The organism is Acinetobacter sp. CFCC 11171, assembly GCF_003268405.1.
Lineage (GTDB): Bacteria > Pseudomonadota > Gammaproteobacteria > Pseudomonadales > Moraxellaceae > Acinetobacter > Acinetobacter amyesii.
This window is the reverse complement of record NZ_LQXP01000015.1, coordinates 1-57,078: the sequence shown is the minus strand read 5'-3', so window position 1 is coordinate 57,078 and position 57,078 is coordinate 1. Positions and strand designations below refer to the sequence as shown.

Genomic DNA, 57,078 nt, shown 5'->3' with positions numbered 1-57,078 from the left:
GTCAATTGATGGAAGAAGGTTTCTATAACATCTATGGTAAAGCTGGCGCTCGTACAGAAATGCCAGGTTGTTCATTATGTATGGGTAACCAAGCACGTGTAGCTCCGAACACTACTTGTGTATCGACTTCTACTCGTAACTTCCCGAACCGTTTAGGTCAAGGCGCAAACGTTTACTTAGCTTCTGCTGAGCTTGCTTCTGTTGCTGCTGTACTTGGTAAATTACCAACTCCAGCTGAGTACCAAGAATACGCAGCTCAAATTGATAGCATGTCTGCCGACATCTACCAATACTTAAGCTTCGACAAAATGGGCGACTATACTGACGCTGCTAAAGACGTCGATACTAAGAAAATTGCTGCTGCTCAATTAAGCTAATTTATTGAAAAATAAATTAAATTGAGTTAAAAATGAGGGCTGAGTAATCAGCCCTTATTTTATTATTAAAAGTATATTCCGAACTTTATACGTGTTTAAATTTAGTTAATTAGAATATTGTAAGTTGACTTCTGTCACTAGGTTTAAATTACTTTTAGAAAATATTAAGAAATAAATGATATTAAATTTACGGATTAGTTATGAACTTTAGAATGTATTTTTTACCTTTAGTTATTATAATTTTTTTAAACTCTTGTACCTCAAGCTCATCTGAACCATTAATTTTATCCGAACAGCAAGAGAAAAATACTTTGAATGAATATAAAGATATGCTGGAAAAGAAAAAGTATGAAGAAGCATATAAAAAATTATTAATTTTAGAAAATGTAAATAATATCAGTAGCTATGCTAAAAATGAGATTGGCAATTTTTATGAGAATGGAATTTATGTCGATAAAAATTTAGAATTAGCATTAAAATATTACGTTGAAGCTGGTAATAAAAATTATATTCCAGCTATTTATAATGTAGGAAGAGTTCGATTAGAACAAGGACATTATGCAGAAGCAGCATCAATTTTTAAGACGATTGAAAATGATAATTTCGCACCAGCTCTTAATTTAATAGGTGTGATGTATAATTATGGCTATAATTATGATGTAGATTTGGAAAATGCGCTGAAATATTATAAGAAGGCTGCTTTGCTAGGTAATCCAGATGCGCAGTTTAATATTGGCCAAATGTATTTTAAAGGAAATGGCGGTAATGAGGATTTTAAGGAGGCTTTCAAATGGTATACTTTGTCAGCAAATCAAAATTATTATCTAGCGAAAATTCAATTAGCAACATTATATTTTAAAGGATATGGTGTGGAAGCTAATATTAATACTGCTATTAATATAATAAAGCCATTAGCAATAGATGGCCATCCAGATGCTATTTATAACTTAAGACTTTATTATAAAATACTAAATAATTCAAAAGATTATGAATACTGGGATAAAGTTTGTAAAAAAACCCATGATTGTGATATTTGACTTTAAATTTTTTTAGAATCGATAGGGTGAAAATTTATTTAGAAATCTAGATGATTTAGCTCATACTAGTTTCAATCAAGAATTTACTACTGGGTGTAGATTTCGGTAAAATATTAGTGATTTAAGTGATGATGTGAAAATGCCCAAACAATCCCGCTTCCTCTGTATTGGTGGCTTCCTCAATGGAACACAAGTCAAAGACCAAGGTGACAGCTTTGTCTGTGTCGAAAATGGTAAACAGGTGACTTACCACAAAAAAGAAATCTTTAACCAAGATGCTTGGGATCAAGATTACTATGTCTGTGAAACCACCAGTGATAAAGAGGCGCATAACTGGGTATTCGATATCAAATAATGTCTCAAAATTCCTGTTTTTCAGTCATAAACGACCAATGCTTAGCACATCACATACGCTGAGCATTTTTATTTATTTCACTTATTAGACTTCAAAAATGTGTAGTAGAAGAAGGGGGGTAAATAGCTTATTTACATTTTTCTAGCTGAAAAAACTCCAATGATTATGTAAAAAGGTAAATAAAATTGAGCACTTAAGATTAAATTATGAATTATGAGCTAGATGCTTTTTTGACAATTGTCGTGGCGGTTTTGGTTTTATTTATCGGTTATTTCTTCGTACACAAAATTTCAATCCTGAAAAAATACAACATTCCTGAACCTGTAGCAGGCGGTTTGGTCGCTGCGATTATCACATTTATATTATTTAAAAACTTTAATATCACCGTAAATTTTGATGCCAAAATTCAGCAAATATTCATGCTGATGTTCTTTACATCGGTAGGCTTGAGCGCAAGTCTTGGAAAACTCAAAGAAGGCGGAAAAGCACTGGTACTGTTTTTAGGCTGTGTGATTGTATTTGTCATGCTGCAAAATATCGTTGGCATCAGTTTGGCCAAAGTTTTGGGATTAAATCCACTCATCGGCTTAATTACAGGTTCCGTAACACTTACAGGTGGTCACGGTACAGCAGGCGCATGGGGTACAGTCTTTGAACAAGATCATGGTATACAAGGTGCAGTCGTACTCGGTATGGCAAGTGCAACCTTCGGCTTGGTGATTGGCGGCATGATGGGCGGGCCAGTGGCGAAATTCCTCATCCGCCGTTTTCAGTTGGCAGAAGAACTTGTACCGACAACAGGCCGTAATGAAGCACCGCCTGCATCTGAAACGGCACCTTTCGAATATCCTGAAAAAACTCGTTTAATTACCGCAGATGATGCCGTCAAAACGATGGGGATGTTTGCCATCTGTATCAGCTTTGCTTATTTCATGACAGAGTTTGCTCGTGGACAGTGGTTTGAATTACCTACCTTCGTTTGGGCTTTAGCGTGTGGTGTATTTTTAAGAAATACCCTTGAGCTTGGCTTTAAAATAGAAATGTTTGATCGCTGTATCGATGTCTTTGGTAATGCATCATTGGCGCTGTTTTTATCGATGGCGCTGATGTCATTGCAGCTCTGGTTATTGGCAGATCTTGCAGGCCCACTGGTGATTATTTTACTGGTACAAACCCTCGTTTTAGCACTGTATCTGTACTTTGTAACTTTTAGAATCATGGGAAAAAGCTACGATGCAGCGGTACTTTGTGCAGGGCAGTGCGGCGTAAACCTCGGTGCGACGCCTACAGCGATTGCCAATATTCAGGCAGTGACCAATACCTATGGACCTTCACATAAAGCCTTTTTGATCATACCTTTGACAGGGGCGTTTTTTGTAGACATTGTCAATGCTGTGGTCATTCAGGCAACGATAGGCTTCTTTGGTTAATACTATATATACAGCTTTAAAAAATGCTAAAGCATCTAGATAGAGTGCTTTAGCATTTCATTTTTCACCATCTTATTGATCAAGAATAATAAACAATGAAAGTTTTAAAATATCAGTTGCCTTACATCAAATTGTGCATGCTATTTGTATTAACAGTACTTCCATTTTCCATAACCTATTCAGCTGAAATTGATGTCCAAAAGACCATAGTTCAAGCGCAAAATAACGAAAAGCAGGCGCTGTATGATTTGGCTGTACTGAAACATATGGGGCTAGAAGGTGTGGAGATTAATCTGCCCGAAGCCATAGCGTTGTATAAACGTGCTTCTGCCTTAGGGCACCGCTCTGCAAATCAAAATTTGGGATTGATATATTACAAAGGTGTCGGTGTAAAAGTAGATTATGTGGAAGCTGCAAAATGGTTTGAGATTGGTGCTGAAAGAAATTTAGAAGATTCAAAGCGTATGCTTTTGATCATGAATAAATATGAACTCATTCCAAGGAATGAGAAAAAATTGGAAAGTCTTTTAATTGAATTTGCTCATAAAGGCAAGCAAGAAGATATCGAACAATTGGCCGACTATTATTACTATACAAAGAATGATCTACTGCTTGCAGAAAAGCCTACAGTACTTTTAGCAGAAAAAGGATTGGCAAAATATCAGCACCGGTTAGGCATGATTTATTATAGAGGTACAGATGGAAAGCCAAACTATAAAAAAGCTTAACCATGGATTTTAAAGGCTGCGGAAGCAAATGATTTGAACGGAAAAATTAGCGTAGCAAGTTTTTATTTAGGTGGGCTAGGCGTACAGCAAGATTTTGAAAAAGCTGCTGCATGGTTTAATTCGGCTTATGAGCAGGACCCTGTGAAAACATGTGAAATTCACAGTCTCGTTTTGTCAGAATTGAACAATGAAACACAACAATGTGAGCTGAGTAGAAAACAATAAAAAGCCCCGTGGTTAGGGGCTAGTCGTATCACTCGCGTGATACTCATATAAGGCTCATCTCATACTGCGTGTATTAAAGCATAAAATTGAAAAAAATGCTGAGCAAATTGACAGTTAAAACTTGGTTGTTTTAGGGAAAACCGATCGTTATACTTTGCTCTGAACATTTGTTCATTTCACTATAACCATAAAGAACTATATTGATGAAAGAATATAAAGTTGTTATCTATCAAGAAGGTATGCTGGGATCTTTGCTGCTTGGCTCTTCAAAAGTTGATCCTGTTAAATTCACCAATTTTTTAAATCAAAATGCACAGCAAGGCTGGGCTGTGATTACAATGGAAAAGGATATCCGTCGTATGCTGCTTTTTTGGAAGCGCGAAGCTTATGTAGTTGTTTTGGAGAGAGAAAAATGAAATACGGTGTCTTCAGTGCACTTATTATTTCAGTTTTATGGGGTTTATTAGCCATCTCTCAATTATGGTTTGTGTTGCTCAGTGTCGAAGTATTTACCAAAATAACCATCACAGTAGCGATCTTAGAAGCCATCATTATTATTGCAACATTGGTCATACGTGAGTATTTGACAGATAAAAAATTGAAAAAAGATGGCTATATAGATTAGAACACATAAATAGGGTAATTGAGTGCTGAACTCAATTGCCTTTAAATTTTAAAGTCATCTTATAGATTAGATCTATATTGGCTCATTACTCAATCATCATAAGGTCAGCACTGCTGGCAGATTTTAATTGTCGTAGCGCAAAAATAGAGCGGGTATGGCGTATACCTTTCATAGAATATAAATTTTTACGTAAAAAACGCTCATAGTGTTCAGCATTTTTAACTGCAACTTTCACCAAATAATCATAATCGCCAGTGACTAAATGTGCTTCTACCACTTCTGGCATATTGGCTAAAGTTTCACTAAATTGATCTAAAATTTCATCATCGTGACGTTCTAATGTGATTTCAATAAAGAATAATTCATTGATCCCAATCGATTTTGGGTTGATGTTGGCTGTATAGCCGTCGATAATTTTTAAATTTTCTAGACGCTTTAAGCGTGTCCAACACGGCGAAGAGGAGAGACCAACACGTTCAGAAAGCTGGGCTATGGTGAGTCGTCCATCTTCTCTTAATGCGGATAATATTAAACGATCAATTCTGTCGAGGTTGTGTCGTGCTTCACTCATGCCAAAATAGAATATAATTGAGAAAAAATAGTTATATCATTTTTTGCAATGGTCGGCTGATGAAAATAAGTACACTTAAACGTTCAGTGCAGATTTTAAAGATAGAAAATAGAATATGTAAGCTGTCAGGCAGTTTGAATGAATCTAAAAGTAGAAATTATTGTGCAGTCCATAAAAAGACCACTCAGCCGGATTACTGACTGAGTGGTAAAAACTTAAGCGTGTAACTGTTGTTCAATGATCGGCCATAGGTTTTGATGTGATGATTTAAACATCAACATATGTCCGATGGCTTTATGACCTGTTTCTTTCGGTTTTAACTCAATCATTTGAGTCGAAGCATTCGGGTATAAGCGCAGCAAGTCTTTGACATTGGCTTCCGTGGCAATTTCGTCATCGGAGCTCCATACGGCGGTGATCGGGCAGCTCACTTTTTGATGAAAATCATGCTGAACAGTTTTGCCTAAGGCATTGATGACATAACCAGGTTTGCTACAAAATTCAGCCCATTCACGAGCTACATCTTTTGGCAAATTTTCCCCCATGCCAATCGCATTGGTCGGCCCATAGCCAATGGTATAGCGTGCAATCGGGAAGATCACATTAAACATCACCGGAGCTAAAAGCTTGGTGCGACCTTTAAGTTCTTTAACATGTCCTGTAGAGCCAGAAACAGCAACCACTTTGGCAACTTTGTCATAATTTGGAACGATACCTAATAATTGTCCGCCTGCGCTATGACCGAGTAATATGACTTTAGGCGCTTGCGTTTTACTGATTAAAGCGTCGATTGCCGCAGGGATATCGAGCTGCCCCCATTGCACAATACTTGCTGTCGATTGTTTTAAAGGGCTATGTAGCGACTCACCAATACCACGAAAATCAAAAACTAAAACGTCATAGCCTTGTTGGCTCAACCATGTTGCATAGCTATTATAAAATTGCTTGGTAATGCCTGTAGCTGGACAAATCAACACAGGTAAAACCTGTTTTAGGTCTGTCTGGTGCGGATAAAAGCGCGCACTCAGCGAATAGCCGTCTTGGCAATGAATCGTGAGTTTTTCAGATGATGACATGATTCAAACTTTATGGATGTATTCCGATGCCTCTAATTTACACAAGTTCCAAAAAGAAACCTGAAAAGAGTATGACTCTAAAGTCATGTCATAACAGGTTTGAAGTAAGTATTATTGGAGAAGAAATACAGATAAAAATAATGTGTGTAATTGAACAATGGATGTAAATTAAAAATGGACATGCTTCAACTTTCGGGTGCAGTAAAAATTGCGATAGTCTTTAGTGGGATTTATTTATGGGTAGGTATGCTCACGGGTGTGTGGAAATATGCACAAATAAGAAAGTCTGAACTGGCACGTGCGCATTATTATGTCGATATAGCACATCGGAGCAGTTTGTTATACGCCCCAGCGACACTCATTTTGGCGGTATTGGCCTATTTTTCAGCACTTCCACATACACTCAATTTACTGTTTGTAATCATCAATCTGTTCTTTTTTAGCTTTTCGATTTTAAGCTATATACTGCATGGCTATTTAGCCGATACCACCAATCAATTTAAAGTCCCGCACGTCTTAGGCAAATGGCATTTACCTAAATGGATGATGAGTATGGCAATGCTTGGATTGGTGATTGGCGAGTTAATTGCAACACTCGGTTTGCTCTTTGGAGTCATTGTTAAATTTTGGTTTTAAACAAAGCAATATCAATTAGAAATGGTTTGCATGAGATTGGAAGCTAATCAGGAGATAAAAGCTTTTAAAGTGCAGACGATGGCTATGTAGAAGAATTTATAAAACAAAATTTGAAGTTCTGCAGAATTGAAAATTTATGAGAAAAGGCTGATGATTTTCTGGTTATTTTAGGGATTATTTGTATTGTTATTTAAAAAGGGTTAAATGATCGAGAAGGTAGGGATTGGCATCTTTTCTTTTTTCAAGATGGATGATGCCTCATCCATCTTCTAACTTAAAATTCTGTTGATTTTTGCTTTCGATATTTGTGGTCAATGACTGCCCATAAATAAAAGGCCACCGAGACAATAAGCGCATAAGCAAAGTATTCAGGTCTTAAATTTCCTTGTATTAAGCCTTGAATAAGTAGTGTCAGCATGAGAGCAATAGTGGTGCTTGTATAGGTCACCATGTTCTTATTTGCCTTCAGAGCGTTAATGAAGAATTGCTTTTTGAAATGTACTGATAACATCTCCACCCCTCCGTGTTGTTGTTTAGCCAAAACCCATGATTTTGGTCAGGTTTGAACTACTGTTGTACTTCGAAACTAGAAGTATTTCAATAGTAAATGTCATTATTTTGTCATAAAACTATGTTAGATCATCATATAAGAATAATCATTTTATTCATATACTAAATATTATGAATCTAAAGGTGTTGACTGGTGAGTAAAATGATCGATGCATAATATCTATGTATGAATAAGCAATATATATACCAACACGGGTATATCGGCTTTATGACACGAAACCGCATAGCTTACAGTCAGAATCGGGCTTAATCATGGAGTTTGTGTACAGTGTATTTTGCAGAAAGTATTTGTATTTTAACTATTATTATATTTTGTAGCCAAATGGTTGGCTTTGTTTCTCATTGTGAAAATAAAACTTAATCTCAAAGTTCAATGACTTAGCAATATTACGCTGTAGTAGGACAAATAAAAGTCAGTTTGGGTAAAACTCGACAATTATTGGTCACAGGTAAAATCGTCATTCGGGTAAAACTCCGATTTTAGACAGGTCAAAAAAGGTTATTTTTTAACTTTATCAATTACAGCAGCAATAATCAGCACAATCACTGATGGCATCAGCCATGCTAAATTTTGTTGAGCAAGTGGTAGATTGGCAATAACGCTTGGAAGTGCATCTTCGAAACCAGCCACTTTTAAACCATCAAAAATACCGAAAATAAACGCACATGCGGTAACAGGCGCAATAACTCTTGATGGTGAAATAAACCATTTAGAGCAGAAGCTAAGTAGGATAACTGCAATCGCAGGTGGATAAATCGCACTTAAAACAGGCACTGAAACAGCAATGAGTTTGGTTAAACCTAAGTTTGAAATAAGCAGTGAGAAGCCAACTAAAATGAATACAAAAACTTTGTATGGAATTTTAGTCAATTCTGAGAAATATTCAGCACATGCGCAGGTTAAGCCTATCGCAGTCACCATACATGCAACAAAAATCATCGCAGATAGGAAATAAGCGCCCATATCACCAAAAGCATGTTGTACATATGCATGCAGGATCACTGCACCATTTGTTGCATTTGGAGCAATATCATGGCTGCCCATACCGAGTTTGAATAAGCTGATATATACCAGTGTAAGTCCAATACCAGAAATAATACTGGCAATGACAGCATATTTGGTGACGAGCTTACTATCCGTTACGCCGCGTGAAGTAATGGCTTTGACGATCACAATACCAAAAACTAAAGCGCCTAATGTATCCATGGTTAAATAACCATTTACTACACCTTCAGAAACTGGTGCAGTTACGTAGTTATCAATTGCAGGTGGAATCACACCGGCAGGGATAAAGAACGCAGAGATACCCAGTATAACGAGGCCTAAAATCTTGAGTGGTGAAAGGAAATAACCTACGGTATCTAAAATTTTATTTGGGTAAAGTGAAACAATCGTCACCAATGCAAAATAAATCACGCTATAAATCAGCAGACTGTTTGCGCTGTTACCAAAATAAGAAGAGAAACCAATTTCATAAGAAACGGTAGCTGTACGAGGTGTTGCAAATAAAGGTCCAACAGCTAAGTAACACGCGACAGTAAGGATAATGCTGGCTGCTTTACCCAGAGGTGAACTTAAAACTTGAATAGAACCTTCTACACGCGACAAAGCAATAATCGTGATGACAGGTAGGCCAACTGCAGTGATCAAGAAACCAAATGCAGCTAACCAAACATGTTCACCCGCTTGCTGTGCGACAATTGGTGGGAAAATAATGTTGCCTGCACCAATAAACAGTGCGAAGGTCATAAAACCTAAGGCAACAATATCCCGTGTACGAAGACTTGTCATAAAGGGGAGATGAACTGTGAAAAAAGGCAATTTTAGTGCAATTAAGCTCGTTTTTGGAGCAAAATTTATAAATCGTATAGATAGTTTTTATAATACGAATTATGAATATATTGACAGATAAAATAATGTTTTATTTATGTTTATGATAAATAAAAGAAATTTATTGTATATAAATTTTTTATAGGAATATGTTTAACTATTAAGATTTATCAGATATAAATCAATTGTTCTAATTTTCAGCACTAAATAGGATGCTATAAGCCGAATAAATGCAGAAATATTGGCTGAATAAAACAAAAAAAATCTAAAAGGTCTATAATTTGGTTTATTCAAATTTGAGGATATTCAGATGAAAGCTTCCAAAATAACGATTAAAACCGAGCAAGATATTGAAAAATTACGCATTTCAGGTCGTTTAGCTGCTCAGGTTTTAGAGATGATCGGGGAGTATGTCAAGCCGGGCGTGACCACTGAATATCTAGACGATATCTGTAATGATTTTATCGTCAACACACTTAAAGTGATTCCTGCCAACGTTGGCTACTATGGCTATACCAAAACCACCTGTATTTCACCGAATGAAGTGGTTTGTCATGGTATTCCTTCGAAAGAAACTGTATTGAAAGATGGTGACATTATCAATATTGATGTTGCCATCATTAAAGATGGATATTTCGGTGATACCAGTCGTATGTACTATGTGGGTGAGGTTTCGCCTGCGGCTAAAAAGTTAGTCGAAACTACTTACGAAGCGATGGTTGCAGGGATTCATGCTGTTAAACCGGGAGCAACATTGGGTGATGTCGGCTATGCCATTCAACAAGTTGCTCATCGTGAAGGCTACAGCATTGTACGTGAATATTGTGGTCACGGGATTGGTAAGGTTTATCATGAGCAACCAAGTGTTTTACACTATGGTCAACCGGGTCAAGGTGTCATTCTGAAAAAAGGCATGGTCTTTACCATTGAACCGATGATTAATAGCGGTAAAGCGCGTACTAAAGAGTTAAAAGACGGCTGGACAGTAATTACTGCAGACCGTTCTTTATCGGCACAGTGGGAACATATGGTTGTTGTAACCGATGCTGGTTTTGAGTTGTTATCTCCATGGCCAGAGGGTACAGGCGAATATCCCGCGATCTAAGCTCTGTAGTGTTGTTAATGCCATATCTGCTGTGTTCAAATGATTGAAGTTAAATAAAATTATACAGTTGTATATTTTTTGACTTTAGTCTAGGAGTTCGTGGTGGTTATGGGTGTTATCGTTTTTAAGACTAACTACATTTCTCTAAGTCTTAATTTGTAAGGCTTTGCCTATAGCTAAAAAAATCAGTTAGAGCTATTAACGATTTAATAAAGATGTATTTTATTTATACAATAGCCCTACAGATTCTGCTGTAGTTTCTGATTTTACTTAGTTTTTAAGTTTTCGCTTACCCATCACATGGGTAAGCTTTTTTTTTTGCTTAAAATTTAGCGTGTTCATGTTGGCTGAGTTTTTCAACTAAATAATCAATGAATACACGTACAGCAGGTAATAAGCCACGACGAGATGGATAAACAGCATGGAAAATACCATGTGCAGCTTTCCATTCAGGTAGTACACGAACCAAAGCACCTGATTTCACGTGATCGGACACAATACTGTCGGGTAATAACACCACGCCACAATCTTGGCAGGCCAGTGCAGCTAACATAGACAGGTCAGAGCCCATCACGGTTGGGTTAACTTTGATTTTTTTCTGATGATGCTGTGCATCGGTCACAATAATATGTTGATCGAGATGCTCATCCGCCATACTTAATATTTGATGCTGAGATAAATCTTCAGGTTGTTTGAGTTCACCAAATTTATTCAGATACGCCTGACTGGCAAATAAGTGCTGCTCAATCGTTTCAAATTTACGAATGACTAAATTGGGGTCGTCGTCTAGATTTGAACGTACACGTAGCGCAAGATCGAAGCCTTCATTAATGATATCTACGCGCCGATTGGTCACCATCATTTGCACTTTAATTTCTGGATATTGCTTTAAAAATTCAGGCAATATTTTGGTCATTTCATTTTGCGCGATGGAAACAGGTAAGCTGACTTTAATTAAGCCGCGCGGCTGCGTACTGAGATGATCAACCAAATCATGTGCGGCTTGAGCGGCATTCATCATAACTTGTGCATGGCGGTAGATATTCATACCAATATCTGTAACAGCAAAATGTCGTGAACTACGTTGAATCAGGCGGACACCTAAACGTTCTTCTAAGTTATAGACCCGACGACTCAGTTTTGATTTTGGAATATCTGTTGCACGTTCGGCTGCACTAAAACCACCATGTTCGACCACTTGGGCAAAACAATAAAAATCATCTAGATCACTCAGCACTGTTCTTATTCCATATTTGCAACGATTTTGCTAATTAACTTGAATTGTTTCATGAAGTCAATCACGTTTTGTAGTTTTTCATGTGAGAAGATTGAGCAAAATTGCCAAGACTAAAGTCGGGTTAACCTTGTAATCGTTTCACATTAGCATGACCAAACAATAAATGTGGTGTATACATCTTTTAAATAACCGAATTTGAAGGATGTGATTTGAGTGTCGTCCTGATATATTCAAATAAAAGACCATTATGAAAGAAATTCGACATTAAAGGACAATGTCATGGAATTAAGACATTTACGTTACTTTGTTGCCGTTGTAGAAGAACAGAGTTTTACGAAGGCTGCTGAAAAGCTATTTATTGCTCAACCTCCTTTAAGTCGTCAAATTCAAAATTTAGAAGAAGAGTTGGGGGCACAGCTTTTTGAGCGTGGCAGCCGTCCTTTAAGAACCACCACCATTGGACGTTTCTTTTATCAGCAAGCTGTGAAATTACTTTCCAATGCAGAAGAAATTAAGCTCATTACGCAGCGGGCCAGTGCTACAGAACGTACCATTAATATTGGGTATGGCGGTTCGTTACTCTGTGGTTTATTACCTCGAATTGTTTATTTGTTCCGTCAGCAATATCCACACTTAAATGTAAATTTAATTGAACTGAGTGCAGTCGATCAGATTCAGGCATTAAAAGAAGGTCGGGTTGATGCATGTTTTAGCCGAGTTCGAGTGTCGGATCAGGCGGTTAAACGTGTGCTATTGCGTGAAGAGCCACTAATTGTTGCGGTGCATTCGAGTCATCCTTTATCTTCACAGCAGCAGATTGCATTAAATAATCTCAAAGATGAGCAGATTTTTATCTATCCAGCAACGGATGGTCAAAGTTATGCAACGCTAATCAAGTCGTTGTTTTTAGAATATGGTATGGAGCCGAAACGCTTTAACACTCAAGCTGATTTGCAGCAATCGCTAGGCATGGTTGCCGCAGGCGAAGGCATTTGTATTGTTCCTGAATCTGTACAAATTATGCAGTTTAGGCATGTGAATTATGTGAAATTATCGGATAGTGCTGCCATTAGCCAAATTTATTTGATTGTGCGGAATGATGATGAAGGGGAATTGGCACGTCCTTTATTTGACTGCGTTTACCAAGTGTATGATTTGGAAGCAATTGAATACGATCGTCGAGTTTTCTAACACTTGTTTTAGCATTAAAAGCAATTTGATTTTGAAATTAATTTTTAAGTTACCTATTAAGTAAAACCATCCTGTATATAAAAAAAGGCTCAATCTTGAAGAGTATTGAGCCTTTTTTTTATTCAGTCTTATTAGATCGCTTGTTTTAAGAACTTGGTGATTTCACGGCTAAATTTGACCGGTTCACTGAGCAATGGCGTGTGCCCCGATTTCTTAAAAATGATTTGCTCTGCATTAGTTAGGCTGTCAGCAATAATTTTTTGACCTTGGGCAGGATAGAGGATCGATTTTGCACCTGTGAAAAAAGTTGTTGGTGCGGTGAGTGCTGCAATGGCTTCACGATAATCTTCAGTATGGTTTAAATAATTTTGAATATACCAATATAAATAGGCCACACTTTGTGATGGTAACATCAGCTTCTGTAAAGTTGGTTGTTGGTATGCAAAACGGAAAGCGGATAATGCATAAGGATTGCTATTTTGTAAGTCTATGAATCTTAACCAAGCATCGACCAGACCTTGACGGTCATGTTTATTCATCTGCTGTGCAAATGGCACGGAGAGGTTAGTTACAAGTACCTTCGAGATGTCTTCTAAAATACTTAAAAACTCAGTGTGGCGTTTACCATATAAACCATATTGCCAATCTTCATCTACTCGAATTTTCGGCGTTTGATCGATGTGCAAATAACGTTTAATTTTTTCAGCAAACTGACCGTATTTTAAACCGTGCATGGTGGTCGTTGCCCCCATGGAGTAAGCAATCACCGTGATTTTATCGTAACCAAGCTGGGAAACTAAGCTGTCAATATCTCGCCAATGACTTGAAATGGTGTCCATATTTGGAATTTGACAATGTTTAGAACCGCCAAATCCACGCCAGTCTGGAATGATAAATTTAAAATGCTTTCGGTGTTGATATAGAAAAGGGTGCCATTGCCAACTTTGCATGCCGAGTCCAGATAAAACCAGGATGGGTTCTCCTTGACCATATTCACGAACATACAGTTGTTGTTGATCTGGCATTGTATAGTGCGGCATGCGGCTTCCTATTTATTTTTTTGTTTTAGCGATTAAATTTATGCAACTGTGGAATGATGGTTTCAAGCCATTTGATCCAACCGATTTCCAAATCAATCCCAAGCTGTAAAATCATTTTATGAATGTACAAAGTACGGTCTTCATCATGCGCATGTGCAAAGTCTTTTGCAAAAATAGAGTGGTACACTTTTAGTTTTTCTTTGTGAATTTCTAGATGACGTTCTAATTCGGGTAATACGCCATTTGTACCCAGCTGAGCTTCTGCACGTAAACGAACCATCAACTCTTCACGTAATTGAGCCGGAGGGCTTTGCTCAACCATCCAATTGGCTAATTCAACACGTCCAAGCTGTTCAACTTGGTAGGTTTTTTTACGGGTTGTACTGTGCTCATCTTCAATGGTGCTGATCCAGCCTTTTTGCTGCATACCACTGAGTTCACGGTAGATTTGCTGATGTGTCGCATTCCAAAAAAAGCCCATAGAGCGGTCAAAACGGCGTGCAAGGTCGATTCCTGTACTCGGTTTTTCAAGTAAGCTCGTGAGTAAAACATGGGCTAAAGACATATATGGCTCAGTCAAAATAGTTTTGTACTTTTTATTATGCAACATGTTGCATAAAAATCAAATCTCGCATATAAATTAGTGCAACAAGTTGCAAAAATCTTGTATGCGTAGATGGAAATAGAAAGCTCGTATACAAGCGAAGATAAAAATAGCCAGCTTTTCAGCACGCTAAGGAGAAAAAATGTCAAATTATCCAAATTTATTGGCACCACTAGATTTAGGTTTTACAACGTTAAAGAACCGTGTATTGATGGGTTCTATGCATATCGGCCTTGAAGAAGCACCGGGTGGCTATGAACGCATGGCTGCTTTTTATGCAGAACGTGCTAAAGGCGGTGTAGGTCTGATTGTAACCGGTGGTATTTCTCCCAATGATGATGGTGTGACATTTGCTGGTGGTTCAAAATTAGACTCTTTAGAAGAAGCAGAAAAACATAAAGTGATTACGCAGGCAGTACATGATGCTGGCGGTAAAATTGCGATGCAGATTTTGCATACAGGTCGTTATTCGTATCAGGCCAATAATGTTGCACCTTCATCAATTCAAGCACCAATTAACCCAGTAAAACCGCAAGCTCTAAGCACAGCAGACGTCGAACGTACGATTAATGACTTTGCTCGATGTGCTCAGTTAGCACAAACAGCGGGTTATGACGGCGTCGAAGTCATGGGGTCGGAAGGTTATTTAATTAATGAGTTTATTGCTGCACGTACCAACCACCGTGATGATGAATGGGGTGGCAGTTATGAAAACCGGATTCGTTTTCCAATTGAGATCGTGCGTCGTACGCGTGAATTAGTCGGTGAAAATTTTATTATTATTTACCGTCTTTCTATGCTGGATCTGGTTGAAGGTGGTTCGACTTTCGAAGAAGTTGTGCAACTTGCAAAAGCCATTGAAAAAGCCGGTGCAACTATTATCAATACCGGTATTGGTTGGCATGAAGCGCGTATTCCGACCATTGCAACCAAAGTGCCACGTGCTGCATTTACATGGGTGACCAAGAAATTAAAAGGTCTTGTGAATGTTCCTTTAATCACCTCAAACCGTATTAACACTCCTGAAATGGCTGAGCACGTACTTGCTTCGGGTGATGCAGATATGGTGTCCATGGCACGTCCAATGCTGGCTGACCCACGTTTTGTAGAAAAAGCAGAACAAGGTCGTAGTGATGAAATTAATACCTGTATTGGTTGTAACCAAGCCTGTCTAGATCATATTTTCTCGATGAAAATTGCAACATGTTTGGTTAACCCTCAAGCTTGCTATGAAACTGAACTGATTTTTAAAGAATCTGCACAGGTGAAAAATATTGCTGTGATTGGTGCGGGACCTGCAGGTTTAAGCTTTGCAACTTATGCTGCAGAGCGTGGTCATAACATAACTATTTTTGAAGCATCGAGCCAAATTGGTGGGCAGTTTAATATTGCGAAAACGATTCCTGGTAAAGAAGAGTTTTATGAAACGCTGCGTTATTTCAAACGTAAAATAGAACTATTGCCTCAGATTAAATTGGTATTGAACCATACAGCAACGTATGAAGAATTAGCTCAGTCTGATTTTGATGACATCGTGGTGGCGACGGGTGTAACACCGCGTCAGTTAGATATAGATGGTATTGATCATCCAAAAGTATTGAGCTATTTACAGGTATTACGTGAACGTCAACCTGTTGGCAAACGTGTAGCAATCATTGGTGCAGGCGGTATTGGTTTCGATACGGCTGAATATTTAACGCATGAAGGTGAAAGCGGTAGCCTCAATCCTGAGAAATTTTATGATGAATGGGGTATTGATACCACTTATGCGCAAGTCGGTGGCTTGAAACATCCAGACGTCGAAGAATCGCCGCGTGAAGTGTATTTATTGCAACGTAAGGCTAAATCGGTTGGTGCTGGCTTAGGTAAAACCACGGGTTGGATTCACCGTACAGGTTTAAAACACCGTGATGTGAAAATGATTGCGGGTGCAAGCTACGACAAAATTGATGATCAAGGTTTGCATATTACCGTTGATGGTCAACCACGTATTTTAGATGTTGATCATGTGGTGATTTGTGCAGGTCAGGAATCCTATACCGCGATGTATGAACAGCTACAAGCAGATGGGAAAAATGTGCATTTGATTGGTGGTGCGAAAGAAGCAGGTGAGTTAGATGCTAAACGTGCCATTCGTCAAGGTGCAGATTTGGCTGCGGTGATTTAATCAGCCTCATACTAAACCACGACAACTTCATTCAATTTAATATGCAGTTGTCGTGCTTCCTCTCCATTTGGGAGAGGAGTTTGAGGAAAGGGAAATGATTCATCAAAAAAAAGGATATAAACATGACTATTGAAACAACAAAAAAATCTGTTGCACGTTGGCACGAAATGCTTAACACACGGGATATGAATATTTTAAATGAACTCTTGGCAGAGGATGTGGTGTTTCGTTCACCTGTCGCGTTTAACCCATATCCAGGTAAGCCTGTAGTAACTTTTATTTTGACCAATGTGATTCAAATTTTTGAAAATTTTACTTATCACCGTGAGTTTTACTCAGAAGATGGTTTAAATGTGGTGCTTGAGTTTTCTGCCAATGTTGGCGAGAAAAAGTTAAAAGGGATCGACATGATTCAGTTTAATGAACAAGGACAGATGATTGATTTTGAAGTCATGCTCCGTCCGAAAAGTGGGTTGGAAGCATTGGCGGCGAAAATGGGTGAGCGCATTATGCAATATCAGCCTTAACTCTGCTGTTTTTAAAATGCTCATCTCAGAATGATAAAAAGCATGATGGATATTGTCATGCTTTTTGCTTTTGAGGCTTAAGCAAACAAATATTGCTAGCGAGATATGGTTTTGTAGATACGTTTTTTTAATGGGCATTGTTAGTCAAAGTGAAAAGATTGGAATAATTTGCTGTGGTGCGAAGCGAGGTGAAGGTAAGGTCAATGAATAATGTGATTCATAAAGGGCGTCAGGCTCTTTTAAATTTTGTAGATCATGCAATTGGTGCGGAATTACCACAGCTTTATTATCATCCTGAAGGGCAAATGAAACATGTGCTGCCGAAGTTAAAGCAACTACATGAAAAATATCGTCCTACGCCTTGGCTGTCGAATACACATGCACATTTACTGTATTTTGATGTCATTAAAAAGCGCCAAGTGAAGCTCAAATATGATGCTATAGAGCAGCTGACCATGGCTGATGGTGGAATCACAGCCATTGCATGGTTGGGTTTGGATTTACCTGCAGCTGTGCCAACTGTGGTGCTCATGCATACGATTACGGGAACGCCTGAAAGTATGCGAGAAGTGGTTCGGGATCTTCATCTATATACAGGTTGGCGCATTGCACTGTGTTTAAGACGTGGTCATGCCAATTTACCTATGCCTGTTGCCAAAATAAACTTATTTGGTTCAACCGATGACTTACGTGAACAGATTGCCTTTATTCAGCAGAAATTTCCCGCATCGAGTTTGTATGGCGTCGGTTCATCTGCAGGAACGGGGCTATTGGTCCGCTATTTAGGCGAACAAGGTGATGAAACACCACTTAAAGCGGCTTTTGCTTTATGTCCGGGCTATGACACTGAGCTTGGCTTTAAAAATGTACATCCTTTTTACAGTAAAATGATGACCAAGAAGCTCTTTCAGAAATTTGTAGAACCCTATTCTGCAACATGGTCAACGACTCCATCTATAATTGAAGTCCTAAAAAGTAAAGATCTGGCGCAGTTTGAACGTACATATTTTCAAATGGCGGGTTTTACTGATTATGAAAGTTATGCCAAATCCACCAACCCAATTTATGTATTTGAAAATCTTAAAATTCCTTTGATGATTTTAAATGCCGAAGACGATCCTATTTGCCACATTCAAAACTTTGAACCCTATAAAGAATTAATCCGTTCTTTGCCGAATGTAGTGGTGGTGACCACTAAAAAGGGCAGTCACTGTGGTTATTATGAAGGTTTAGTCGACACCCATTCATGGGCAACCAAATTAATGGCAGATTTTTTAAAGTTATATGCGAACTAAAAAATAGCCTACTTTGGGTAGGCTATTTTAGTATGTGTTATTCAGCTTGTGCGCAACATGCAGTAATTTGAGGTTTAAGCTTCATCTGTATCAATACTAAAATCAACGCTATAACACTCAAGGTCGCTCCTGTATAAGATACTGCAGCATAGCTTAGGTTGAGATTTAGCACTGCGGCACCTGCAACAGCGCCCAAAGCATTTCCAAGATTAAATGCACCAATATTCACTGAAGAAGCGAGGCCTGGTGCATCGTGAGCGACTGTCATAACACGCATTTGTAAAGGTGGTACAACGGCAAAGGCTGCTGCTCCCCAGATGATTAATGCAATCGCCGCGCCAATGGTGGTTGTTGCTAAAATTGGAAATAACAGCATCATCAGCATGAGTAAGACTAAAAAGCCAATCAAGGTTTTATCTAAAGACTGATCTGCAAACTTACCACCGAAATGGTTACCAATTGAAAATCCGATCCCGATTAGGACCAACATGAAAGTGATAAGTTCAGGGCTTGCATGAGTAAAGACTTTTAAACTTGGTGCGATATAGGTATAGAGCGCGAACATAGCTCCAGCACTCATGACCGTGGTGAGCAGTGCTAAAACAACAGGCATGCGTGTTAATACTTTTAACTCTGCTCGTACATCAGGTTTTTCGGTCTGTTGCTGATGAGGTAGTGCTTTCCATAATGCCAACATGGTGATGATGCCCAGTAAGGTAATAGCGGCAAAAGACATACGCCAACCGATATTTTGTCCTACCCACGTTGCGAGTGGTACACCGCCAATATTGGCGATGGTCAAGCCCATAAACATCATGGCAACAGCACTGGCTTGTTTATCTTTAGGTACGACACTCGCAGCAACGACAGAACCTAAGCCAAAAAATGCACCATGATTTAAGCTAGTCACCAAACGTGCAGCCATTAAACCGAGATAATTGGGTGCAATCGTTGCCAAAATATTACCGATGGTAAAGATTGCCATTAGTAAAATAAGGGCAGTACGTTTAGGAAAACGTGCTAACCATAAGGTCATTAATGGGGCACCAATCATGACGCCAACGGCATAGGCACTAATCAGTAAGCCCGCTTGAGGAATAGATACCGATAAATCTGCTGCGATTTCAGGCAAAAAACCCATCGGTGAAAATTCTGTTGTGCCAATTGCAAAAGCACCTACGGCTAATGCAATTAATGGAAAATTGAATTTCATATTAAATATCCCACACTGGAGCAAGTTCAGGTGGGTTCACTTCACGCGCATTTCTGTCGAGTATGGCAATGGCCTGCATCTGTTCAGGTGTTAAATGAATCTCTTGAGCTTTTAAATTACTGATTAAATGTTCAGGTTTGGTTGAAGATGGAATCACGGCATAACCTTTTTGCAGCGCCCAAGCGAGTGTCACTTGTGCAACTGAAGCTTGGTGTTGTGCTGCAATATCAGAAAGTATTGGGTCATTTAGCACTTTGCCATAAGCCAAGGTCATATAAGAGGTGACATCAATATTTTGCTGTTTTAAGTAAGTCGCAAGTCGTTCATTTTGAAGATAAGGACTCAGTTCAATTTGATTGGTTGCAATATTTTCCAGCCCGATGTGATCAATGGCTTGTTGAGTGAGCTCAATATTAAAATTAGATACACCAATATGCTCAGTCAATCCTTGTTTTTTTGCCTCAAGTAAATGTCCCATTAATTCAGGAATATCGACTCCAAGTGCAGGTGCTGGCCAATGAATAAGTGTGAGATTGACCGCATCAGTCCTCAATTTAATTAAGCTGTCTTTTAGACTGGGTATCAGTTTGTCGACAGTATAATTTTCAGTCCAAATTTTCGTGGTTAAGAAAATATCAGCTCGATTGACCTGACTTTCGTGGATTGCTTGGCCTACTTCTGCCTCATTACCGTAAATTTGTGCGGTGTCTACAGCACGATATCCAACTTCTAAGGCAGTTTTAACAGAATGAATGACAGTGTCACCTGTCAAACGGAAGGTACCGACACCAAATTGGGGAACAATCATCAGGAATTCTCTTTTTTGAATTGATGCTATTGTGCTGCTAATTTTAATGAAGAAAAATGCATGAGTTTGGAATATATTATTGATTAAAAATCACGAATCGAATAAGCAATGAAATCGACCATTGAGGAGCTGCAGGCTTTTACTGTTATTGTAGATAGCGGCTCTATTATCAAAGCAGCAGAAAGACTGGATCAAACAGCATCTGGTGTAAGCCGCGCATTACAGCGTCTGGAATCTAAATTAAATGTAACCCTGTTGGAACGAACAACCCGCAAAATTAAGCTCACGCAAGAGGGGCAATTGTTTTTAGCAAAAACACGGCGGATATTGAATGATTTGAGCGAAGCGGAAGATTCTCTGCTAAAATTAGATGCAGATACTTCGGGGTTAGTGCGAGTCGATTCAGCAATTTCTTTTATTCTGCATATGATCGTTCCCTTGATTCCAGAATTTAATGCACGTTATCCGCATATACAGATTGAATTAGTAAATCATGATCAAGTGATTGACTTATTAGAGCATAAAGCGGATGTTGCAATTCGCTTTGGAAAATTAAACGACTCCAGTTTGCACGCAAAACTTATCTACAAGAGTCGACTGTGTTTGGTGGCGAGTCCTGAATATCTTCAGCAACATGGACGTCCGCAAAATGCTGATGAGCTAACCGCACATGCTTTACTTGGATTTAGTCAAATTACCCATATGAATACTTGGCCGATCCAAGTCGCAGGGAAACATTTGACGATCCGACCAAATATTAAGGCATCAAATGGTGAAACCATTCGTGAGCTTGCGATTCATGGGATGGGCATCGCTTGTCTTTCGATTTTTATGTTAGAAAAAGATATTGCAGAAGGACGATTGGTACAACTTTTAGACCATCAAATTGAGCCACATGAACAGCTTATTCATGCTGTCTATTATCAACAAGAGCATTTACCGAAACGTGTTCGTTTATTTATTGAATATTTAGCTGAAAAATTACAAGAATAGTTGTGAGAAAAAACAGTGCATTGTTGGGTACATATTTTTATTTACATAGAAACAATAAAAAAACCCGACAATTGCCGGGTTTTTTGATCATTGGTTTGATAAAACTTCGATCTTAGTTCTCTAAAGCTGGTGTTGCAGCAGCAATGGCAGCGGCAACGGCGTCATCTTCAGACTGTGCAGAACCAGAGTTTTGTTTAGGTTGAGTAGCTTGCGCAGGTTTTTCTGCTGCTTTAGGTGCTTCTGCTTTTGGAGCAGGAGCTTCTGCAGGAGGAGTAGGTTCACGACGAATTTCAGTTGTTGTATTCGGTGTCTCTTCACGAATCACTTCAACTTGCTGTTGAGTCGTTTCTTCAACAACTGGTTGTTCTTCAACTGGTTCTAATTGTGTAGGTACAGATGCTGTTGGTTCAGATGCTGCAACTTCAACCTGTTCCTGTTCTTCTTCTTTTGGTGCTTCTTTTTTTACACATGCTGTAAGAAGTAGACCTGTTGCGATTGCACCGCAGATTAAAAGTTTCTTATTCATAATTACACAAAACAAAAAAGTGTGGATTGGATAACTGCATTATAACAGCAAATAAGAATATAGAAATGATAAGAACTTACTCTAAATTTTTATGATAATTGCTGTTACAATAGCCAATTGTTAATTGTTCTATGAATTGATGCGGAATGACTTTGCTTTCTTGGTACAGAGTAAAGTAAAATCGCACAACATTGTAGGCCAATTTAGGCTCCATTGTACGAGAAACTTAATGACCCATTTTATTTTCGTTACTGGTGGTGTTGTATCATCACTAGGTAAAGGTATTTCAGCTGCATCAGTGGCTGCGCTTTTAGAAGCCCGTGGTTTAAAAGTAACCATGGTAAAAATGGATCCATACATTAATGTCGATCCAGGGACTATGAGTCCATTCCAACACGGTGAAGTTTTTGTCACAGAGGATGGTGCTGAAACTGACTTAGACTTGGGTTATTACGAACGTTTCTTGCGTCGTGCGAAAATGACCAAACTGAACAACTTTACTTCGGGACGAGTGTACCAAGATGTCTTGAATAAAGAACGTCGTGGTGATTACCTCGGTGGTACAGTTCAAGTTATTCCACATATTACTGACAATATTAAAGAACGTGTTCTTCGCGCAGGTGAAGGCTATGACGTTGCGATCGTTGAGATCGGCGGTACAGTAGGTGACATTGAATCTCTCCCATTCATGGAATCTGTACGTCAACTTATGGTCGAACTAGGTCATAAGCGCACAATGTTAATGCACTTAACTTTACTCCCATATATTAAGTCAGCTGCTGAATTAAAAACTAAACCAACTCAACACTCTGTAAAAGAGCTTTTGTCGATTGGTATTCAACCAGACATTCTGATCTGCCGTACAGAACATGATGTTGATGCTGACACTACACGTAAAATTGCGTTATTTACGAACGTTGAAGCGCGTGCAGTTGTGGTATGTAAAGATGCGCGTTCAATTTACCAAATTCCACGTACTTTCTATGAACAAAACGTTGATGATTTAATCTGTGAACGTTTTGGTTATAACGATCTTCCAGAAGCTGATCTTACAGACTGGGATAACGTTGTAGATGCATTACTGAACCCTGAATACACAGTACGTGTCGCAATGGTTGGTAAATACGTTGAACTTCCAGATGCTTACAAATCTGTAAACGAAGCACTTTTACATGCGGGTATTCAAAACCGTGTCAAAGTTCAAATTGATTACGTAAACGCTGAAGAGTTAGAAAGCCAAGACGTAAACAATGTATTGAAAGATGCTGATGCGATTCTTGTACCAGGTGGTTTCGGTGAACGTGGTACTGAAGGCAAAATGCAAGCGATTAAATACGCACGTGAAAATGGTGTACCGTTCCTCGGCATCTGTTTAGGTATGCAGTTGGCTGTGATCGAATATGCGCGCAACGTTGCGGGTATTAGCGATGCAACTTCTACTGAATTTAACCGTTCTACAAAATCACCATTGATTGGTCTAATCACTGAATGGTTAGATGAGCGCGGCGAAGTCCAACAACGTAATGCAGATTCTGACTTAGGCGGCACAATGCGTCTGGGTGCTCAAAAATCTGAATTGGTTACAGGAACAAAAACTGCACAAGTTTACGGTTCTGAAGAGATCGTTGAACGTCATCGTCACCGTTATGAAATGAACAACCGTTATATCCCAGTGCTTGAAGAAAAAGGCATGAAGATTTCAGGTTATTCTCCAGTACAGCGTCTTGTTGAAACTGTTGAAATTCCTGAACATCCTTGGTTTATTGCTGTACAATTCCATCCGGAATTTACAAGTTCACCACGTGATGGACACCCATTATTCGCAGGCTTTATTGATGCTGCTAAAAAGCAGTACCAAAAAGCGAAATAATGTGTTTTTGACTAAACCAGGAAGAGTTTAAATGTCACAATTAAAACCACAGGAAATTGTACGTTTAGGCGATATACAAATGGCAAATCATTTGCCATTTGTACTATTCGGCGGCATGAACGTACTTGAGTCAAAAGACCTTGCTTTTGAAATTGCTGAAACCTATGTGGATATCTGTAAACGCTTGGATATTCCGTATGTGTTTAAAGCAAGTTTTGATAAAGCCAATCGTTCAAGCTTGAACTCTTTCCGTGGCCCAGGCCTGGAAAAAGGAATCGAGTGGTTAGCTGACATTAAAAAACACTTTAATGTGCCGATTATTACTGATGTACATGAACCATACCAAGCTGCGCCTGTTGCTGAAGTTGCGGATATTATCCAACTTCCTGCATTTTTAAGCCGTCAAACTGACCTTGTTGAAGCGATGGCGAAAACTGATGCCATCATCAACATTAAAAAAGCACAGTTCCTCGCACCACACGAAATGCGTCATATTTTGCATAAGTGTTTGGAAGCAGGAAATGACAAACTAATTCTTTGTGAACGTGGTTCAGCATTTGGTTACAACAATTTAGTTGTAGACATGTTGGGCTTTGACATCATGAAAGAAATGAATGTCCCTGTGTTCTTTGATGTTACACATGCGCTTCAAACGCCGGGTGGTCGTGCGGATTCTGCAGGTGGTCGTCGTGCGCAAATCACGACACTGGCACGTGCAGGTATGGCGACTGGTTTAGCAGGTTTGTTCTTAGAAGCTCATCCAGATCCAGAAAATGCCAAATGTGACGGTCCATGTGCGCTACGCATGTCACAGTTGGAACCTTTCTTGGCACAGTTAAAAGAGCTCGATACCTTAGTTAAAGGTTTCGCAAAGTTAGACACACACTAATTCGATACACATTGATGCGTCACTTTTGACGCATCATTTTTATTAATCAACTGAGGAATTGTTCATGAGCCAAATCGTTGACATTCGTGCACGTGAAATTTTGGACTCTCGTGGTAACCCTACCATCGAAGCAGACGTAATCTTAGCCTCTGGCGTTGTAGGCCGTGCATGTGCACCATCTGGTGCTTCAACTGGTTCTCGTGAAGCTTTAGAACTTCGTGACGGCGACAAAGCTCGTTACTTAGGTAAAGGCGTTAAAACTGCGGTTAACAACGTTAACACAGTAATTCGTGATGCATTGTTGGGTAAATCAGTATTCGAACAAAAAGACATTGATAACACAATGATCGCGCTTGACGGTACTGAAAACAAAGAAAAATTAGGTGCGAACGCAACTTTAGCGGTATCGCTAGCTGCTGCACGCGCTGCTGCTGATGAAAAGAAAATTCCACTTTTCCAATACATCGCAGACCTTCGTAATAACAGCATTTTGACTATGCCTGTTCCAATGATGAACATCCTAAATGGTGGTTCACATGCAGACAACAACGTAGACATTCAAGAATTTATGATTGAGCCAGTTGGCTTCACTTCATTCTCTGAAGCTTTACGCGCTGGTGCTGAAATTTTCCATTCTTTAAAATCAGTTTTAAAGAAACAAGGTCTAAATACTGCAGTTGGTGATGAAGGTGGTTTTGCACCGAACCTTCGTTCTAACGAAGAAGCAATTACAGTAATTCTTGAAGCAATTGAAAAAACTGGCTACAAAGCAGGTTCTGATATTATGCTTGCGCTTGACTGTGCATCTTCAGAATTCTACAAAGATGGTCAATATATCCTTGCAGGTGAAGGCAATAAAGCATTCACAAGCAACCAATTTGCTGACTACCTTGCTGGTTTTGTAAAACAATACCCAATCATCTCAATTGAAGATGGTTTAGACGAGTCTGATTGGGAAGGTTGGTCTTACCTTACTTCAATCCTTGGCGACAAAATCCAATTGGTTGGTGATGACCTATTCGTTACGAATCCTAAGATTCTTCAACGTGGTATCAACGAAAAAGTGGGTAACTCTATTCTGATCAAGTACAACCAAATCGGTACGTTGACTGAAACTCTAGATGCAATCTACCTTGCAAAAGCAAATGGTTACACTACAGTAATTTCACACCGTTCTGGTGAAACTGAAGATTCAACTATTGCAGATCTTGCAGTGGGTACAGCAGCGGGTCAAATCAAAACTGGTTCACTTTGCCGTTCTGACCGTGTAGCGAAATATAACCAATTACTTCGTATTGAAGAATTGACTAATGCTGCATATCGCGGTAAAGCTGAGTTCAAAGGTTTGAACTAAGCAGATCATGCTATCTATGTTAAATGTATTTGACTCCAAAGCGAGTAAAGTATTGTTGGGCCTTGCGATCTTTTTGATCGCAGGGTTTCAATATTTGTACTGGTTCGGTGAAGGTGGTTATCATCAACATCAACAACTGAGTCAGAAAATACAACAACAAGTCGAACTCAATGATGAATTAAAAGAACGAAATCGCGTGCTTGCCGCTGAAGTATACGATTTAAAAAATGGCGTTGAAGCTATTGAAGAGCATGCTCGTCTAGATTTAGGTTTAATTAAACCGCATGAGACTTTCGTACAGATGAGTACGATCAGTACTCAGTACAAACCAATTTATATTGATCCAAATGCAAAAGTAGACCTACGTACCAATGAGTCAGAACCATCCGAACTTCCACCCGAACCTTAAATTGTGGGCTATTATTCCTGCTGCTGGTTCAGGAAGTCGATTTTCTAAAACTGAACTAAAACAATATCAAAACATTGCGGGTCTAACTGTGCTTGAACACACAGTTGCGCGTCTTAACCAATTGCCGTTGACAGGCTATGTGTTGGCAATAGGAGAGCAAGATAATGTTGCTCAGACCTTGGCACTAGCAAATCAAGATAAGGCACATTTTTGTTTAGGCGGAGCAGAGCGTGTGCATTCTGTGCTCAATGCATTGCAATATCTATCTGCGATTGCCAATGATGATGATTGGGTATTTGTTCATGATGCAGCACGACCATGTGTCTCACAATTGAGTTTAGAAGATTTAGTTCAATCGGCAGTCGATTCAGAGCTAAGTGCGATTCTCGCAATTCCCGTACGCGATACTTTAAAGCGAGTTGAAACGGCGCCACTTATATCAACAACGGTAGATCGTTCAACTTTATGGCAAGCGCAGACACCACAAATTGCCAAATTGGGTGTGCTTAAAAATGCCATTGAACAAGCGCTTGCCGCTGGTGCGACCATCACAGATGAGGCTAGTGCTTTAGAATTTATCGGTGAGCAAGTTAATGTCGTGCAAGGTCGTTCGGACAATATTAAAATTACCTATCCGGATGACTTGGAATTGGCACGTTTAATTTTAGCGTCTCAAGTGAATAGATGATTATTTCAAGGAATATTTAAGGGACAGTGATTTTTACTGTCGCTTTAATTTATAATTCCCGCATCCTTTTTAGATCTGTTTCGCAATGATCCCTTCTCAACAGTATCGTTTTTTACGTCAGTCATTACGCGATGGCCGCAGTATAAAACACGATTCTTCTCGATGGGCTAAACTTCATTTAGACCCGTGGTTACTTTGCTTCTTGGTACTCAATGCAATATTGGGGCTGATGGTTGTCTATAGTGCGACCGCGGAAGATTCTGGAATGGTACTACGCCAAGCCACAAGTTTTGGTGTGGGCTTTATTGTGATGTTGATCTGCGCGCAAATTCCACCCAAAGTTTACCAATCTATGAGTCCGTACTTATATGCCATCGGTATATTTTTACTGTTGTTGGTTCTGGTCATTGGTGAAAAAAGGATGGGGGCGAAACGCTGGATTAGCTTGCCAGGTATCGGCAGTATGCAGCCGAGTGAGTTTATGAAATTTGCCATGCCACTCATGATGGCGTGGTATTTTGCGCGAAAACCTTTTCCACCGAAATTTTTACAAATTGTCGGTGCGTTAATTTTATTATTGATTCCATTTGCATTGGTCGCTTTACAGCCCGACTTGAATATAGGTTTGATTATTCCAGGTATTTTTGTTTTATTTTTAAGTGGTATGTCTTGGCGTTTAATTGCAGCTGCTTTAACAGCCTTTGCAATTGCAGCACCTGTACTCTGGATGTTCTTTTTGCAGGAATATCAGAAAAAACGTGTACTGACCTTATTTGACCCTGAGTCTGACGCACTTGGTGCAGGTTGGAATATTATTCAGTCTAAAATTGCCATTGGATCAGGTGGTTTAATGGGTAAGGGGTATACCGAAGGGACGCAGTCGCACTTGGGCTATCTGCCAGAGCATCATACTGACTTTATCATGTCGACCTATGCTGAAGAGTTTGGCTTTATTGGTGTATTTCTTTTATTTAGTTTATTTACAGCAATTATTGTTCGCTGTTTGATTATTGGACTAAATTGCTTCCATAATTTTGGACGACTCTATGCAGGAGCGATAGGATTAACTTTCTTCTTTTTTGTATTTTTAAACTCGGGTATGGTCAGTGGGATTTTACCGGTAACAGGTGACCCTTTACCGCTCATGAGTTATGGTGGTACAGCCGTGATTGCAATGCTCGCAGGGATGGGGATTGTGATGTCTATTCATACGCATCGCTAAGCATTAATGTAAACGGAATAATCAAGCCGGACCAATGTCCGGCTTTTTTTATGCGCTGGACATACGGGAAAATGCTGTAGCAGAATGTATTGAGCAGTCCGTCAGGCCGTAAATCAATGTTTCTGTGCAGATGATTGGCAGGTCGAATGCCTTGGTTGTAGTTGTTTAAGCTATGGCGGACTGGCCGGCCAGCGCTCATAAGCGCCCGCAAGCATAATCTGTCAGTATCTGGGCTGGCGCCGGCTAAGCGGATAAAAACAGCCGGCTTCATGCCGGCTTTGGGTTTAGTTGAATAGCTGATTGATTTTTCTGGCTATTTCTTTGTTGTAAATTCGATAGTCGCTGATGGCATAGGGGCTGAACAGGGCATATTTGCAGCTGGTGCTGGAACCGTTTTTGGCGGCAGCGGTGCGACAGTTCAAGATGGAAAAGACCTTCGCGTCAGCCGATTTAAGCTCAAATGAGCTTAAGTAAATTTTTTCATTGGCAATATCCTGAGTAGTAACGGTATAGCCATTTTTTACTAGCACATTGCTGAGGCTGGAAATCGTGCGTTTGCTGCTGACTGTCAGCGCATCTTCATAGCCGAAGGTTTTAATCAGGGTTGCAGTGTTCAGCTGCTCGGCATTTTTAAATAATTCCGGCGCTGAGTTTTTGATAAAGAAGCCGAAGTCTTCTGTGCTGATATCGGCCGTAATAGGCTTGAAGGTCATGCGTACGCCATCACTCAGCCTGTCGTATGCGACGCGCATCTGTATATCTGCGCAGGAACTGGAATCGTTGGCGCTGCGGCGGTGATCAGCGCTGACCGTATTGCAGACTTTTATTTTAACCCGGTCTTGCGCCAGGCGCCGGAATTGCGCGTCATAAATATGGTGCACACTCCAGTAACGGTCTTGTTTTAACTGGTTGAAGAACGGGGCATTGCTGATCAGCCCTTTGTTTAAATCCAATTCATTATAAGCCGAGAGTGGTACTGTCAGGGAAAAACTGTTCAGTTCTGGGTTGAGCTGGATATGCTGGGTTTTAGGCCCGAAGCCGCCCAGCACATTTTGATAGAGGCTGCCGCGTTCCCCTGTGACTTGGCAGCCGGATAGCCCGGCTGCTGCGGCAAGAAACAATAATGTTTTTTGCATATTTTGATTTTTTCTATACATAACGATTATTCGAAATTGAAGCTGACGTCAGAAGCCGTGTTTGGAGACGGATGCTGGAAAATACGCTCGTTCTGATGGTCAAAGTAAACTTTCCAGCTGTTTTTGATATTTTTGCACTGGAATAAGCCGTAGTATTTTTGCAGATTCGGCGTAGACAGCACCTCAGAGCCTTTATAAGGAATCAGCGGTGATGGATGGCTTTTAATTTGTACAAATTCACCGCCGTCACGCGCACAATAGGTGTTTGCGCGTTCCCACATAATGGTGCCTGCACCGTAAGATACGTTATTCATGGTGATGGTGCGCGGATTTTTATACTTGGCTTGGAAAAATTCCTGCACCGTCGGATACTGTTCAAAATCCTTATCTGTCAGCTGCCCCAAGGTATTCCATTTATCAATAGCTTTTGACAGCCATCCTTTTTTTGCTTCTTCTGCAGATGCGTAAGTACTGGCAATAATGCATGCTGTAGCTAAAAAGGTTTTAGTTTTCATTATATAACTCCAATTCAGGTGCAGAGCATGCTAAAGGCCATGCAGCGGCGATGCAACTTTGCGGGCGCTAATATGTATAATCAAATGTTAGAAAATGTTTAATTTTTAATAAAAATTTATAATATTTTGTTTTATTAATCTGCATTGAAAAATCAGCGCTTTAAGGCAAACATAAAAAAAGCCCTCAATTGAGGGCTTTATTTAGATATTAATTAATGTAGGAACCACGTGTAATAGCCCCACAACATTAGTGGCCAAGCGAGGAAGGGGCTAAAAAGCCATTTCCAGAACCAATGGTGTGGTGTAAAACCCACACCATGCACAAAACCACCTGAAATACCTATCATGATGAACATCAGCGCTCGATGGCTATATCCACCATTGTCATCCAGCATGGCAGCAGGATGTACAAGTAACACGGCTGCCAAAGGAAAAGCTAACAGGCAGGAAATGACCATTGCAAATTTATTTGGCTTCTTTTCTACAAGTGATTTTTCTACAGCAGCATCAGTCATTTGTTATTCCTCATCTAGATCTTGATGATGTTCGATGTAAAGCGCACTAAGTACACCTGCAAAACATGCCATCAAAATACCGAGAATCCAAGCAAAATACCACATCGTCTTTTCTCCTTAGACACAGCCTTAGTATAGGCTGTGTGAATTCTCTTCAATATGTTTGTTTGTGACCACACCCCACATCTTGTAGTAACACCAAGTTGTGTAGCACAGGATAATTGGGACAAAAATACACGCGGCAACTGTCATCACAGTCAGGGTGTTTTTACTTGATACCGCATCCCACATAGTCAAACTTACAGTTGGGTTGATGCTCGATGGCATAAGGAAAGGGAACAATGCAAAACCAGCAGTTAAGATTGCGCCAATGACTGCCAAGCTTGAACCAAGGAAGCTAAAACCTGCTTTACCTTTACCTGCGGCAAGGATAATGATCAAAGCACCTAAAATTGCCATGATTGGCGCAATCATAGTAATAGGATAAATACTATAATTGTTCATCCAACCTGGATTGGCATTGGTGATCACTTCTTTAGCCAATGGGTTAGCAACGCCATTCGTGTCAAATGGTTGCACTAATGTGTAGCCTTGGATATTACCGAAGTATAACCATGCGCCTGCAAGTAAGAAGCAAACCAAGAATACGATACCCATAAGCTGAGTCGCTTTTGCTGAGCGAGCACGTAGGTCGCCGTCTGTACGAAGCATGAGCCATGCACCACCGTGTGCGCAAAGCATAGATAAACTCACGATACCGCAAACTAAAGCGAATGGGTTAAGCAGCGCAAAGAAACTACCTGTATAAGTCGAGCGAACAGTTTCGTCCATAGTGAATGGTACACCGAGGAACATATTACCAAACGCAACACCAAATACGAGGGCAGGAACGGCACCACCAATTGCTAAACCCCAGTCCCAAGAATTACGCCACTTGGTATTTTCGAGTTTAGAACGGTAGTCAAAACCGACTGGACGTAAGAAGAGGGCGAAGAGTACCAGTAACAGTGCCCAGTACATGCCTGAGAATGCAGTTGCATATACCATTGGCCATGCTGCAAACAGTGCACCACCGGCAGTAATAAACCAAACTTGGTTACCGTCCCAGTGTGGGGCAATCGTATTGATTGCCGCACGACGTTCTTCGTCTTTTTTACCTACGAATGGCATGATCGCCATTGAGCCCATATCGAAGCCATCGGTGAGGGCGAAGCCGATCAGTAGGACACCGACTAAGACCCACCAAATGATTTTGAGTAATTCATATTCGATCATGCTTGAGCCTCCTCATTTGCCTTTTTTGCAGCTTCAAGTTTCTCGAAGTGGTATTTACCAGTATGTAGAGAACTTGGGCCAAGGCGTGAGAATTTAATCATTAAGTACATTTCAATGATCAGCAGTACAGTGTAGAACGCTGCCAATGCAAGGATAGAACCCCATACATCACCTGTACTTAAGCTAGAAGCTGAAAGGTGTGTAGGTAGGACTTCACCAATGGTCCATGGTTGACGACCAACTTCGGCAACATACCAACCTGTTTGCGCAGCAATCCAAGGGAGTGGAAGTGCAAACAAGGCAAATTTCAATAACCATGGTTTGTTTTCTGCATTACGTTTACCGACAGCAAAGGTAGCCAGTACGAACAGAAGGAGCATTAAGAAGCCAGAAGCAACCATTGCACGGAATGCCCAGAACAAGCTTGGAACATGTGGAATAGTGTCTTTTGCAGCAGCTTTGATTTGTTCGTCAGAAGCATCGACCACTTTGTCTGTGTATTTTTTCAGAAGCAAACCATAGCCCAAGTCTTTTTGAGACTCAGCAAATGCTGCTTTAAGTTCAGGAGACGTATCGCCTGCACGAAGTTGTTCTAACTGTGAGTAAGCCACCATACCGTTACGAATACGCGCTTCGTGTTGTACGATCAGGTCTTTAATACCTGTTACTTCTTTGTCAGTTGAACGTGTTGCGATAATCCCCATGACATAAGGAATTTTGATCGCGTAGTCAGTAGACATAGTTTCTTTATTTGGAATACCAAACAAAGTAAATGGCGCTGGAGCTGGGTGAGTGTCCCATTCAGCTTCAATCGCAGCAAGTTTAGTTTTTTGTACATCACCAATTTCATAACCAGATTCATCACCCAGTAAGATCACCGAAAGTGTAGAAGCTAAACCAAAGATTGCAGCGATAGCGAATGAACGACGAGCAAATGGCAAGTCACGTTTTTTTAATAAGTAGTAACTTGAAATGGCTAGTACGAAAATTGCGCCAGTCACATAACCAGCAGATACGGTATGTACGAATTTAACCTGAGCTACAGGGTTGAAAATCAGTGCACCGAAGTCCACCATTTCCATACGCATAGTTTCATAGTTAAAAGCGGAACCGACTGGGTTTTGCATCCAACCATTGGCTACTAAAATCCATAGTGCAGACATGTTCGAGCCAAGTGCAACTAACCAAGTTACAGCCAAATGCTGAACTTTAGATAGGCGATCCCAGCCGAAGAAGAATAAACCAATAAATGTTGATTCAAGGAAGAATGCCATCAGACCTTCAATGGCTAATGGTGCACCGAAAATATCACCGACATAGTGTGAGTAATACGCCCAGTTAGTACCGAACTGAAACTCCATGGTCAAACCAGTAGTAACACCTAATGCGAAGTTAATACCGAAGAGTTTTCCCCAGAATTTAGTCATGTCTTTATAAATTTCTTTGCCAGAAATCACATAAGTGGTTTCCATGATGGCAAGAATAAAAGCCAGACCTAAAGTCAGTGGAACAAAAATAAAGTGATACATCGCGGTCATTGCAAATTGGAACCGCGAAAGATCGACCACGCTTTCAGAAATCATCAACGTGTCTCCTTGATTTGGGAAGGACTGCCAGCAATATGCTCGGCAACTTGATTGTCAAAGTTTTTAGGGATAGTAGGGGCGTCGAACCAGATGTTCTTAATGATCATTAAAATAATCACTTTAATTATTAGTATTGCGGTTATTTCTCTGACCACACGACGATTTAAATCTTTGAATTTTAAGCTCATGGAGATAAGCCTATTCTTTAAACTTGTACTATATTATTAACAAATATATACAAAAAGCAATTAGGTTGAACAGTTAAAATAAAAATATATTATTAAGTAATTTAAATACAATTACTTATAGTGTTTGATAGTTAAAAAATAAACTAATTTTTTTATTTTAAATACTTGACTAAAACACTTGTGTTTAATTATTTCAAATCCGACTAAAACGCTTATATTTATATTTTAAATTCTGACTAATTTACTATATTTACTAAAAGTTACATTATTAATAATGAGAATCTTTATTGAGTGAATAAGATTTTTATTTGTTATGTTTAAGTTTTGCTAAAAAAAAGGGCTATTCATGTAGTGCTGTTAAACGATCTCTATATGGTTAATGTTAAAGAGGCTGGACTAAGTTTTTTAAATACTTTTTAAATATTTGATACATGATGAACTTAGCTTATTTTAGTCTTGAGACACTATATTTGAGTAAAAAAAAGACATACCGGAGTATGTCTTTTGGGGGAGATATTGCAGCTTAGAAGTCGTAACGCAGACCAAGAGAAAGTGCAGTTGCATTTTCATCACCGATCCCTGCGATACCGTTACCGAAGCTACGACCTTCTTTCCAAGGGTTAAGTTTAGAGTTTTTGTCGTTAAGCACAGTTGCTAGGTTGCCGTATACGCGTAAAGTGCTATCCAACTTATGTTCTACACCCACACCGATCAAGCTTGCATTAGCATCATCAGCATCTACGTCACGGTAGAAGTATTCACCGCGTACTGAGGTTTTAGGCGTTACTTTATATTCGCCAGCAACACCGAAAACTTGAGCATCTGGGTTGGCTGTATCGTTGTCGTGTTTAGCAATTTGGTATAAAGCACCCAAGTTAAATTCTTCAGTTAACTTATATGCACCGGCAATACGGAATGCATCTCGACTTGCGCCACCTGCTGCGTTTGCTGCATTTTCATCATACTTTTCGTATGCTGCTGCAAAATCAATTGGGCCTTCTTTATAGGTTAGAGCAAGGTCATAGGCTTTGTTATCATCTTTGCCTTCGCCATCTGCTTCACGGTCAATTTGTGTACCTGAATGCATCGACATTGCAGCTAATACATTGAAACCACCGCCAAATTTTGGAGATTTATATTCAATGGTGTTTTCATTACGTTCATCAAATTTTAAGTTGCCTACACGTGTTACGTTACGAACGTCACCAACCATGTCACCGAAGAAGTTCACAGGGCTACGTGCGACTTTAAATGGGCTGTCAAAACGACCTACACGTGCTTGACCATAAGTTGAACTTTTTAAACCCACGAATGTGTCACGTGTTGAAAAATCTACACCTTTGCTGTCTTGGCTACCGCTTGCAAAGTTTACTTCTTGCTCAATTTGAGCGAATACGTTGAGGTCATCATTAATTTTTTGATCTACTTTGAAGCCTAAGCGTGAAGCGTTAGAAGAAAGACCAACTTCGTTGTAATCTTTACCATCATCTAGATAGTCAAGAGAGACATGTGCACGGCCATAAATTTTTACATCTGCAGCAGACGCCATCATTGGTGTAAGAATTGTTGCCCCGATTGCTAATGCACATAGAGTTTTTTTCATTTGAAGCTCCAGAAGACTTTTCCAGTCATATCAATATGTTTTATCAGTAGCTTGGCTAGAAGTAATTTCGCTATCTAATGGCGCTAAGTATTCATTACAAATAAGACAGTTCTATTAAGGAAATATTTCAAAACGGTGAAAGGTGATTTTTGGTTTAAATTGCTTTTATACTTATAAAAATTAATATTTATTAAATGCTTAGAGTTGTATTGAACAGTAAATTTTGCAGCTAAAAGTTCTTGGGATAATATTCGAGACATAAAAAATGGAGCCGAAGCTCCATTGATCATCACTTTAAACTCAATTGAACTTAAAGTGCTGCTTTGATTTTTTCGCCAATGGCTTTAATTTTTTCCATATCGCCCATTTGTGAGGCATGTTTACCTAATTCATGCACTGAAGTCGGAATTAGGTGGAAATGCACGTGCGGAACAGTTTGACCCGCAGCAGCGCCAGACAACTGCATCAATACGATACCTTTCACGTCTAAAGCTTTTTCCATTGCTTTCGCAACTTTTTGAGCAACCTGAATGGTAGAAGCAGCCGCTTCTGGATCTAAATCAAGCAGTGTAATAGCAGGGATTTTAGGAATTACGAGCGTATGACCTTCAGCCTGTGGCATGACATCCATAAAAGCGAGTACTTGATCATCTTCATAGACTTTAAACGCAGGAAGTTCTCCACGTAAAATCCGAGCAAAAATATTTTGATCATCATAAGTCATTGCTAAATTCCTTGAGCGAATTGAATCGTAATTATTTACAGTTCAATTCTTTCTGACGATCTTTGATCGCGTCAAGTCGTTGTTGCTCTTTTTCTGAAAATTTAGGCTTAGTTGTGTAGCAATTGTCATTGCCAAACTTCGCTTTAGCGTCAGGATCTTTAAAGCAAAAACCTTTCGATGCATAAATCACGTCATGGTCATTTTTCAACTTTTGGCATTCTTGCTCAGATGCTAAAACAGCAGTAGAAGCCCCGATTAAAGTTACAGCACCTAGCAAAGTTGCAAGGGTAAATTTGTTCATGCGAGTTTCCTCTGTCATTTGTAACAATGTGTGTTATGACACTAGAGTACAATATGATGGTTATTTATCGTTATTCAATGGCGAGTTATTACTCAATTGTAATTTTACTCCATTTTTCATACATAATCATAGCGCTTGAAAAATCACTGTTTTCTTCAGCTTGATCGCTTGCTGCTTGGATTAAATTTTGCGTCAAAGAGAGCACAGGGGCTGAAAGTTTTGCTTGGCGCACTAGATCAACAGCAATTCCCGTATCTTTTGCAAGTAATGGAAGTGCAAAGGTTAATGGGAAGCTACGGTTTAGTACGCGCTGCGGTAAAACCGTTTCGGTCACATTACTTTTACCACTCGACGCATTAATACAATCGAGTGCCTCATGTAAGTCTACGCCATGCGCTTTTAAGGTGGTGAATCCTTCAGCAACTGCACAAAGATTTACAGCCATTAACATGTTGTTTACAGCTTTCACGGCAAAACCCGCACCCGGTTCACCCACATGTTTAATCAGTCTGCCAAATGTTTGGATCGCAGGTAATGCACGTTCAAAGGCTGCTGCGTCACCACCAATCATGACGGTTAATGTTCCCGTTTCAGCGCCAATGGTTTGTCCACTCACAGGGGCGTCTAAGAACGAAACGTTTTGTTGCTTTAAGGCTGAAGCGAGTTTTTTTGCAGATTCTGGCACACCGCTGGTACAGTCGACCCAAATCGAGCCTGATTTCAGCGTCACACTCGCAATTAAATTTTCAACATCTTGGCTGGTGGGTAGGCATGAAAAAACAACATCCGCTTGTACTGCTTGCTCTAATGCAACCGCTTGCGTACCAAATTCAGCAGCATGTTGCTCTGCCTTGGTAAAGTTTCGATTCCAGACATAAACCGTGTCGAACTGTTTTGGTAGGTGCGCTGCCATACGGTAACCCATTGCGCCCAATCCGATAAATGCAACTGACTGAATCATCTTTACCCTCTAAATTTTTTATTTCAATAAACTGGATCTTTGTGTAAGCCACTGGGTCAAAGTTGGCCAAAATTGATTGGCACTTTTTTGACTCGACATCAGGCCGAGGTGACCGCCGGGAATGAGAGTAAACGTGACATCTTGACTACTTGTCAATTCGCCTAAAGGACTTGCTGCATCGGCAGTAACGATTTGATCGGTAGAACCCGCGCCAATCAATAAAGAGCAGTGGATATTTTTTAATTTAATAACTTTATCTTTCAATTGAATAATGCCGTTTTTAAGTGGATTTTGTAGCCAAACATTGAACACCATGTCTTGGTTAATCCCACCCGGATAGTCAATCATGTGATTGAGAAAATCGCCCATGGTTGCATGCTCATACAGGTCATGTAGATTGTCTAAGTTAGATAGAAATTGTTTTTGGCTTTTGAACCAACCCAGTGGATCAACGATTTTAAATCCAATTGCATTGAGTACGCCCGGTGTATGGATAAAATGTTTAGGAATTTTCCCAGTGTAGACCGTATCTTGTAAATTCTTACTACGTGAAAGCAAGCGATTGGTTTTTTGAAATAACTTTCCGATACGACCTGAAGCATAGCTATCAATCGGTGCGCCCATCACCATTAGATTTTTAACATGTTCAGGTTGATGTAATGCGGTATACAGCGTGACAAAGACTCCAGCCATGCTCCAACCGTGTAGTGAGATGTATCGACTATCTGCATGTTTACAAATTTGATCAATACAATGTGGAATCACATCATCAATAAACGATAGAAAATTTAAGAATCGATCTTGATAGTTTAATTTTCCCCATTCCAACAAATAGACATCAAAGCCACTGTGTTGAAAATGTTTCACCAATGAGCGATATGGATACAAATCATAAATCGCCATATTGATGGCCAGTGGAGCAACAAACACTAAGGGTTCTTTGTATTTACGATCAGGCGAAGCGTAATACCGAACTTTTGCATGTTTATATTCAGTAATTACTTCATAGGGTGTCGATTGAGAAAGGACCAGCGATTTTGCATTAAACACACGTGTAGACAGGTGTTTAATTTTCTTTTGCTGCGCCAGAAATTTCTGCTTGAAAGGATGCATAACTGTCAATTGCCTAAGCCCTTGTAGGATTGGTCGAAGTCTAAGCGATAATTTCGTATTTTACCTTGACCTTAAATAGCTTAGACGCTCAAAATATTGGCAATTCTTCACAAAGGCAGTTCTTCGCGACTGAGTAATACAGATGAGCCAACAAGACGACATCGAATACCAATTAGAGACTTTAGCGATTCGTACAGGTCATATTCGTACTTTTGAGGGTGAACATAGCGAGCCAATTTTCCTGACTTCATCATTTGTTTGTGAAAGTGCAGCAGATGCCGCAGCAAAATTTTCAGGTCAAATTGAAGGCAATACCTATTCACGTTATACCAATCCAACTGTACAAGCGTTCGAAAAACGTTTAGCTGTTTTGGATGGTGCTGAAGCCGCTGTTGCGACAAGTTCAGGTATGGCGGGCGTACACGCGATCACTTTGGCATATTTGAAAGCTGGCGATCATGTGGTGTGTTCACGTGCTGTCTTTGGTTCGATCATTTCTCTGTTTGAAAAATACGTCATCAAATTTGGTGTTGACGTTACTTTTGTTGATTTGGAAGATTTAGATGCTTGGAAACAAGCGATTCGTCCAACTACACGCTTATTGTTTATTGAAACACCGTCAAACCCATTAGCTCAAGTAGGGGATTTACAAGCCATTGCTGATATTGCACATGCGCATGGGGCATTATTTGCAGTCGATAATACTTTCTGTACACCGGTGTTACAGCAACCGATTAAATTTGGTGCGGACCTCGTGATCTACTCATCAACAAAATATATTGATGGTCAAGGTCGTGCGCTCGGTGGTGCTGTTGTAGGTAGTGCAAAATTGATGGAAGAGATTACAGGTGTTATTCGTACACTGGGTAACTCGATGAGTCCATTCAATGCATGGATCTTCCTGAAAGGCCTAGAAACTTTAAGCTTACGTATGAAAGCCCACTGTGCAAGTGCTCAAACTTTAGCTGAATGGTTAGATGCACACCCGAATGTTGAAAAAGTGTACTATGCGGGACTTCCAAATCACGAAGGTCATGAGTTGGCGAAAAAGCAACAAAAAGGCTTTGGCGGAGTTGTGTCGTTTGTTGCCAAAGGCGAACGTGAAGGTGCTTGGACCGTGATTGATAATACCAAGTTCCTTTCTATTACAAGTAACTTGGGTGATGTAAAATCAACAATTACCCATCCTGCAACGACTTCTCATGGCAGAATGTCTGCAGAAGCGAAAAAAGCAGCAGGGATTAGCGAAGGTTTAATTCGCGTATCTGTTGGTTTAGAAGATATTAATGATATTATTCGCGATCTTTCACGCGGTTTAGATCTTATCTAAAGTGAATTCATCAGTTTTGTTCGGAGATTTTTATGAACATTAATATGCTCATGCAGCAAGCTCAACGCATGCAAAAAGAAGTTGAGAGCAACATTAAAAAAGCCAAGGAAGAGCTTGCACAAGTTGAAGTTCACGCTGAAGCAGGTGGTGGTCTAGTTAAAGTTACTATGACTGCGCGTCATGTGGTGAAACGTATTGAAATCAATCCTGAACTACTTCAAGATGATGCAGATATGATTGAAGATTTAATTGCAGCGGCAATGAATGATGCTTCACGTCAAGCTGAAGTGATTTCAGAAGAAAAACTGAAATCTGCAAACTCGGGTATGGGGCTTCCACCTGGCCTTTCAGGTTTATTCTAAGGAATACGTTAAATGTTTAGTGATCGTTTTGATCAACTTGTACAGGCATTGCGTATTTTGCCAAGCGTTGGGCCAAAGTCGGCTCAACGAATGGCACTGCACTTAATCATGAAAAATAGGGAGGGTGCTGTTGGTCTGGCACATGCCTTGACTGAAGCAACTAACTATATTCATGAATGTTCAATTTGCCATTCATTGACTGAAGATGAAGTGTGCAACATATGCGTCTCGTCAGAACGTGATGATCAACTGCTTTGTGTGGTTGAATCTCCCGCAGATGTCATGGCAATCGAGCAAAGTGGCAGTTTTAGAGGGAAATATCATGTATTGGGTGGACATTTGTCGCCACTCGACGGTATTGGCCCCGACGAAATTGGTATCCCATATTTAATTCAACGATTAAGTGATGGTAAAGTGCAGGAAGTGATCTTGGCGACCAATGCAACGGTAGAAGGTCAAGCGACAGCACATTATTTGGTTGAAGCGACCAAGCATTTACCAATACAAATGACCCGTATTGCACAGGGTGTACCACAGGGTGGTGAGCTTGAATATGTGGATAGTCATACTTTAAGTCAGGCCGTGCATAACCGAATGCGAATGAAGTAACTATAGAGCGAAACTCGTTTCGCTTTGTATAATTTTCACCTAATTATTTATACTTAATAACGATTAAAGTTTTTGTTTACAATGAATAAAAAAGCCAATTAAAGGAAATAAGTCACTAAAATAACGTTTTTCCTTATAGATAAATAATATATATCAGTTAATATAAGCTCATAGAGCATCTAAAATTAGACTCAGCAACTTATGTATCAATTCATTCAAAATCAGCCAGATTTAAATTCTGTTTTAAATCTTATGGACCAAAGCTCGATTTACGGACTCGACACCGAGTTTATAAAAGTAGATACCCTGTGGCCCAAACTTGGACTTTTCCAAATTAATGTACAAAATCAGGTGTATTTACTAGATGGTACAACCCTCGATTTAAGCCAATTCTGGCAAAAATTATTTGCAGCTCAGCAAAACATTTTTCATGCATGTAGTGAAGATATCGACCTGATTTATCACTATGCACAGCATAAGTCTTTAGAAAATGTCTTTGATACCCAAGTTGGGATGTCATTTTTAGGGCATGGCTTACAAGTCAGCTATCAAAATGCCTTAAAAACTATGCTCGATGTAGATATAGATAAAGATCAGACACGTTCAGATTGGTTGGCCCGTCCACTCAGTGCCGAGCAATTGAACTATGCAGCGAATGATGTACATTATTTAATGAATTTAAGCCAAACGATTCAAAATGAGTTGGCTGCGAAAAGTTTATTAAATTGTGTGCTTGAGGACTGCAAAAATTTAACATATGAAATCGGCACTGAAACGCCGATCCATATGCTGTATCACGATATTGGTAATTATCGACATTCACGTCGACAGCTCATGCAAATTCAGCAATTGGCCGTTTGGCGTGAGCAAATGGTGAAAGCCTTAAATCAGCCACGTAGCTTTATTCTTAAAAACTCAACCATCATTGATATGGTTGAAAAAAATCCAAAAAATAATTTTCAATTGAGTGCAGTGAAAGACATTCGTCCGAACATTGTGCGTGAGCATGGTAAAATTATTTTAGATTTGTTGAAGTTTTTACCAGAACAAGCTGAATGGCCGCTGCGTATGGCACGTCCAATTCGTCATTCGTCTCAGGATATTGGTTCGCGCGTCGATACAGTCATTCAGCGTGCAGTACAAGAAACCTCTGTGCCTAAAGAAGTTTTAATGCGTAAAAAATGGTTAAATGCTTTGTATCAGCATGTGGTTTTTCATAATGATGAACAAGATTTACCGAGCTATTTGTTGGGCTGGCGCTATGATTTGCTGACGAAGCCTTTAATTGAAGTACTGCATGCCGATGAAAGCTATCTTTCTGGTCAAATGAAAGTGATGGAATAAGTTCTGATTGATTAAAGAACTATCACTTATACAAATTCACGACTGATGCGTTAATAAACACTAATGTATCAGTCTTTTTTTTGATGTATCCTTTGCCTTGCGTTTAATGAGTATTGATTCAATTATGTACTGTTCTATCTACAAATCGAGCAAAAAAGATGAAATGTATCTTTATATTGCTCGTCCTAAAATTAATGAAAACGAAACTGAAGCGACAGATCCGCTTGCAGTAATGCCTGATGCTTTACGTACAGCATTTGGTCGTGCCACATTTGTCATGGATCTAGAACTCAGTGAATCACGCAAACTTGCACGTGTGAACGTATTACACGTCATAGATTCTATTGAAACAAAAGGATTCTTTATTCAGATGCCTCCAGAAGGTTTAATTGACCCAAATGCGGTTGAGCCAGAAGGCTTGCGCGGCGCTTAAGTTAATTCAGGAGTTGTGAAAATGAATGGTGTAGTATCGGTATTGGACTCAATTCCTGAAAGCAGTATTGCAATTACGGTTTACCTAGGTGGGGCTGTAATTGCTTTGTTGTGTTGGTATGGGCTGATGAAGCGCTTACCCAAAACGATCGGTGCCATTGGTTGGCTTATCGTATTTGCTATTTTATTAACACCAACCGTTTCTGAAGGTTCAAATGCAGCAATCGCACCTGCGATTTTTGGTTTGATTTTTGGTGTATTAACAAAAGATCAGTCATTGGTTTGGTTGAATCTATCGTTGATTCTCTTTGTGGTGGGTATTGGTTTAGTCCTCGGTTATTTTTGGACAAAATACAATGCAGCGAAACCACAGCACGTTGTAAACAAGAAAATTTCACCGCTTTAAATAAAAAAATAAGGTTATGTCATGTCTGTTGAAACTCAACAATTTACTGGTACAGATCAATATATTGCGACCGATAGTTTAAAACTTGCAGTAAAAGCTGCACGTTCATTGCAAAAGCCACTTTTGGTTAAAGGTGAGCCGGGGACAGGTAAGACACTTTTAGCCGAACAAGTGGCTGAAAGCTTAGGGCTTAAGCTCATTACTTGGCATATTAAATCGACGACCAAGGCTCAACAAGGTTTGTACGAGTACGACGCCGTATCTCGTCTGCGTGATAGTCAGTTGGGTGATGATCGTGTTTATGACATCAAAAACTATATTAAGCCGGGTAAACTTTGGGAAGCGTTCACCAGTGAAGAACGTTGTGTACTTCTAATTGACGAAATTGATAAAGCAGATATCGAATTCCCTAATGATTTGCTGCATGAACTCGATAAAATGTCATTCTTTGTGTATGAGACGGGTGAGACAATTACGGCTACACAACGTCCAATCGTGATCATTACTTCAAATAATGAAAAAGAACTTCCAGATGCCTTCTTGCGTCGTTGTTTCTTTCATTATATTGAATTCCCTGACGAAGCAACCATGCGTGAAATCATCGATGTACATTTTGAAAATATTTCAAGTACCTTGGTTTCTGAAGCACTACAAATCTTCTTTAAATTACGTCAAATTCCGGGTTTAAAGAAACCGCCTTCAACCTCTGAGTTGATTGATTGGTTGAGTTTGCTGATGGCGGATGATATGCCAGAAGATATTTTACGAAATACGGATAAATCGAAATCAATTCCACCACTTTATGGTGCCTTGATTAAGAATGAACAAGATGTGCAATTACTTGAGCGTCTAGCATTTATGTCACGTCGTTAATTGATATAAATTCTATCAAAGATTTAAAAGCCGGTTATCCGGCTTTTATTTTGAGCACTAAAAAATATAAAGGTGAATTATGCAGACAAGCGCATACTTATCTCAAGTACACATAGCTGTAACTAAGAGATTAAAGCCGACCGTACTCTTGTTGGCTGCGAGCTTGTATTTATCTGGGTATAGCTATGCGATGGATGATGCTCAGTTTGATCAGCAGCATCAACAGCTACTCCAGGATGCGTATTGGGCGCAAGTTGCAGAACATCAACTTAAAGAAAAGCTCATTGATCAATCAGATCATCTCGCAGCTCAAACGGCCATTCAGCAAAAGGCCTGTGCTGCAACTGCACTTGAGCTGAAATACTATGATTTTGTGATCTTGAACCTAAGCGATTTTAACCGCTATAGAAACCATCAAGGTTTTCATAAAATCGTATCTATTGAACAGTTGCAGCAAGATCGCCTCAATGTTCAGCACAAATATGAAACTCTTAAACAATCGCTTAACAATAGAAATGCGACTTGCGAATAAATCATGCTGTATGTGTTTCTTTGGGTAGTAGGGCAACGTATATGAACACGCAGTAAAAGCTTTTGGCTTTACTTGTAAGGATCAATTTTTCATAATGGTGGATGTAAGGCAAGACTCAGTTGCAGATGAAATAACAAGATCACATGCATTCACACTGGATTTGACCTCCTGATATTTAATTTTTATTGGATTTTATTCGCCTATGTTTGTGCGATTGTTTTATACCCTTCGAAAATACGGTGTTCCTGTTTCAACTCGTGAATTGATTGACTTGAACCAAGCAGTGGCAGCAGGGCTAGTCTTTGCAGATCAAAATGAATTTTATCAGCTTGCAAAAACCGTCATGGTCAAAGATGAACGTTACTTTGATAAGTTCGACCGTGCAATGAAAGACTATTTTGACGGTATTGCCACCTTTGATTTGGATGAACTATTAAATCACGTGCATAAACTGCCAAAGGATTGGTTTGATCTAGAGCTCATCGAAAAGCATTTGACACCTGAACAACGAGAAGAACTAAAAAAAGCTGGATCATTAGAAGAACTGATGAAAATGCTTGAAGAGCGTTTACGCGAACAGCATAAAAAGCATCAAGGTGGTAATCGGATGATCGGTACGGGCGGTACCTCGCCCTTTGGTGCCTATGGTGACCATCCTGAAGGTGTGCGTATCGGTGGGCCTGGTCGTAAACGATCTGCGGTGAAAGTTTGGGAACAACGTCAATACCGAAACCTAGATGATGAGCAGATTCTCGGTAGTCGTCAGATGCAGATGGCTTTGCGTCGTTTGCGTAAATTTGCCCGCCAAGGTGCAGCAGAAGAGCTAGATATCGACGGAACCATTCGTGAAACTGCCAAACAGGGTATTTTGGATGTGCAATTGGTTCCAGAACGACGTAACCGCATTAAAGTATTGATGCTGTTTGATGTGGGGGGTTCTATGGATTCACATATTGCCCAATGTGAGAAGCTCTTTACCGCTGCAAAAACTGAATTTAAAACTTTAGAGTATTTCTATTTTCATAACTGCTTATATGACTATGTGTGGAAAGATAATATTCGCCGTTCAAGCACGCGTATGAATACATGGGATCTATTCAATACCTATGGGCGAGATTACCGTGTCATCGTTGTCGGTGATGCGAGTATGGCACCGTATGAATTGAACTCTGTAGGTGGTTCTGTGGAGTATATGAATGATGAAGCGGGTCAGGTGTGGTTACAGCGCTTACGCAATCACTTTGATAAAACAGCATGGTTAAACCCCGAAGAAGAAAGTTATTGGCATTACACCCAAACCATAGCTGCGATAAAACACATCTTTGAAGATCATATGTTCCCGATGACTCTAAAAGGAGTGGAAGATATGACGAAATATTTAGCGCGCTAAAGCTTTAAAAACGATACTTTTCTTATCAATGATGTTTATATTACTTACTCCAATTTTGCATTGTTTCTTATTTTCAAAATTGGATAGTATTTAAAAGTCTTTGTTCTGCATACAACATGAAGGAAATATGATGGATCATCAAATTAATGGTATCGCATTACCTAATGAAGAAGGTTTCTTCGGTAAATACGGTGGGCAGTTCATTCCACCAGATTTAAAACAGGCAATGGATGACATTAATGTTGCTTATGAGCAAATTCGTCATACAGAAGAATTTCAAAATGAATTGAAAGAGTTGTTTGCACATTATGTTGGACGCCCAAGCCCATTGTTTTATGCGAAGCGCTTGTCTGACAAATTAGGTGGGGCACAAATCTACCTCAAGCGTGAAGACCTTAACCATACTGGTGCGCATAAAATTAACCACTGCCTTGGCGAAGCTTTGTTAGCAAAATACATGGGTAAAACCAAAGTGATTGCTGAAACTGGCGCAGGTCAGCATGGTGTAGCATTGGCAACTGCATGTGCACTTGTGGGTATTCCTTGTGAAATTCACATGGGGCAAGTGGACATTGAAAAAGAACATCCAAACGTGGTGAAAATGAAGATTTTAGGTGCCAACCTAATCTCTGTCACTCGTGGTACAGCTACGCTTAAAGATGCAGTAGATAGCGCTTTTGAAGAATATTTAAAAGATCCAACCAATTTTATTTATGCGATTGGCTCAGTGGTTGGCCCACATCCATTCCCGAAAATGGTTCGTGACTTCCAGTCCATTATTGGTGATGAAATTAAAATTCAAGCCAATGATCGATTTGGTGCAAATCCTGACTATGTCGTTGCATGCGTGGGTGGTGGATCCAATGCTGTTGGTGCATTTACAGCATTCCTGAATGACTCCGATGTCAAACTCGTAGGCGTTGAGCCTGCAGGCCATGGTTTAGATACCAATATGCATTCTGCGACGTTGACATTGGGTAAGCCAAGTCAAATTCATGGCATGGCATGTTATGTCCTTGAAGATGAACAGGGTGAGCCTTTGCCAGTGCATTCAATTGCATCAGGTCTGGACTATCCAGGAGTGGGGCCACAACATAGTTTGTTAAAAGACCTAGGCCGTGTTGAATATACAACAGCGACAGACCAAGAGTGTTTAGATGCATTCATGACGCTTTCACGTGTGGAAGGTATTGTTCCTGCACTAGAAAGTTCACATGCGGTTGCTTGGGCAATTCGTGAAGCGCCAAAACTTGCCAAAGATGTGAAGATTGTCGTTAACGTTTCAGGCCGTGGCGATAAAGACTCAGACTATGTGGCTGAAAAATTAGGTTTAAATTAATTACTGCCATTAAAAAAAGACTAAGTTGCTCATCATCTGTTGATGATGCAAAAATCTTTTGCAGTTGTATAGCCCGATCTATATTCGAAGTATCCCAGTTTTTAACTGGGATATTTTTTGACGTAATTTTTATAAAAAATATGGTCAAAGCTTGATGAAATTGAAATTAACTCAGGATGTAGTGCATAAATAATTGCCTTTGCATCTAAAATTTCTGTGATAGAAGATGCAATCTCTAAATTGATCGTACGTCGGTGGTATTGCAGCAGCTCATTGTCTTTCATCGATAACATTAAGCGTTCTAATTCTAAAATGATGGCATCTAGTTGGTCTAATTTATCTAAAGCGGATTCAAACATAAGAATGGAAATTGAGAAAAGTAATTAATTTGTAATGTGTATGTCATTACAAAATGTGAGTTATATAAATTATTGATATTTGGAATTCCCCCTTAAAGCTTATCAAGGGGGGATTTTTGAGTTTAGCCAGAAATATATTGTTGAAGTTGTTCGATCAGTTTGCGTTGATCATCCATTGCTGCTTTTACAAGGTCGCCGATGGAGATTAAGCCGGTTAATTTCTGTTCCTCAACGACAGGTAAATGACGTAAATGGCGATCTGTCATGAGTTCTAAACATTCTTCGACAGTCGCTGCACTTGTCACGGTGATTACGCTCCCAGTCATAATTTCGCTGACAGAGGTATCGAAAGATGTTCTTTCCATCAGGGCGATTTTACGTGTGTAATCACGCTCAGACAAAATCCCAACAACTGTGCCTTCATGGGTCACAACGAGGGCACCAATGCCTTTTTGTGCCATCAGGGAAATGGCTTCGAGTACAGTCGCATCTGGGGTGATGGTGTAGATTTCTTGATAAGCTTTGTCTCTAAGTACTTGGGCAACTGTAGTCATATTTTCATTCCTTTATAGTAGTTTTTGTTTAATTTAAATTAGCGCGAAATTTGAAAAAAGCAAATACTTTTCAGTGCATGCAGAGGTCAAACATGCACTGAGGGTTTTATGCCATTTGAATCTTATCTTGGTTAAAAAAGAATAAACGCATTTGTGAGGTTGTGAGCTTGAGACGGATGTGACTTGAGCTATGCAACGCAGGGATGACCTTAAGGCGTGTCAATGTCGGTAATAGCGATGCCTCAAATCTTCTGGTGTAATGCGTCGTGGAGTGTAGTTGGGCCAATGCTTTTTGGCATATTTATGCGCTTGAATGCCATTTAGCCAAAACGGGAAGATAATATGATCTTGATCGCTGGTCATTGCCCAACCTTGTTGGTGGTAGAGACCCCAAAGGACTCCACAGTACATCATGGTTTTTAAAATACTAATTTTGAAAAATAAATCTTTTGGAATAGGTTTATATTGCTTTAATTTAGACATCATATGCAGCGTGTTGTTGATGTTGCTCCTATTGTAGGAAATTCTTATGAAAAAGCTGTGTAAGCTTTGAACTTGATTGTAAGAATTTATGTAGTCAAAAGTTGAAGGGTGTAAAAAACGCCACCTTAGTGACGTTTTGTTATGCTTGCAAGGTGGCCATGTTCTGCCAATATTGCGCTTTGAGTGAGTCACGTTCTACGCGGAAGCCTTGATAATAAAGTTCAGCCAAAAATAACGCTGCTTTACCATGTCCAGCACGAGCTGCATCTTCCAATTCATGAACTGCATCGCTGAAGTTCATTTGAGATTGAATTGTGTTTACCGCATTTGCGTATATATGTTCGAGTTCATGTTGAGAGAATTGTTGAATCATATTTAACTCCATTATTCTAATTATGATCATTAAGGGCCCATTCTTTAGCCCTATTAACTAATTTAACTAAGTATTATTAAACTAATATTACAATTATCTTGAATTGTCAACTATTCACGTAAATATTTCTAATTTGCTATAGTTTACATGATTAAACAATGGACAATTGTTTTCGTGAGTAAAATACTATCATAAGAAGTTGTAGATAATAAGGAGAAGTAAATGACAAGAGTTTTAGACGGTTTAACTTTAGATTATCCTCCGACATTAGCGCAAATTGTGGAGTTGGCACATCTACATCGTCGCAATCTTGATGAAGCAATTTTTCATCAAGAAATTCATTTAGGGGATTTTGGTTTGGCACAGCGCAAACGTGTATATGATTTCACACGGGATTTAGATAAGGCACAGCGCTTAGAATTTTACAATGCATATAATGGCGAATTACTCAAAATCGCCGATGATGATGATTTACATCCTGCGCATGCAGAGGGTGGAATGAGTATTTTTGCAGTATTTATCGTTTTGGCGATTATTGCATTGATTCTTTATTTTGCGGTGATACGTACCATTATTCATTAAATTGTTTAGCTAACTCACAGACTGAAACAGTGGACTGATGCAGTTTTAAGCGCTGTGACTTGAACTTCTTGAACGTCAGCCATACACTACTTTGAACCTGAGGTAGTGTATGACTATTGATTTAGAAAAAATTATTCAATTCAAATCTAAAATACAGCTAGAGCAAATTTATAATATCTTTGTTTCAGTCATGATCGTGGTGATTTTGGTATTGGCTGTGATTGCCTTATATCGTCCTATTTCTGTACAGCAATACCAAAACGTGTCACGACTTGCGTTGCAGCAAAGTTATCCTGAAACACAGGAAATGGCGATGCTGCTGAGACAGCAAGATCGCATTCGTGTGGGTGCTTATCTTAAATTGATGCATGCTTATCAGATGGAATCTGTGCGGGCACATCAACTTCCGGCTTTGGCAGAGGAACAGCCTTAGTTGCAGGGATTATCTTGGTTGGAGTTGCTTGTACATTATCCTCTAATATCTGCTGTACTTCATTTTTATCTAAGGTTTTGCTCACCACAATCACCGTCATATTTTCAGGGTGCATGTAGGTACGAACCGCATTTTGTACATCAGCTACAGTTATTTTTTCCAATAATTTAGGGTACTGGGTCAAATAATCTGGGTCTTGTTGATAAAAGCCCAATAGACCAAGCTGTGCATTGATCGTTGCATTACTGCTGTAATTATTCGGAAAAGCACGCAGCATGCCTGCTTTGGTTTCTTCCATTTGTTTTTGATCAATAGGCATTTTGACAAAATCATTAAAGGCCTTATGTGCCACTCGAATACTATCTATAAGCTGATCTTGACGTGTTCCATAGCTAAAACTAAAGATACCGGGTGCTTGGCTAAAGCTAAATGCACTATAGGCACCATAAGTATAGCCACGTTTGACACGAAGCTCTTGCATGAGGACTGAGTTAAAACCGCTACCACCAAACATTCGATTGGCTACTTCTAGGGCTAATCGATCTTTGTTATCGCGTGTCGTCCCTAAATGTCCAAATATGACGTTGGCTTGGGTGGAATTGTAGGGAAGATGGATGATATCAAAGCCTTTTTTTTTCTTCTGGTTGTGCAAGTGCCTTAGCTTTTTCACCTTGGTTTAAGTTTCCAGAAATACGTTCTGCAAGGTTTTGTGCTTCTTTTTTGCTTAGTTTACCTGTAATGGCAATATTCATGTTTTGAGCAACTAAAAATTGATTACGAAACTTCTTTAAAATGTCTGGGGTGATTTTTTTGATACTGCCATTGGTTCCTGTAATTGGTTCTGCATAAGGATGTGTGCCGTAAACAGCCCGATAGAAACGAATATTCATTAAGCGACTTGGACTTTCTTGGAGTTGTTTTTGACCAGCTTGGTTATTGCTGAGTGCTAAGTTGAGACTGGAGTTTTTAAAAGTCGCATTTTTAATCACATCCATCATCATACTTAAAGCAGGTTCTAATTTTTTAGGGTCTGACAATACGCGTAGCCGAACGACAAACATATCTCGATGTGCTTGTACGCTAAATTGAGCACCTGTTTGGTCAAAAACTGAGGCAATTTGCGTTGCATTGTATTTTTCGGTGCCTTCATCAATTAAACGCGCAGCCATGTTGGTAACACCATACAAGCCTTTTCCTACTTCTTCATCACGAGCAGAACCCGCATTAAAGGTCAGTTGAATATCCACCATGGGTAAATCTTGTGACTCAACAAACAGGCTATTTACGCCATTTCGGTTTTTCAGCACTTGAACAAGCGGAGCTCGATAGTCTTTATCAATCTGTAAATTCTTTAAACTTTGCAGCATTGGGATAGATTGTAATTGGCTCGGGTTATCGTTGAGGTCAGGAACATTTTCCGTATAAGTTTCTGCATGGAGGAGTGAGCCAAACGCAGTGAGTAAGCTTAGGGATAAAATTTTCGTAATAGTCATCACTAATCCTTACAAGACGCTTTCTGTGTTTTGGGTTGAGCTGATTTGTTGCTCTGGAATAACAACTTCCGTTTGAGCGGATTTTACTGTTTGATCTGTTTTATTTGAGGTTGTTGGAACCTCCGTCTGTTCTGGAAGTAGATACATGGTGCTTAAATTTTCTCGGACAAAATACGCATTTGCGACACGTTGAATATCCTGTGCGCTGACGTTTTCATATAGTTTTGGTAATTCGTCCATTAGCCTGAAACTGAGTCCATTGACTTCTAAGTTGCCGATTGTCTTGGCTTGGCTGCTGATGTCATCTTGGTTATAGATTAAATTGGAGACAAAACGTGTGGTGATACGTTCAACTTCAGGTGTTTTGACTAATTCTGTTTTTAAAGTGTCGATTTCATCTTGTATGGCTTTTTGCGCTTGTTCCATTTTGATTCCATCGGCAGGGAGTGCTGAAATAGTAAACAAGCTGTCTCCACGATTGTATGGATCATAAGAAACGCTTACAGCCGTGAGTAATTTTCTATCTCGTACCAGTTTGTCTTGTAGGCGAGATGAGATCCCACTGTTTAAAATATTGCGAATAATATTGAGTGCATAAGCATCTTGTGGGTTTTTGGCGGTAGCCAGTGAGCGTACATTCCACGCCATATACAAATTGGGCACTTGTACGGGTAAATTTAGTTCCATATGACGATAGCCCACACGCTCGAATTCCCTCACATCGTTACGATCAGGTGTTTTGCGTGATGGAATATCACCAAAGTATTTTTGAACTTGACGAATGGCTGCTTCGGCATCGACATCACCAACAATCACCAAAATGGCATTGTTCGGGGTATACCAATCTTTATACCATTGTTTTAAATCTGCTAATTTGATGTTTTGCAGATTTTTCATATGTCCAATGACGGGTTGACGATAGTGACTGGTTGGATAAGAAATCCATTTGAAACGTTCATAAGCCAAAGAACGAGGGTTATCATCTGTACGCTGTCTGCGTTCTTCCATAACCACTTTAATTTCAGGCTCGAAATCTTGTTGTTGCAATCGTAAATTACTCATACGATCCGCTTCGAGCTCCAGCGCCATAGGGAAGTAGGCTTTAGGATACAACTGATAATAATTGGTGTAATTGGTAAAGGTTGCAGCGTTGATGCTGCCGCCATAGATACGGCTGAGACGTGTAAATTCATCATTAGGAACTTTGGTGGTTCCTTTAAACATCATATGTTCGAGCGCGTGGGAGATCCCTAATAGATTGCCCGACTCATCACTACTACCCACACGGTACCAAATATGGGTCATTACCATCGGCGCACGGTGGTCTTCACGGATAATGACCTTTAAACCATTTTTAAGGGTGGTTTCAAAGGTGCTACGTGTTAATTGGGTACGTGTGTCTGCATGTAGATTGGGTGCAGACCAAAGGCAACTAGTGATGACACAGATAGGAAGCGCAGAGCGAAATAAAGTTTTAAAAAAACAAGGAGAAAATCTGTTTTTATGGGACACAAAGGAATCCATTAAAATGCATTTTATAGCTATCTAGTTTTCCTAAAGTTAATTTTGATTGCAAGTTCAACATGTTGTTTTTTAGTGTGCTTCGCTCTGACGGGCGTGTATCGACTCAATTTAAGATAACTTATGATAGAATCGGTTTTTTAACGCAGTGCTTTTCAAGGATTCGGCATGCAACAGCAATCTTATGGGCAGAATAAATTTTTGATTGATGCTGATATCGGTGATGAAGATGTCACGCTACCGAGTTTACCTGCGGTAAATGTGCCGATTATCGAGACACCGAAAGTACAGCAAGAAGTTGCTGCTCCATTACAAGAAACAGAGTCAGAAATTGAAGACTCGAAGGTGAAAGGCGGCTTCTTTAGTCGTATGAAAGAAGGTCTAGCAAAGTCACGTAAGAACTTGGCAGACGGCATGGTGAATATCCTGATCGGTGGGAAGGAAATTGACGATGAACTTTTAGAGGAAGTTGAAGAGCAACTTTTGGTTGCTGACATTGGTGTCGATGCAACCAAAACGATTATTGCGAACTTAACTGAACGTACTGAACGTGGCGATTTAATTTACTCGCACTCTTTATATAAAGCGCTTCAAGAAGAACTGGTGGCATTACTTGCACCACGTGTTAAACCGCTACATATCGACAGCAATAAAAATCCGTATGTGATTTTGGTTGTTGGTGTAAATGGTGTGGGTAAAACCACCACGATTGGTAAATTAGCGAAACGCTTACAAGGTGAAGGTAAAAAAGTAATGTTGGCTGCTGGTGATACATTCCGTGCAGCAGCCACAGAACAATTACAAATTTGGGGTGAACGTAATAATATTGCCGTTGTGGCTCAAGGTCATGGTGCAGATTCTGCTTCAGTTATTTTTGATGCATTTGAAAGTGCTCGTGCAAAAGGCGTAGACGTGCTGATTGCAGACACCGCAGGTCGTTTACATAACAAAGGACACCTCATGCAAGAGTTGTCTAAAGTAAAACGTGTAATGCAAAAAATTGACGCTACAGCTCCACATGAAGTGATGTTGGTGGTTGATGCAGGTACAGGTCAAAATGCCATTAACCAAGTTGAAATGTTTGATGAGGCAGTAGGGCTTACAGGTCTAACCATTACTAAACTGGATGGTACAGCAAAAGGTGGTGTGTTATTTAATATTGCAAGCCGTACCCATGTACCAATTCGTTTTATTGGTGTAGGTGAGAAAATTGATGACTTGCGTCCATTCTCAGCAAAATCATTTGTCGCAGCATTATTTGAAACTGATAAATAAATTGCGTTAAATGTCACATAAACTCCGCAAAATGCGGAGTTTTTTGTTTTTGAGCTTATTGATTGATTTAAAAAGCAACATGTGAATAAATCATAATCAAAATTCAGCCTGATATACCCTTAGAATAAGTAAGGAATTGTTGTTTATATATAAAAATTGCTTTGGGGTGTTTAGGGTGGCGTTACTCGATAAAATTGGTCATGTATTGACTGCGGATATCACTAAAGATTTTAAATTAAAAAAGAAAACTACCGAACAAGAAGTAGAAGCGTCATTTGTCGACCAACTAAAGAAACGTCGTAGTATCTACGAGCTTGGAAAGAAGGTGCATTACAGTCAGGCTTATTTGGCGGAACTGATTCAAGAATCCGTAAGAAGCTGTCCATCTGCATATAATTCGCAAAGCACACGTATTGTGGTTTTATTTGGCGAATCTCATCAAAAATTTTGGGACATTGTAAAAGACGTACAACGCAAGAATGTTGCGAGTTATATTTTTGAAGGTGTGGCGCTCAAAATAGATCAATGTGCAGCTGGCCTGGGAACTGTACTTTTCTATGAAGATCAAGCTGTGATTCAACAATTACAAAAGAAAGTGCCATTAAGTGCAGAAGATTTTCCAGTGTGGTCGGAGCAAACGTCTGGCATGGCCCAATTCGCAGTATGGACTTCGATCGCAGATGCAGGTTTAGGCGCATGTTTACAGCACTATAATCCACACATTGATTATGCTGTTGCCGAACACTTTGATATTTCAAAACAATGGCTGCTTCGTGCGCAGTTGGTCTTTGGTTCAATTGAAGGTCAAGCGCCTGAACGTTTAGAACCAGAAGATCAAGATCAGTTTAGAATTTATGAGTAATTTCTATGTTCTGTAGGTTGCTTTGATTTCTGCTGTCCTAAAGACTGTGAACCAATATTTGAATGTAAGTGGGTTGTAGGTATTTTTAGATGCTTACAACTGATTGTTCTAGAAATAAGACACAATGTTGTAAATATAGTCATGCAACTGTTAAAAACATCACCTATTATAAATCTCAAGTTAGTCAGCTAATTGAAAATAAAAAGAGGTCTTGTAATGTCATTCTTGAATCTAATCGAACAACGTCGCACAATCTATTCTATTGGTAATAACGTGAGTTTATCGCAAGATGAAATTGAACAAACCATTAAAAATGCCGTACGTTTAAGTCCGTCATCATTTAACTCTCAAACGTCTCGTGTCGTTATTCTGTTTGGTGATGCACATCAAAAATTCTGGAATATCGTACGTGAAACTTTACGTAAAATTGTACCTGCAGATGCATTTGAAGGAACTAATGGCAAGATTAATAGTTTTGCAGCAGGTTTTGGTACAGCATTATTTTATGAAGATCAGGCTGTAGTAAAAGCTCTCCAAGAACAATTTGCACTTTATGCAGATAATTTCCCAGTATGGTCTGAACACTCAACGGCGATTGCTCAATTTGCTACTTGGACTGCTTTGGCTGAAAAAAATATTGGTGCGTCATTACAACATTACAATCCAATTGTTGATGCTGAAACAGCTGCGGCATTTGATGTGCCAGATCAATGGAAACTACGTGCACAACTTGTTTTCGGTTCGATTGAAGCACCTGCAGGTGAAAAAACCTTTATTGCAGATGAAGAACGATTCAAAACATTCAAGTAATGATGGTGTGATGAATTAAAAAGGATGCATTAAGCCTCCTTTTTTTATATGCAAATTCTTTAATGAATATCAAAATAATGTCTTGAAACAAAATATACAGTGATTGTTAGATGTCATAAGATTGTCACATATGCATTGCATAGTGCATTCGAAACTAAATAATTGATAAAGAGTGATAATGATGACTTTAAGATTAACTGTTGCTGCTGCAGCGCTGATGTTAAGTAGTGCCGGATTTGCAGCTGTAACTTTGACTGTTCCGGAAGAAATTAAAATAGTTGCAGTTAATGATCAAGAAGTTACTGGTGGTTTATTTCGATCTACGGAGAAGTATAAGCTAGATGCAGGTGAAAACCTATTAACGGTACGTTATAGTGAATTTTTTCAACATGCTGATAATTCTCACGATATTTTAAAGTCAGGTGTGGCCGCCATTCGTACTCCAGCTCTGATTGATGGGCAAGAGTATCGTTTGGGTCTAGTCAATGCACCAAAAGATTTTGATGCTGCGCAAAAATATAAAGACCAACCGATATTTGGTTTGTATGACAGATCTAATCAATTACTTGTGCAGCAAGCTGGGGCGAAGAAAGAACAAAAATCGATTTTCTCCAATGGTGTTTTGGGTAATGCCGTAGATTTTGCGAAGAAAGAAGCTGTGCCAGAAAATCAACCGTCACCTGTTTATGCACAATCCGTAACTGTAAAATCAACGAACGTAGCATCTCATATAGCTACTCCAAAAAATGTGACTATTAATGAAAATGGGGCAGATCAACAATTAATTCAGCTTTGGCAAAAGGCCAATAAAGCTGAACGACAAAAATTCATGAGTTGGTTGGCTGAGCAAGCAAACTAAAGTCACTTTTGTAATTTCATTAGTTTTCTTAAAATCCGTGTTATTTGAAAAGTCCGTTGAATTACGGGCTTTTTAGATTGAAGAATATAAAAATCACTAAGAATTATAAAAATCGTCTTTCATAAAGCAAAATATACGGATATATTGATCTTTAAATAAGCAACAAATTGCTTTTAGTTTAAAAAATACACACTCAAGCAAAATATTATAGAAATTTCTATGATAGGGGCTTGTGTTTGTTTTGAAACTCTATAGAATACGCTGCATACCAACGCAGACAGAGATAAACGTAAGGTTTTTAGTTGTTTGATGTTGTTTTCTTATTTGCTGACGAAGCATTG

At 39.5% G+C, this 57,078-nt stretch carries 61 protein-coding genes and 4 pseudogenes (1 of these 65 only partly in view); 37 read left to right on the top strand and 28 right to left on the bottom strand.

What is annotated here, in order from left to right:
* The 8 genes and pseudogenes from AVJ20_RS09070 to AVJ20_RS09035 all read left to right on the top strand — a co-directional run.
* A pseudogene (locus tag AVJ20_RS09070) lies at window positions 1-377 on the top strand (bifunctional aconitate hydratase 2/2-methylisocitrate dehydratase); it begins 2,261 nt to the left of the window's first position.
* A 200-nt stretch (window positions 378-577) separates the two neighbouring features.
* A complete protein-coding gene (locus AVJ20_RS09065; protein ID WP_171319250.1) occupies window positions 578-1,414 on the top strand; it encodes a tetratricopeptide repeat protein in 837 nt (278 codons plus the stop codon).
* 139 nt (window positions 1,415-1,553) lie between these two features.
* The gene (locus AVJ20_RS09060; protein WP_111884974.1) at window positions 1,554-1,769 is read left to right on the top strand and encodes a hypothetical protein; all 216 of its coding nucleotides are present in this window, start codon (window positions 1,554-1,556) and stop codon (window positions 1,767-1,769) included.
* Window positions 1,770-1,975: 206 nt separating this feature from the next.
* A complete protein-coding gene (gene gltS, locus AVJ20_RS09055; RefSeq protein ID WP_111884973.1) occupies window positions 1,976-3,199 on the top strand; it encodes a sodium/glutamate symporter in 1,224 nt (407 codons plus the stop codon).
* Window positions 3,200-3,294: 95 nt separating this feature from the next.
* Window positions 3,295-3,927: a tetratricopeptide repeat protein gene (locus AVJ20_RS09050; protein ID WP_111884972.1), complete on the top strand. Its 633-nt coding sequence runs from the start codon at window positions 3,295-3,297 to the stop codon at window positions 3,925-3,927.
* Between the two features lie 33 nt (window positions 3,928-3,960).
* On the top strand, window positions 3,961-4,152 hold the full coding sequence (locus AVJ20_RS09045; RefSeq protein ID WP_111884971.1) for an SEL1-like repeat protein: 192 nt from the start codon (window positions 3,961-3,963) through the stop codon (window positions 4,150-4,152).
* Window positions 4,153-4,355: 203 nt separating this feature from the next.
* Complete coding sequence (locus AVJ20_RS09040) at window positions 4,356-4,568, top strand: DUF4177 domain-containing protein (protein WP_078193931.1); 213 nt, start codon at window positions 4,356-4,358, stop codon at window positions 4,566-4,568.
* A complete protein-coding gene (locus AVJ20_RS09035; protein WP_111884970.1) occupies window positions 4,565-4,777 on the top strand; it encodes a hypothetical protein in 213 nt (70 codons plus the stop codon). Before AVJ20_RS09040 ends, AVJ20_RS09035 begins: the two co-directional genes overlap by 4 nt.
* Before the next feature lie 85 nt (window positions 4,778-4,862).
* Here AVJ20_RS09035 and AVJ20_RS09030 read toward each other — a convergent pair whose 3' ends face one another.
* Together AVJ20_RS09030 and AVJ20_RS09025 are read right to left on the bottom strand one after the other, a co-directional pair.
* Window positions 4,863-5,348, bottom strand: coding sequence for an Lrp/AsnC family transcriptional regulator (locus tag AVJ20_RS09030; RefSeq protein ID WP_078188537.1), 486 nt, complete (start codon window positions 5,346-5,348; stop codon window positions 4,863-4,865).
* Window positions 5,349-5,563: 215 nt separating this feature from the next.
* Window positions 5,564-6,424 carry an alpha/beta fold hydrolase gene (locus AVJ20_RS09025; RefSeq protein WP_111884969.1) on the bottom strand — a complete coding sequence of 287 codons (861 nt, stop codon included), beginning with the start codon at window positions 6,422-6,424 and terminating at the stop codon, window positions 5,564-5,566.
* A gap of 174 nt (window positions 6,425-6,598) precedes the next feature.
* Here AVJ20_RS09025 and AVJ20_RS09020 point away from each other — a divergent pair, with 174 nt between their 5' ends.
* Window positions 6,599-7,060 (top strand): hypothetical protein, encoded by a 462-nt coding sequence (locus tag AVJ20_RS09020; protein WP_111884968.1) that lies wholly within the window; start codon window positions 6,599-6,601, stop codon window positions 7,058-7,060.
* A gap of 274 nt (window positions 7,061-7,334) precedes the next feature.
* On the opposite strand, the gene AVJ20_RS09015 is transcribed toward AVJ20_RS09020, so the two are convergent.
* Window positions 7,335-7,571 carry a hypothetical protein gene (locus AVJ20_RS09015; protein WP_078188534.1) on the bottom strand — a complete coding sequence of 79 codons (237 nt, stop codon included), beginning with the start codon at window positions 7,569-7,571 and terminating at the stop codon, window positions 7,335-7,337.
* Window positions 7,572-8,129: 558 nt separating this feature from the next.
* Window positions 8,130-9,422 (bottom strand): branched-chain amino acid transport system II carrier protein, encoded by a 1,293-nt coding sequence (brnQ, locus tag AVJ20_RS09010; protein WP_111884967.1) that lies wholly within the window; start codon window positions 9,420-9,422, stop codon window positions 8,130-8,132.
* A 349-nt stretch (window positions 9,423-9,771) separates the two neighbouring features.
* Between brnQ and map the strand changes: the two genes are divergently transcribed.
* Window positions 9,772-10,566, top strand: coding sequence for a type I methionyl aminopeptidase (gene map / locus AVJ20_RS09005; protein ID WP_111884966.1), 795 nt, complete (start codon window positions 9,772-9,774; stop codon window positions 10,564-10,566).
* A gap of 322 nt (window positions 10,567-10,888) precedes the next feature.
* On the opposite strand, the gene AVJ20_RS09000 is transcribed toward map, so the two are convergent.
* Window positions 10,889-11,803 carry a LysR substrate-binding domain-containing protein gene (locus AVJ20_RS09000; RefSeq protein ID WP_078188531.1) on the bottom strand — a complete coding sequence of 305 codons (915 nt, stop codon included), beginning with the start codon at window positions 11,801-11,803 and terminating at the stop codon, window positions 10,889-10,891.
* Window positions 11,804-12,082: 279 nt separating this feature from the next.
* Between AVJ20_RS09000 and AVJ20_RS08995 the strand changes: the two genes are divergently transcribed.
* Window positions 12,083-12,994 carry a LysR family transcriptional regulator gene (locus tag AVJ20_RS08995; protein ID WP_078188530.1) on the top strand — a complete coding sequence of 304 codons (912 nt, stop codon included), beginning with the start codon at window positions 12,083-12,085 and terminating at the stop codon, window positions 12,992-12,994.
* 131 nt (window positions 12,995-13,125) lie between these two features.
* Here AVJ20_RS08995 and AVJ20_RS08990 read toward each other — a convergent pair whose 3' ends face one another.
* Complete coding sequence (locus tag AVJ20_RS08990) at window positions 13,126-14,034, bottom strand: alpha/beta fold hydrolase (RefSeq protein ID WP_111884965.1); 909 nt, start codon at window positions 14,032-14,034, stop codon at window positions 13,126-13,128.
* Between the two features lie 25 nt (window positions 14,035-14,059).
* The gene (locus AVJ20_RS08985) at window positions 14,060-14,599 is read right to left on the bottom strand and encodes a PadR family transcriptional regulator (protein ID WP_111884987.1); all 540 of its coding nucleotides are present in this window, start codon (window positions 14,597-14,599) and stop codon (window positions 14,060-14,062) included.
* A gap of 181 nt (window positions 14,600-14,780) precedes the next feature.
* Between AVJ20_RS08985 and AVJ20_RS08980 the strand changes: the two genes are divergently transcribed.
* The 3 genes from AVJ20_RS08980 (at window position 14,781) to AVJ20_RS08970 (ending at window position 18,627) form a co-directional block, all read left to right on the top strand.
* Window positions 14,781-16,805, top strand: coding sequence for an NADPH-dependent 2,4-dienoyl-CoA reductase (locus AVJ20_RS08980; protein ID WP_111884964.1), 2,025 nt, complete (start codon window positions 14,781-14,783; stop codon window positions 16,803-16,805).
* A gap of 122 nt (window positions 16,806-16,927) precedes the next feature.
* A complete protein-coding gene (locus AVJ20_RS08975; RefSeq protein ID WP_078193923.1) occupies window positions 16,928-17,332 on the top strand; it encodes a nuclear transport factor 2 family protein in 405 nt (134 codons plus the stop codon).
* 203 nt (window positions 17,333-17,535) lie between these two features.
* Window positions 17,536-18,627, top strand: a complete 1,092-nt coding sequence (locus tag AVJ20_RS08970) for a YheT family hydrolase (RefSeq protein ID WP_111884963.1) — start codon at window positions 17,536-17,538, stop codon at window positions 18,625-18,627.
* 37 nt (window positions 18,628-18,664) lie between these two features.
* On the opposite strand, the gene AVJ20_RS08965 is transcribed toward AVJ20_RS08970, so the two are convergent.
* Window positions 18,665-19,840, bottom strand: a complete 1,176-nt coding sequence (locus tag AVJ20_RS08965; RefSeq protein WP_111884962.1) for an MFS transporter — start codon at window positions 19,838-19,840, stop codon at window positions 18,665-18,667.
* Window position 19,841: 1 nt separating this feature from the next.
* On the bottom strand, window positions 19,842-20,651 hold the full coding sequence (gene dkgB, locus AVJ20_RS08960) for a 2,5-didehydrogluconate reductase DkgB (protein WP_111884961.1): 810 nt from the start codon (window positions 20,649-20,651) through the stop codon (window positions 19,842-19,844).
* Window positions 20,652-20,756: 105 nt separating this feature from the next.
* On the opposite strand from dkgB, the gene AVJ20_RS08955 reads away from it, so the two are divergent.
* Window positions 20,757-21,641: a LysR family transcriptional regulator gene (locus AVJ20_RS08955; protein WP_111884960.1), complete on the top strand. Its 885-nt coding sequence runs from the start codon at window positions 20,757-20,759 to the stop codon at window positions 21,639-21,641.
* Between the two features lie 112 nt (window positions 21,642-21,753).
* Here AVJ20_RS08955 and AVJ20_RS08950 read toward each other — a convergent pair whose 3' ends face one another.
* Complete coding sequence (locus AVJ20_RS08950; RefSeq protein WP_111884959.1) at window positions 21,754-22,167, bottom strand: internalin; 414 nt, start codon at window positions 22,165-22,167, stop codon at window positions 21,754-21,756.
* Window positions 22,168-22,396: 229 nt separating this feature from the next.
* On the opposite strand from AVJ20_RS08950, the gene AVJ20_RS08945 reads away from it, so the two are divergent.
* The 6 genes from AVJ20_RS08945 (at window position 22,397) to rodA (ending at window position 28,599) form a co-directional block, all read left to right on the top strand.
* Window positions 22,397-24,037, top strand: coding sequence for a CTP synthase (locus tag AVJ20_RS08945; protein WP_111884958.1), 1,641 nt, complete (start codon window positions 22,397-22,399; stop codon window positions 24,035-24,037).
* Window positions 24,038-24,068: 31 nt separating this feature from the next.
* Window positions 24,069-24,926 (top strand): 3-deoxy-8-phosphooctulonate synthase, encoded by an 858-nt coding sequence (gene kdsA, locus AVJ20_RS08940; RefSeq protein ID WP_078188522.1) that lies wholly within the window; start codon window positions 24,069-24,071, stop codon window positions 24,924-24,926.
* A gap of 64 nt (window positions 24,927-24,990) precedes the next feature.
* Window positions 24,991-26,280, top strand: coding sequence for a phosphopyruvate hydratase (eno, locus tag AVJ20_RS08935; protein ID WP_111884957.1), 1,290 nt, complete (start codon window positions 24,991-24,993; stop codon window positions 26,278-26,280).
* Window positions 26,281-26,296: 16 nt separating this feature from the next.
* Window positions 26,297-26,689, top strand: a complete 393-nt coding sequence (locus tag AVJ20_RS08930; protein ID WP_111884956.1) for a septum formation initiator family protein — start codon at window positions 26,297-26,299, stop codon at window positions 26,687-26,689.
* Window positions 26,652-27,377, top strand: coding sequence for a 2-C-methyl-D-erythritol 4-phosphate cytidylyltransferase (ispD, locus tag AVJ20_RS08925; RefSeq protein WP_111884955.1), 726 nt, complete (start codon window positions 26,652-26,654; stop codon window positions 27,375-27,377). The genes AVJ20_RS08930 and ispD overlap by 38 nt, the downstream gene beginning before the upstream one ends.
* An 85-nt stretch (window positions 27,378-27,462) precedes the next feature.
* Window positions 27,463-28,599, top strand: a complete 1,137-nt coding sequence (gene rodA / locus AVJ20_RS08920) for a rod shape-determining protein RodA (protein WP_111884954.1) — start codon at window positions 27,463-27,465, stop codon at window positions 28,597-28,599.
* A 284-nt stretch (window positions 28,600-28,883) separates the two neighbouring features.
* On the opposite strand, the gene AVJ20_RS08915 is transcribed toward rodA, so the two are convergent.
* From AVJ20_RS08915 to AVJ20_RS08860, 12 genes are all read right to left on the bottom strand, one after another.
* On the bottom strand, window positions 28,884-29,735 hold the full coding sequence (locus tag AVJ20_RS08915) for a hypothetical protein (protein WP_111884953.1): 852 nt from the start codon (window positions 29,733-29,735) through the stop codon (window positions 28,884-28,886).
* Between the two features lie 26 nt (window positions 29,736-29,761).
* Window positions 29,762-30,250 (bottom strand): hypothetical protein, encoded by a 489-nt coding sequence (locus tag AVJ20_RS08910; RefSeq protein WP_111884952.1) that lies wholly within the window; start codon window positions 30,248-30,250, stop codon window positions 29,762-29,764.
* A 212-nt stretch (window positions 30,251-30,462) separates the two neighbouring features.
* Window positions 30,463-30,765: a cyd operon YbgE family protein gene (locus tag AVJ20_RS08905; RefSeq protein ID WP_078188516.1), complete on the bottom strand. Its 303-nt coding sequence runs from the start codon at window positions 30,763-30,765 to the stop codon at window positions 30,463-30,465.
* A 3-nt stretch (window positions 30,766-30,768) separates the two neighbouring features.
* Window positions 30,769-30,870 (bottom strand): cytochrome bd-I oxidase subunit CydX, encoded by a 102-nt coding sequence (cydX, locus tag AVJ20_RS08900; RefSeq protein ID WP_002120988.1) that lies wholly within the window; start codon window positions 30,868-30,870, stop codon window positions 30,769-30,771.
* A 24-nt stretch (window positions 30,871-30,894) separates the two neighbouring features.
* A complete protein-coding gene (gene cydB, locus AVJ20_RS08895) occupies window positions 30,895-32,040 on the bottom strand; it encodes a cytochrome d ubiquinol oxidase subunit II (RefSeq protein ID WP_111884951.1) in 1,146 nt (381 codons plus the stop codon).
* Window positions 32,037-33,623, bottom strand: a complete 1,587-nt coding sequence (locus AVJ20_RS08890; RefSeq protein ID WP_078188514.1) for a cytochrome ubiquinol oxidase subunit I — start codon at window positions 33,621-33,623, stop codon at window positions 32,037-32,039. The genes cydB and AVJ20_RS08890 overlap by 4 nt, the downstream gene beginning before the upstream one ends.
* The gene (gene cydP, locus AVJ20_RS08885; protein WP_078188513.1) at window positions 33,623-33,814 is read right to left on the bottom strand and encodes a cytochrome oxidase putative small subunit CydP; all 192 of its coding nucleotides are present in this window, start codon (window positions 33,812-33,814) and stop codon (window positions 33,623-33,625) included. The genes AVJ20_RS08890 and cydP overlap by 1 nt, the downstream gene beginning before the upstream one ends.
* A gap of 523 nt (window positions 33,815-34,337) precedes the next feature.
* A complete protein-coding gene (locus AVJ20_RS08880) occupies window positions 34,338-35,417 on the bottom strand; it encodes a porin (protein WP_111884950.1) in 1,080 nt (359 codons plus the stop codon).
* Between the two features lie 310 nt (window positions 35,418-35,727).
* Window positions 35,728-36,141 (bottom strand): HIT family protein, encoded by a 414-nt coding sequence (locus tag AVJ20_RS08875; RefSeq protein WP_111884949.1) that lies wholly within the window; start codon window positions 36,139-36,141, stop codon window positions 35,728-35,730.
* A 31-nt stretch (window positions 36,142-36,172) separates the two neighbouring features.
* Window positions 36,173-36,442, bottom strand: a complete 270-nt coding sequence (locus AVJ20_RS08870) for a YARHG domain-containing protein (protein ID WP_078188510.1) — start codon at window positions 36,440-36,442, stop codon at window positions 36,173-36,175.
* Between the two features lie 88 nt (window positions 36,443-36,530).
* Window positions 36,531-37,403 carry an NAD(P)-dependent oxidoreductase gene (locus AVJ20_RS08865; protein WP_111884948.1) on the bottom strand — a complete coding sequence of 291 codons (873 nt, stop codon included), beginning with the start codon at window positions 37,401-37,403 and terminating at the stop codon, window positions 36,531-36,533.
* Window positions 37,404-37,421: 18 nt separating this feature from the next.
* On the bottom strand, window positions 37,422-38,516 hold the full coding sequence (locus AVJ20_RS08860; RefSeq protein ID WP_111884947.1) for an alpha/beta fold hydrolase: 1,095 nt from the start codon (window positions 38,514-38,516) through the stop codon (window positions 37,422-37,424).
* 142 nt (window positions 38,517-38,658) lie between these two features.
* Here AVJ20_RS08860 and AVJ20_RS08855 point away from each other — a divergent pair, with 142 nt between their 5' ends.
* From AVJ20_RS08855 to trpB, 10 genes are all read left to right on the top strand, one after another.
* Window positions 38,659-39,846: an O-succinylhomoserine sulfhydrylase gene (locus tag AVJ20_RS08855; RefSeq protein ID WP_111884946.1), complete on the top strand. Its 1,188-nt coding sequence runs from the start codon at window positions 38,659-38,661 to the stop codon at window positions 39,844-39,846.
* Window positions 39,847-39,878: 32 nt separating this feature from the next.
* On the top strand, window positions 39,879-40,208 hold the full coding sequence (locus AVJ20_RS08850; RefSeq protein ID WP_078188506.1) for a YbaB/EbfC family nucleoid-associated protein: 330 nt from the start codon (window positions 39,879-39,881) through the stop codon (window positions 40,206-40,208).
* Window positions 40,209-40,220: 12 nt separating this feature from the next.
* Entirely contained in the window at window positions 40,221-40,817 is a 597-nt protein-coding gene (gene recR / locus AVJ20_RS08845; RefSeq protein WP_078188505.1) for a recombination mediator RecR, read from the top strand.
* A gap of 201 nt (window positions 40,818-41,018) precedes the next feature.
* On the top strand, window positions 41,019-42,161 hold the full coding sequence (locus AVJ20_RS08840) for a ribonuclease D (RefSeq protein WP_111884945.1): 1,143 nt from the start codon (window positions 41,019-41,021) through the stop codon (window positions 42,159-42,161).
* A 124-nt stretch (window positions 42,162-42,285) separates the two neighbouring features.
* Window positions 42,286-42,594, top strand: coding sequence for a YcgL domain-containing protein (locus AVJ20_RS08835; protein WP_111884986.1), 309 nt, complete (start codon window positions 42,286-42,288; stop codon window positions 42,592-42,594).
* 21 nt (window positions 42,595-42,615) lie between these two features.
* On the top strand, window positions 42,616-42,999 hold the full coding sequence (locus tag AVJ20_RS08830) for a hypothetical protein (protein WP_111884944.1): 384 nt from the start codon (window positions 42,616-42,618) through the stop codon (window positions 42,997-42,999).
* A 21-nt stretch (window positions 43,000-43,020) separates the two neighbouring features.
* The gene (locus AVJ20_RS08825) at window positions 43,021-43,872 is read left to right on the top strand and encodes an AAA family ATPase (RefSeq protein ID WP_111884943.1); all 852 of its coding nucleotides are present in this window, start codon (window positions 43,021-43,023) and stop codon (window positions 43,870-43,872) included.
* A gap of 79 nt (window positions 43,873-43,951) precedes the next feature.
* Window positions 43,952-44,404: a hypothetical protein gene (locus tag AVJ20_RS08820; protein ID WP_162689754.1), complete on the top strand. Its 453-nt coding sequence runs from the start codon at window positions 43,952-43,954 to the stop codon at window positions 44,402-44,404.
* Between the two features lie 202 nt (window positions 44,405-44,606).
* Window positions 44,607-45,794: a vWA domain-containing protein gene (locus AVJ20_RS08815; RefSeq protein ID WP_111884941.1), complete on the top strand. Its 1,188-nt coding sequence runs from the start codon at window positions 44,607-44,609 to the stop codon at window positions 45,792-45,794.
* 130 nt (window positions 45,795-45,924) lie between these two features.
* A complete protein-coding gene (gene trpB, locus AVJ20_RS08810; protein ID WP_111884940.1) occupies window positions 45,925-47,133 on the top strand; it encodes a tryptophan synthase subunit beta in 1,209 nt (402 codons plus the stop codon).
* 101 nt (window positions 47,134-47,234) lie between these two features.
* On the opposite strand, the gene AVJ20_RS08805 is transcribed toward trpB, so the two are convergent.
* The 4 genes and pseudogenes from AVJ20_RS08805 to AVJ20_RS08790 all read right to left on the bottom strand — a co-directional run bounded on the left by AVJ20_RS08805 (window position 47,235) and on the right by AVJ20_RS08790 (window position 48,902).
* Window positions 47,235-47,492 (bottom strand): hypothetical protein, encoded by a 258-nt coding sequence (locus tag AVJ20_RS08805; protein WP_111884939.1) that lies wholly within the window; start codon window positions 47,490-47,492, stop codon window positions 47,235-47,237.
* 122 nt (window positions 47,493-47,614) lie between these two features.
* Window positions 47,615-48,046, bottom strand: coding sequence for a CBS domain-containing protein (locus tag AVJ20_RS08800; RefSeq protein ID WP_111884938.1), 432 nt, complete (start codon window positions 48,044-48,046; stop codon window positions 47,615-47,617).
* A gap of 106 nt (window positions 48,047-48,152) precedes the next feature.
* Window positions 48,153-48,529 (bottom strand): annotated as a pseudogene (locus AVJ20_RS08795) (DUF2750 domain-containing protein).
* A gap of 139 nt (window positions 48,530-48,668) precedes the next feature.
* The gene (locus AVJ20_RS08790; RefSeq protein ID WP_111884937.1) at window positions 48,669-48,902 is read right to left on the bottom strand and encodes a hypothetical protein; all 234 of its coding nucleotides are present in this window, start codon (window positions 48,900-48,902) and stop codon (window positions 48,669-48,671) included.
* A gap of 222 nt (window positions 48,903-49,124) precedes the next feature.
* Between AVJ20_RS08790 and AVJ20_RS08785 the strand changes: the two genes are divergently transcribed.
* Together AVJ20_RS08785 and AVJ20_RS08780 are read left to right on the top strand one after the other, a co-directional pair.
* Window positions 49,125-49,484 (top strand): hypothetical protein, encoded by a 360-nt coding sequence (locus tag AVJ20_RS08785; RefSeq protein WP_111884936.1) that lies wholly within the window; start codon window positions 49,125-49,127, stop codon window positions 49,482-49,484.
* A 109-nt stretch (window positions 49,485-49,593) separates the two neighbouring features.
* The gene (locus AVJ20_RS08780) at window positions 49,594-49,917 is read left to right on the top strand and encodes a hypothetical protein (protein ID WP_111884935.1); all 324 of its coding nucleotides are present in this window, start codon (window positions 49,594-49,596) and stop codon (window positions 49,915-49,917) included.
* Here AVJ20_RS08780 and AVJ20_RS08775 read toward each other — a convergent pair.
* Window positions 49,841-51,413: pseudogene (locus AVJ20_RS08775) on the bottom strand (M16 family metallopeptidase). The gene AVJ20_RS08780 and the pseudogene AVJ20_RS08775 sit on opposite strands and share 77 nt — an antisense overlap.
* 123 nt (window positions 51,414-51,536) lie before the next feature.
* A pseudogene (locus AVJ20_RS08770) lies at window positions 51,537-52,859 on the bottom strand (M16 family metallopeptidase); the annotation flags it as partial.
* 240 nt (window positions 52,860-53,099) lie between these two features.
* Between AVJ20_RS08770 and ftsY the strand changes: the two are divergent.
* The 4 genes from ftsY to AVJ20_RS08750 all read left to right on the top strand — a co-directional run bounded on the left by ftsY (window position 53,100) and on the right by AVJ20_RS08750 (window position 56,737).
* Window positions 53,100-54,206 carry a signal recognition particle-docking protein FtsY gene (gene ftsY, locus AVJ20_RS08765; RefSeq protein ID WP_111884933.1) on the top strand — a complete coding sequence of 369 codons (1,107 nt, stop codon included), beginning with the start codon at window positions 53,100-53,102 and terminating at the stop codon, window positions 54,204-54,206.
* A gap of 175 nt (window positions 54,207-54,381) precedes the next feature.
* Window positions 54,382-55,068 (top strand): nitroreductase family protein, encoded by a 687-nt coding sequence (locus AVJ20_RS08760; protein WP_111884932.1) that lies wholly within the window; start codon window positions 54,382-54,384, stop codon window positions 55,066-55,068.
* Between the two features lie 216 nt (window positions 55,069-55,284).
* Window positions 55,285-55,878, top strand: coding sequence for a nitroreductase family protein (locus tag AVJ20_RS08755; protein WP_111884931.1), 594 nt, complete (start codon window positions 55,285-55,287; stop codon window positions 55,876-55,878).
* A 181-nt stretch (window positions 55,879-56,059) separates the two neighbouring features.
* Window positions 56,060-56,737 (top strand): DUF2057 domain-containing protein, encoded by a 678-nt coding sequence (locus AVJ20_RS08750; RefSeq protein ID WP_111884930.1) that lies wholly within the window; start codon window positions 56,060-56,062, stop codon window positions 56,735-56,737.
* Window positions 56,738-57,078: the final 341 nt, after the last annotated feature.

Coding starts and splice junctions, on each gene's coding strand:
- AVJ20_RS08950 (WP_111884959.1), bottom strand. CDS start 22,167: ATGAATAAGAAACTTTTAATCTGCGGTGCAATCGCAACAGGTCTACTT.
- AVJ20_RS08945 (WP_111884958.1), top strand. CDS start 22,397: ATGACCCATTTTATTTTCGTTACTGGTGGTGTTGTATCATCACTAGGT.
- AVJ20_RS08805 (WP_111884939.1), bottom strand. CDS start 47,492: ATGTTTGAATCCGCTTTAGATAAATTAGACCAACTAGATGCCATCATT.
- AVJ20_RS08905 (WP_078188516.1), bottom strand. CDS start 30,765: ATGACTGATGCTGCTGTAGAAAAATCACTTGTAGAAAAGAAGCCAAAT.
- AVJ20_RS08820 (WP_162689754.1), top strand. CDS start 43,952: ATGCAGACAAGCGCATACTTATCTCAAGTACACATAGCTGTAACTAAG.
- AVJ20_RS08865 (WP_111884948.1), bottom strand. CDS start 37,403: ATGATTCAGTCAGTTGCATTTATCGGATTGGGCGCAATGGGTTACCGT.
- map (WP_111884966.1), top strand. CDS start 9,772: ATGAAAGCTTCCAAAATAACGATTAAAACCGAGCAAGATATTGAAAAA.
- trpB (WP_111884940.1), top strand. CDS start 45,925: ATGGATCATCAAATTAATGGTATCGCATTACCTAATGAAGAAGGTTTC.
- AVJ20_RS08915 (WP_111884953.1), bottom strand. CDS start 29,735: ATGCAAAAAACATTATTGTTTCTTGCCGCAGCAGCCGGGCTATCCGGC.
- AVJ20_RS09040 (WP_078193931.1), top strand. CDS start 4,356: ATGAAAGAATATAAAGTTGTTATCTATCAAGAAGGTATGCTGGGATCT.
- AVJ20_RS08965 (WP_111884962.1), bottom strand. CDS start 19,840: ATGAAATTCAATTTTCCATTAATTGCATTAGCCGTAGGTGCTTTTGCA.
- AVJ20_RS09065 (WP_171319250.1), top strand. CDS start 578: ATGAACTTTAGAATGTATTTTTTACCTTTAGTTATTATAATTTTTTTA.
- AVJ20_RS08815 (WP_111884941.1), top strand. CDS start 44,607: ATGTTTGTGCGATTGTTTTATACCCTTCGAAAATACGGTGTTCCTGTT.
- AVJ20_RS08835 (WP_111884986.1), top strand. CDS start 42,286: ATGTACTGTTCTATCTACAAATCGAGCAAAAAAGATGAAATGTATCTT.
- AVJ20_RS08870 (WP_078188510.1), bottom strand. CDS start 36,442: ATGAACAAATTTACCCTTGCAACTTTGCTAGGTGCTGTAACTTTAATC.
- recR (WP_078188505.1), top strand. CDS start 40,221: ATGTTTAGTGATCGTTTTGATCAACTTGTACAGGCATTGCGTATTTTG.
- AVJ20_RS08850 (WP_078188506.1), top strand. CDS start 39,879: ATGAACATTAATATGCTCATGCAGCAAGCTCAACGCATGCAAAAAGAA.
- AVJ20_RS08855 (WP_111884946.1), top strand. CDS start 38,659: ATGAGCCAACAAGACGACATCGAATACCAATTAGAGACTTTAGCGATT.
- kdsA (WP_078188522.1), top strand. CDS start 24,069: ATGTCACAATTAAAACCACAGGAAATTGTACGTTTAGGCGATATACAA.
- AVJ20_RS09015 (WP_078188534.1), bottom strand. CDS start 7,571: ATGTTATCAGTACATTTCAAAAAGCAATTCTTCATTAACGCTCTGAAG.
- brnQ (WP_111884967.1), bottom strand. CDS start 9,422: ATGACAAGTCTTCGTACACGGGATATTGTTGCCTTAGGTTTTATGACC.
- AVJ20_RS08975 (WP_078193923.1), top strand. CDS start 16,928: ATGACTATTGAAACAACAAAAAAATCTGTTGCACGTTGGCACGAAATG.
- eno (WP_111884957.1), top strand. CDS start 24,991: ATGAGCCAAATCGTTGACATTCGTGCACGTGAAATTTTGGACTCTCGT.
- AVJ20_RS08970 (WP_111884963.1), top strand. CDS start 17,536: ATGAATAATGTGATTCATAAAGGGCGTCAGGCTCTTTTAAATTTTGTA.
- rodA (WP_111884954.1), top strand. CDS start 27,463: ATGATCCCTTCTCAACAGTATCGTTTTTTACGTCAGTCATTACGCGAT.
- AVJ20_RS08880 (WP_111884950.1), bottom strand. CDS start 35,417: ATGAAAAAAACTCTATGTGCATTAGCAATCGGGGCAACAATTCTTACA.
- ispD (WP_111884955.1), top strand. CDS start 26,652: ATGAGTCAGAACCATCCGAACTTCCACCCGAACCTTAAATTGTGGGCT.
- cydB (WP_111884951.1), bottom strand. CDS start 32,040: ATGATCGAATATGAATTACTCAAAATCATTTGGTGGGTCTTAGTCGGT.
- AVJ20_RS08830 (WP_111884944.1), top strand. CDS start 42,616: ATGAATGGTGTAGTATCGGTATTGGACTCAATTCCTGAAAGCAGTATT.
- AVJ20_RS08995 (WP_078188530.1), top strand. CDS start 12,083: ATGGAATTAAGACATTTACGTTACTTTGTTGCCGTTGTAGAAGAACAG.
- AVJ20_RS08980 (WP_111884964.1), top strand. CDS start 14,781: ATGTCAAATTATCCAAATTTATTGGCACCACTAGATTTAGGTTTTACA.
- AVJ20_RS08910 (WP_111884952.1), bottom strand. CDS start 30,250: ATGAAAACTAAAACCTTTTTAGCTACAGCATGCATTATTGCCAGTACT.
- AVJ20_RS08860 (WP_111884947.1), bottom strand. CDS start 38,516: ATGCATCCTTTCAAGCAGAAATTTCTGGCGCAGCAAAAGAAAATTAAA.
- AVJ20_RS09020 (WP_111884968.1), top strand. CDS start 6,599: ATGGACATGCTTCAACTTTCGGGTGCAGTAAAAATTGCGATAGTCTTT.
- AVJ20_RS08800 (WP_111884938.1), bottom strand. CDS start 48,046: ATGACTACAGTTGCCCAAGTACTTAGAGACAAAGCTTATCAAGAAATC.
- AVJ20_RS08840 (WP_111884945.1), top strand. CDS start 41,019: ATGTATCAATTCATTCAAAATCAGCCAGATTTAAATTCTGTTTTAAAT.
- ftsY (WP_111884933.1), top strand. CDS start 53,100: ATGCAACAGCAATCTTATGGGCAGAATAAATTTTTGATTGATGCTGAT.
- AVJ20_RS08785 (WP_111884936.1), top strand. CDS start 49,125: ATGACAAGAGTTTTAGACGGTTTAACTTTAGATTATCCTCCGACATTA.
- cydP (WP_078188513.1), bottom strand. CDS start 33,814: ATGAGCTTAAAATTCAAAGATTTAAATCGTCGTGTGGTCAGAGAAATA.
- AVJ20_RS09025 (WP_111884969.1), bottom strand. CDS start 6,424: ATGTCATCATCTGAAAAACTCACGATTCATTGCCAAGACGGCTATTCG.
- cydX (WP_002120988.1), bottom strand. CDS start 30,870: ATGTGGTATTTTGCTTGGATTCTCGGTATTTTGATGGCATGTTTTGCA.
- gltS (WP_111884973.1), top strand. CDS start 1,976: ATGAATTATGAGCTAGATGCTTTTTTGACAATTGTCGTGGCGGTTTTG.
- AVJ20_RS09030 (WP_078188537.1), bottom strand. CDS start 5,348: ATGAGTGAAGCACGACACAACCTCGACAGAATTGATCGTTTAATATTA.
- AVJ20_RS08825 (WP_111884943.1), top strand. CDS start 43,021: ATGTCTGTTGAAACTCAACAATTTACTGGTACAGATCAATATATTGCG.
- AVJ20_RS08755 (WP_111884931.1), top strand. CDS start 55,285: ATGTCATTCTTGAATCTAATCGAACAACGTCGCACAATCTATTCTATT.
- AVJ20_RS08780 (WP_111884935.1), top strand. CDS start 49,594: ATGACTATTGATTTAGAAAAAATTATTCAATTCAAATCTAAAATACAG.
- AVJ20_RS08790 (WP_111884937.1), bottom strand. CDS start 48,902: ATGATTCAACAATTCTCTCAACATGAACTCGAACATATATACGCAAAT.
- AVJ20_RS09035 (WP_111884970.1), top strand. CDS start 4,565: ATGAAATACGGTGTCTTCAGTGCACTTATTATTTCAGTTTTATGGGGT.
- AVJ20_RS08890 (WP_078188514.1), bottom strand. CDS start 33,623: ATGATTTCTGAAAGCGTGGTCGATCTTTCGCGGTTCCAATTTGCAATG.
- AVJ20_RS08930 (WP_111884956.1), top strand. CDS start 26,297: ATGTTAAATGTATTTGACTCCAAAGCGAGTAAAGTATTGTTGGGCCTT.
- AVJ20_RS08875 (WP_111884949.1), bottom strand. CDS start 36,141: ATGACTTATGATGATCAAAATATTTTTGCTCGGATTTTACGTGGAGAA.
- AVJ20_RS09050 (WP_111884972.1), top strand. CDS start 3,295: ATGAAAGTTTTAAAATATCAGTTGCCTTACATCAAATTGTGCATGCTA.
- AVJ20_RS08990 (WP_111884965.1), bottom strand. CDS start 14,034: ATGCCGCACTATACAATGCCAGATCAACAACAACTGTATGTTCGTGAA.
- AVJ20_RS08955 (WP_111884960.1), top strand. CDS start 20,757: ATGAAATCGACCATTGAGGAGCTGCAGGCTTTTACTGTTATTGTAGAT.
- AVJ20_RS08750 (WP_111884930.1), top strand. CDS start 56,060: ATGACTTTAAGATTAACTGTTGCTGCTGCAGCGCTGATGTTAAGTAGT.
- AVJ20_RS08985 (WP_111884987.1), bottom strand. CDS start 14,599: ATGTCTTTAGCCCATGTTTTACTCACGAGCTTACTTGAAAAACCGAGT.
- AVJ20_RS09060 (WP_111884974.1), top strand. CDS start 1,554: ATGCCCAAACAATCCCGCTTCCTCTGTATTGGTGGCTTCCTCAATGGA.